Below are 46,492 nucleotides of genomic sequence, written 5' to 3' on the forward strand. Positions count from 1 at the left end.
ATACCCTCACCCCGACCCTCTCCCGGAGGGCGAGGGGATATTCAGACAGATAGTGGATGCTCTCCGGCTCGCGCATGGCCAACGGAAGACACGTTGCCCTGGAGTCGGAGCCGTCTGTCTTCGTGCGCCGCGTACCTTCGCGCGCTCCGGGCCCCCCGCCCGGCCCGACGCGGAGGAGTCTCCTTGTCCCAGTCCCTGCACCGCCGCACCGTCCTGAAGTGCCTCGTCGCCGCCGCGGCGAGCACCGCCTTCGGCTGTCATGACGATGAGCCGCCCGTGGAAGACGGGCGTGCGTTCTTCCCGCAGTCCGTGGCCTCGGGAGATCCACGTGCCCTCAGCGTGGTGCTGTGGACGCGCGCGGTGGACCCCCAGCGCCCCGACACCGACATCGCGCTCACCCTGGTGGTCGCCCGGGACGAGGCGTTCGAACACCGCGTCCTGGAGGAAACCGGGTTGCTCGCCAGGGCCGCGCAGGACCACACCCTCCAGGTGAAGGTGACCCGCCTCGAGCCGCGGACGCGCTACTACTACCGCTTCATCGTCGAGCAGGATGGGCCGCGCCTGGGCTCGCCCGTGGGCCGTACCCGCACCGCTCCCGCCTACGACGCGAAAACCCCCGTCCGCTTCGCCGTGGCCAACTGCCAGGACTTCCGTGGCCGCTACTACAACTCCTGGCAACGCCTGCTACAGCTCGGCGAGGACCTCGACTTCGTCCTCTTCGTCGGCGACTACGTCTACGAGTCCGACTCCGCGGCCGTGTCCTCGCCGGACCCCACGCGCGTCGTGCGTTTCTCCGACCCCGGCTCCGCCCTGCCCAGGGACCTCGGCGGAGGACGCGAGGAGCTCGTCGCCCAATCCCTGTCCAACTACCGCGACCTCTATCGCACCTACCGCTCGGACCCCTTCCTCCAGAAGGTGCACGAGCGCTACCCGTTCATCGTCGTCTGGGATGACCACGAGTTCTCCAACGACTGCTGGGACGCCCACGCCACGTACACCGACGGGCGCACCGAGGAGTTCCAACCCGAGCGGCGGCGCAACGCGGAGCTCGCCTTCTTCGAGTACATGCCGCTCGACACCGACGCGGGAGCGGGGGTCATCGACCCGGAGGAGCTGTCCCGCTACCCGGACACGCGCATCTACCGGGACTTCGTCTTCGGCAAGCACCTGCGGCTGTTCGTCACGGACTACCGCACCTACCGGCCGGACCACCTCATCCCCGAGGATGCGTACCCCGCCACGGTGGCCATGGACGCGGCGGTGCTGGCCTCGCTGGGACTCACCGGGGCCTTCGCGGCCGATGCCTTCGCCTACGTGAACATCGACGAGTTCCCCGCCCAGCGGGCCGTGCTGCGAGGCGCGTACGTGCAGCTCGCGGTGGGAGCGGGGCTGACGGCCGAGGCGGCCTCGGCGCGGGCCGAGTCGCTCGTGCGGGGCAACCTCGCGCTGGCCTACGCCAACCCGGTGTTGCAGGCGGCGGCGCAGCCGGGGGCCGGGCCCATCGACCCCGTGGGCAAGCCCCGGGGACTCGCCTTCGTGCACATGGGCAAGCAGGAGCTGTTCTCCAGCATCGGCGCGCGCAACGTGGTCATCAAGGACACCTTCGACGTGTACGCGGCCTGGCGTTACAGCACCTCGGACGGCGCCGCCCAGCACGCGCTCGGCGAGGACCAGGAGGCGTGGCTGCTGGGGCAGTTGCAGGAGGGCGTCAGCCCCCAGACGTGGAAGGTGATGGCGAGCTCGGTGTCCACGACGTCGATGATCTGGGACCTGAGGGCGAAGCCGGACGTCGAGCCGCCCTCGGTGCGCAACCGCTACTACTTCAGCGTGGACCAGTGGGACGGCTTCCCCGACAAGCGGAGCTCGCTGCTGGCGGCGCTGCGGGAGCGCACCGATGGCCACGCGCTCGTCGTCGCGGGGGACATCCACGCGGCCTTCGCGTCGGTGGAGCAGGGGGTGCCCTGCCTCACCGCGCCCGCCATCTCCTCGTCCGCCGTGCAGGAGGAGGCCGGCGCGGCGGTGGAGGCAGCGGGCTTCCCTCCGGGCTCGGCCGTCTACCGCTACGTCGTCACCGAGCAGGCGGACACCTTCCGCGAGGGCAACCCGGGCATCGCCTTCGTGGACACCAACGCCCACGGCTTCACGGTGGTGGAGGTGGGCCCCGAGGAGGTGAAGGCCGCGTACCACCTCATTCCCAGCGGCGAGGTGGATATGAACTACGGCTCGCGGCCCGGAGAGCTCGCGGCGAGCTTCTCCCGGAGAGACTTCCGCGTCCGGCCCGGAGGCACCATCGACGCGGCGTGATGACCCTTGGGGGGTCAGCCGGCCGAGGCCTTCGCGGGCGCGGGCAGCAGGGGCTGCTCCAGGGCCTCGAGCGCCCGGAGCGGGCCCGGTGCGTCCAGGTGCTCGAAGATGTGGCGGGCCCGCGAGAGGTGGAGCGCGCGGGTGCCGCCGGGCTCGGAGGTCCGGGCCAGCTCGTAGTGGGCGAGCCCCTCGTCGGTGGGCAGGCGCCAGGTGTTCGCCAGCTCGACGGCGCGCCCCCACAGCGCCCGGGCCCGGCCGGTGCGGCCCTCGAGCCACGCGGACGTGCCCTCGAGACGGGCGGTGCGGCTGTGGGCGGTGGGGTGGAGGCGGCTCGCCTTGCGCAGCACCCGGAGGGACGCGGTGGCCAGCGCCCGGGGCTCGGTGTCTCCGGTGCCGCGCGCGGCCTCCCAGAGCTCCAGACACGCCTGCACCAGCGAGGTGAGGGAGGTGAGGTCCGACCACATCACCAGCGGACGCTTGTGCAGCAGACGCAGGGCCTCGCGCGCGTGGAGGAGCACCCGGCCGGGCTCGCCCTGACGCCAGGCCACGAGCGCCGCGTTGCAGCGGAAGCGCAGCGCGTTGCTGGGGTCCGCCAGGCCGAGCAGCACCTCCGCCTCGCGCAACCGCTCGGCCGCCTCGTCCTGCCGGGCGAGCAGCAGCAGCGTGGGCGTCATCTCCGTGAGGGCCCACAGCACGTTGACGACGTTGGAGACCTCGGTGGCCTCGCGCAGCATGGACTCGCGCACGTACTGGGCGGCGCCCGGCTCGCGCGCCAGCTCCAGCCCCATGCCCAGCACCTCCAGGCCGGTGCACAGGGTGAAATGCTCATGGAGGCGGCGGGCCCCGGCGATGCCCAGCTCCACCAGCCGCAGGCCCTCCTCCCAGCGCCCGAAGGTGAGGTGCCAGGAACCCTCGACGATGTCGGTATGCGGGCTGCGCGAGCCTCCCGGGGGGCTGGCACGGTGGAAGTAGCGGCGCGCCAGCCCGTGCATCCGCCCCAGGCCGGCCATGTAGCCCAGCGAGTTGTAGGCCGGGGTGGAGGTGGAGAACTCGCGCGCCGCCTCGGCGAGGTTCACGGCGGTGAAGTTGGCGGTGAAGTGCTCCAGCATCCGGTCCGCGTAGAAGCTCTGCTGGGCGAGGGTGCTGAAGATGCCCGCGGCCAGGGTGAGCCGCTCCCGCTCCGCCTCCAGGCGCGGTGCGGGCAGCCAGCGTCCCAGCAGCATGTGCCCCACGTGTCGCGTCACCTCCCATGCCAGCCGGCCACCCCAACCCGCGCGTGAGCCGGGCCGCGTCTGCCCCAGCAGGCGCAGGGCCGCGTCACAGTGGCGCAGGCTGTGCTCCGTCTCGCCCAGCGCGTGGTACGCGGCGCCCAGCCGAGCGCTCCACCGGGCCTCGCGCAGCGCGTCCACCGGCTCGCCGCCGCTCGCGGCCAGCTCCAGGGCCCGCTTGAGCAGGGCCACCGTCTCCGCGTGCGCTCCTCGGGACACGGCGGCCTCCGCGGCCCGCTCCAGGTGCTCCAGCGCGCGCTCGGGCTGCTCGGCCATCCGCCAGTGGTGCGCCAGCAGCGGCTGGAGCTGCTCGCCCCGCTCCTCCTGCTCGCGCTCGTGCAGCAGCGCCACGGCACGGTGCAGCTCCCGCCGCTGGGAGAAGGCCATCAGGTGGTAGGCCGCTTCCTGGATGAGCACGTGCTTGAAGGCATACGCCGGGCCCGTGCCGGACTCCTCGCGCTGCACCAGGTCCAACCGCTCCAGCTCGGCGAGCTGTTGCGGCAGCGTGGGCCGGTCCGCCTCCACCGGGTGCACGGCGCGCAGCAGCTCGAAGGGGAAGGCGCGGCCGAGCACGCTGGCCACCTTGAGGGTGAGCTGTTGCTGCTGGGTGAGCCGGTCGATGCGGCTGGTGATGAGGCCCTGGATGGTGCCGGGCAGCTCCAGGGCCATCTTCTCCACGGAGCGGGCGCCCAGCCGGCACTCGCCGCGCTCGATGACGAGGTAGCCGGCGTCGCGCAGGGCACAGGCGAGCTCCTCGCTGAAGAGGGGGTGGCCCTCGGCACGGTCCCGGATGAAGGTGGCGGCCTGGGCGGGCAGGTGGCGCGCGCCGAGCCGCTGGCGCACCAGGGCCAGCACGTCCTCATAGGACATGCGCCCCAGGGGCAGGTGCACGGTGCCGGGCGAGTCGCGCAGCTGGCGGTACCCGGCGGGCGTGGACTCATTGGGGGGACGGGTGGAGAGCACCAGCAGCAACCGCTTCACCCGCCGCTGCACGGCGAGCGCGAGCTCCCACGAGGCGGAGTCCATCCAGTGCGCGTCGTCGAGCACCACCATCCGGGGCCGCTCGCGGGCGCGGTCGTCGAGCAGTTGCACCAGCAGCTCGCGGGTGGTGGCGGCGCGCAGGGGGGCCGGCATGTTGTGCACGGCGTCGTTCTCCGGCACCTCCACGGGCAGCACGTCGTTGAGCAGCGGGGCCCACGCCTCCTGCTCGGGCCAGGCGCTCAGCCGCTCCAGGAGGCGCGCGGTGCGGGCGGCCTCGTCCGGCAGTCCCTCCAGCTCCAGCAGGCGCGAGAAGACGGAGCGCCACGCGTGCCAGCCGGGAGAGCCCTCCACGGAGGTGCCCAGGCCGAGCGCGGTGGACAGTCCCGCGGCGCGGGCGCGCTCGAGCAGCTCGCCCACCAGCACGGACTTGCCGATGCCGGCCTCGCCCTCGAGGAGCACGGTGCCGCCCACGCCCCGCTCCGCCAGCGCTCGCACCGCCGAGGCCAGCCGGGTGCGCTCCTCCTGCCGGCCCACCAGCCGGGTGCCCGGCCCGGAGGCCGTGGGGGTGTCGCCGCCGGGCTCGGGGCGGAACACGGGCACCGGGTGTGTAATCCCCTTCATCTTCAGGGGCGCGAGCGTCTCGAAGCGCAGCCGCGAGGAGGCCAGCCGCAACGTGGTGGCATCGCACAGCACGTCGTCCACCGCGGCCTGCATGAGCCGCGCGGCGAGGTTCACCGTGTGGCCCACCATCACGTACTCGCGCCGCGTGGCCCCGCCGGTGGTGCCGCAGAAGACGCGCCCGGTGGCCAGCCCCAGCCGGTACTGCAGATTCAGCACCTGGAGCGCGCCCCGCAGGTCCAACGCCGTCTGCACCGCGCGCGCCGCGTCGTCCTCGTGGGACAGGGGAGGCAGCCCGAAGGCGGCCACCATGACGAGGCCCTTGTCGTCCACCACCACCTGGTTGGCGCTGCCCCCGTAGCGGAAGAGGACGGACTGGAGGGTGCTCACCGCGCGCTGCAACTCCTCGGGACGCTGGCCGGAGGCGAAGCCGGGCGCGGCGAGGTTGATGAACAGCACCGTGACGGTGCGGAACTCGGAGAGCCACTGGCCGTGGCCGGCCTCCAGGCGGTGCGTCACCACGCGCGGCAGGTAGGAGCACAGCGCGGGCTCCAATTCCGGAGGCACCGGCTCCTGGAGGCGCACGTCCGGCAGCGGCCCGGGCTCCATGGACAACAACTTCCAGCCCGCGGCGCCCCGGGGCTCGCCCTGGGCACGTGGCAGCAGGGGCCAGGCACGAGGGCCGAGGATGATCTCCCCCGGCAGCGCCGCGCCCTGGGCCTGGGCCATCTCCAGCAGGGGCTCGCCCGAGGCGAGGAAGTCCCAGCGGCCCCGCTCGCCGCCCACGTCGGACAGGCGCACGGTGCCGGCGCCGATGCCCACCTTGAGGCGCAGCCGCACGCCGTCCACGGGCTGGCTGCCGTCGATGAGGCCCTGGGCGGCCTGGGCGCACTGGGCCGCGAGCCGCACCGCTTGTGCCAGGTCTCCGTCCGCCTCCACGGGCCAGAGGGCCACGAGCGCGTCACCGGCGAAGCGCAGCACGTCTCCGCCATGGGCGAGAAGGGTGTCGATGAGGCTGGAGAAGAAGGCGTCGAGAATGCCGCGGAGCCGCTCGGCGCCGGCGGGGCCGCTGTTCTCGAGGGCCTCGGCCACGGCGGTGAAACCCGTCAGGTCGGCGAAGAGGACGGCGCCCTGCTGCTCACGGAGGGCACCGGCGCGCGGCCGGGAGGTGTCCTCCTGGAGGGCGCGCACCAGGGAGCCGGGCAGAAATGCCGCCAGTGCGTGCAGCCGCGAAGGGAAATTCATGCCGGGCCACCACCCTCGGGCGGGGGGGAAGTCCCCGGGGTGGAAGTGGGCTCATTCGTAGCAGATGGTGGCCGCTCCAGCCACACTGGAGGCCTGTCCTCGGAGCGAGCGGGCAGGCGAGCGCGGTGGGACGAGACACCGCGCGTGGGCGGGTTTCGCGCGCTGTGAGAGGGTGGGGTGTTGCCTGGCGAGCCACGGGGCACTTCGAGGTGTTCAACCGCGTGGCGGAGTCCGGAGGGAGGCTTCCTCTCGGGGCCCGGCCTCCAGATTGTGAGGAGATGGCACAGACTCCCTCCTCGGCCTGGCTGGATGTCTCCATTCCGCTGTCCTCCGCGATGCCTCATTACCCGGGAGACCCGGTCCCGGAGATCAAACGGGTGCGGGCGCTGGAGGAGGGCGCGGACGCCAACGTCACGCACCTGTCCTTGAGCGCGCACGCGGGGACGCACGTGGACGCGCCGGTGCACTTCTTCTCGGGGAGGGCGGGCATCGACGAGCTGCCGCTGGACGCCACGATGGGCCGGGCGCGCGTGGTGCACGTGCCGGGGGACGGGCAGGTGCGCGCGGAGGCGCTGCGGGTGCACGACCCGAAGCCTGGGGAGAAGTTGTTGCTGCGCACGCGCAACTCGGACCGGCGCTGGTGGGAGCTGCCGTTCCAGGAGTCCTTCATCGGGCTGACGCGGGAGGCGGCGGACTTCCTCGCCGAGCGCCGGGTGGGGTGCGTGGGGGTGGATTACCTGTCGGTGGCGGGCTTCCACGAGGACAGCCCGGCGGTGCACCGCACGCTGCTCGACGCGGGCATCTGGATCATCGAGGGGCTGTACCTGGGCGAGGCGGTGCCAGGAGACTACGAGCTGGTGTGTCTGCCTTTGCGCGTCGCGGGCTCGGACGGAGCCCCGGCGCGCGCGCTGCTGCGTCCGTGGACGCCGGGGTGAGGCCGTTTGAGCGCCGCCGCCCCGGCACGGTGGGCACCGGGGACCACCGCCGAGGAGGCCGGCGTGCATGCAGGATGCAGGGGCTCCTCGGGGGCGTGAGAGCTTCCCGTCTGGCTTCTACTGCGCGGCGCCCGCCACCACGATACCCGGCGGGACATAGCCCTTATTCTCCGGGCCGTAGATGCGGAGCACGACGTAGAACGAGCCCTCCTTGGGCGAGGGGAGCCAGTTGGCCAGCAGGGCCGTATCCTTGGGGGCGTCCCCCTGGATGTAGAGCGTCACGGAGCCATCGGCGGCGGTGGTCAGCTTCGAGTCACTCCCGAGCGAGTAGCGTCCGATGGGGTTGGGGACCAGGAGTTGATTGGCTCCATACATGGTCAGCGACCAGAAGGCCTGTGCCTGGGGAATCTCGCTTGCCTGGAAGGTCAGCGTGTACGCGAGTCCCCCATCCAGGTCTTTCGACGCGGCGTCCGTGTAGCCTCTGTAGTAGATGGCCTCGCTCGGTGAGTTCGCGTAGATGCCCGACCGCGCCACCATGGAGCGGAACTCGTAGTCAGGCCACCAGTTGGTGCCGAAATATTCACGGTCCACCACCGGGAGGACCCATCCATTCTTGGTGGCTCCTTGCGTCGTCATGGCGTTGATGGCGGTGTTGGCCCTGAGGAGCCCCTGCTGGAGCGCTCCGGCGATCTCCGGCTCCAGCTGGGTGGGGTCGAAGGTCATGCCATCGCCCACGCCAATCCGCTTGAAGCGCTCCAGGAGCGGCTCATCTCCCGCTGGAGGCGTCTGGAAGCTCAGGGTCAGGTTGAGGTACTCGAAGAACGCCAGCGTCTCGATAAAGGAGGACTGGATGGGGAGGAACGTGGGCGGCGGCACGGCCGCGGGCGGCGTCTGCTGGAGGAACGTGGAGAGCGGGACGAGCTTGTACTGATCCATGAGCGCCTGGACCGCCGGAAGGTCCGCCTTGTCGAAGACCTGCGTGCGCCCGATCAGGAAGATGTACCTGCCTGGCATGTGGAAGACGGTTGCACCCGGGACCTCGCCGGGCGTCGAGTCGGGGCCTGCGAGGACGTAGTTGCCCGCCTGCGTTCCCGTCGTTAGCGAGCCGATGTAACGGACATTGTTGGTGAAGGCGTCGATGATCTGGAAGCTGTAGTAGCGCGGCGGATCCTGGGGGACGTTCGGCACCTGCAACACGATGGGCTCGGTTCCCAGGTCGAGCCACCCCTGGGAATAAGCAGTGTCGTTGTTGGGAGTGACGATGGTCGTGTCCTCGGGACCGTAGAGGCGGGCGTTGCCATACAGCGTGTTGAATTGCTGCCCCGTGGAGATGATGCTCTCCCAGAGTACCCGATAGTTGTCGACCATCGGATAGCCATACATGAATGCCTGATAGGCGAGGTCACTCGCCTCGTCGGGGGTGAGCGCTGTCATGGGGACTTCATCCTTTGATTGATGGGGGAGGGGACCGCGGCGCCCGCGATCCCCATGGCTTCGCGATGGAAGCGCCTTGTCGATAACAAGCGGCCCCGCCCCCGTCCAGTCATCCAGATGACACACCCCTCCAGCGTGGAGCGCCGGGCCGGTGTCTGGCAGGGCTCACGCCTCGCGCTTCTCCAGCGCGCTGAGGCGTTCCAGGAAGGCGCGGCCCTTCGCGGGGTCCGTCATGTGGATGAAGGCGGCCATGCCCTTGAGCTGGTCGAGCGTCTCGCCCTCCTTGCCCGGCTTGCCCTTCTCCCGGTTGTGCAGTGCCGCCCGCAGCTGGCGCACCACCTCGCGCGGTACTCGCGCTCCGGGCTGGCCCTTCGCGGCCTCGTTCACCACCAGCCCCGTCACCACCTGCCGGTTCCCCGGACGCATCACCCGCGTCTTGTCCGGATGCACCCGGAAGCCCTCCGCCTCCAACACCTTCTCCACCCGGGCGATCAGCACCGCCACCGGGGCCTCCGTCTTCCCCCGGCTCTTCTTCCAGGAGAACGTCATGTCATCCGCGTAGCGCGTGTACGCGAAGCCCAGCCGCCTCGACAGCGCCGACAGCCGCTTGTCCAGCCGCAGGCACAGCGCGTTCGTAATCCCCGGAGACGTCGGCGCTCCCTGCGGCAGCGCGCGCGGGCCCTTCGCCACGTACAGCGTCTTGCCGCGGAACTGCACCACCTCGCGCGGCGCCTCCGTGGCCATCAGCGCGAGCAGCGTCGCCGTGCCCTCCGCCAGCCCCCCCTTGCGCAACAGCCCCTTCACCCGCTGCCACGTCACCGAGGGGAAGAAGTCCTTGATGTCCATCTTCACCACCACGTCCGCGCCCTTGTGCGCCATCGCGTTGGTGACGATGGAGCGCCCCGCCACGAAGCCGTGCGCCGCCCCGTGCACCGGCAGCCGCTCGACGACGTTGGCGAGCACCCAGCGCTGCGCCTCCTTCAACTCCTTCTTCGGCGAGGTGATGGTCCGCTTCCCACCGTCCCGCTTGGGAATCTCCCAACTGCGGTAGTGCGTCCCCGTGTCCACCTCGCGGTGGTAGGCGAACCAGCGCAGCCGCGACACGCTCAGCCCCAGCGCCTTCGCCAGCGTCTGCGCCGACTCCAGCTCCGGCAGCCCGTTGGCCCTGGCCCGCTCCTCGCGGTCCTTCAGGTCGAACGTGTCCGGGCCTCCCGCCTCCTCCCAGTGCACCCCCGCGCCCAGGTGGTTGATGTGCGCGGTGCGCCACGCCTCCCACGCCAGACGCTTCAACGCGCGGCGCTCGGCGGCCTCGGCCTTCTTCTTCTCCTTCCAGGCCGTCTTCTCTTTTTCCGAGAGTCCGCTCGGATCCTCGTGCTCGGGCGCGAGCCCCCTGGCCTTGAGCTCGGCCTCGACCCACGCCTCCTGGCCGCCGGCCTCTTCAATCGCCTTCCAACGGGCGAGCCGGGCCTGCTCCTCGCGCTGGGAGACTTCACGCCGCGCCACGACATTGGCCGAGGGGGCGGCGGGAGCGGGGGCGGGCACGACCACCGGGGCCGCGGCGGGGACGAACGTCTCGAGCTTCGCGGTCATCACAGCACCTCGTTGATGCGAGGAGTCGTCACGAGGAGGGGGGGACGGGGCGGCGCGAGCGGTCGAGAGAGGCCTGGAATCACCACATGCTCACCTGGGGCACGGTAGCCTCACCGGCGCTCCCCGGTAGAGGGGTCTAGGCCTCTTGGGGAAACGGCGGTTGCGTCGTTGGCTCAGCTCCCCGAGAGGCCTAGACCCCTCTACCGGGAGAGCGCCAAGAACAGGCTACCTTGCGGAGAGTGTCCTGCATTGCTTCCAGAGCGGCGCAGCGCCGCTCCCGCGCTCGAGGCGCGAAGGCTGATGCTTTCCGGACCTCTCTCGACCACTCGCGCTACCTGGCGCGTCTGCCGTGCGTCGTCTCGTCCACCCCTCCCGGCCGCGAAGGTCGCGGCCAGATGACAGCCGGGGTTTCTACACCATCCCTTTGGCCGAGTCGATGAACGGCGTCATTCATTCCAGGGGCGCAGGGGGGTGAGGAGGCCGGCGTGGGCGAGGCGCTCGGAGACATCGCGGGCCAGGGCCACGTGGGTGGGGTTGGCGGCGGTGAGGCGCTCGGGGGTGAGGATGACGAGCGTGCCCTTGTCCTCCACGGGCTCGGTGTGGACGGGGGATGGCAGGGGCGGCAGGGGGCCACGGCGGTGGGAGAAGTACGTGAGCCAGCCGATGAAGGTGCCGCCCGGCGTCGATTCTGGCCATACCTCGTCTCGAAGCTCATGGGAGGTGGCGAGGCCCCACTCGGGCTCGAAGGCCACGGCCATGGCCCGGAGTATCCGCGCGAGGACGGGGGCTTGGAGCACACGCTCCTCGGCGGGACCTTCCGCGGGCGGGTCGAAGAGGCACAGGTTGGAGACCCAGATGGATGCGTCACCGCAGAGCAGGGAAAGGCTGCTTGCCGCCTCATGCGTTACCCCGTTCCATCCTCTCAGGGAGAAGCCGTCCGTTGCGAAGCGCCCTTCCTTCTGTGCTTGCTGGTGGAAGAGCTTCGCGAGACTCGCCGCATCGGTTTCGAAGCGGTGTTGCAGCGCTTTCTCGAGGGTTCGGCCCTTCTTGAACCAATGGGCGAGGCTTGGGTCGCATGATGCGAGCAGGCTGAAGAGGGCTTCCGTCCGACGCGCACACTCCTCGACCGTCTCTCTCCGTGCCAGCCAGTACGCTCCAACGTAATACGTTTCCCTCATGGGAGGACCTCGATCCTGTCGAGGCGATTGGCCTTGAACAGCTTCCGCATGAGGTCCGCGACCTCCTGCTCGGCGAAATGCCATTGGATGGGCGTTCTTCCTGCTGCTCATGCTGACACGTGCCGCGTGTCACAACCACACCACAGCCGCTGGTGGTGCTGCTCGCCCATGCGCGGACTCCACCGACGCATCAACGTTTCACGCGCCGGGCGCCTCGGTCCACCCGGGTGATGCGCCGCGAGTCCCCGGGCACGGCCGAACGCCCCTCCAGGGCCCGGGCCAGGTCCCCCAGCCGGGGGTGCTCGAAGAGGACGCGCAGCGGCACCTCGAGGCCCAGCTCCTCTCTCGCTCGCGCCACCACCCGCATGGCCAGCAGCGAGTGGCCGCCCAGCTCGAAGAAGTCGTCCTCCAGGCCCACCCGCGGCACGCCCAGCAGCGCCCTCCACACGGTGGCGAGCCCGAGCTCCAGCGGCGTGGAGGGCGGCGTGCGGGCAGCGTCCGCCTCCGTGTCCGGCGCGGGCAGCGCGGCCCGGTCCACCTTGCCACCCGGCGTGAGCGGCAGGTGCGGCAGCGCCACCAGGGCCGTGGGCACCATGTGCTCGGGAAGCTGGCCCCGGGCGAAGGCGCGCAGCTCCGTTACCTCCAGGGGCGCCCCTCCCGAGGGCACCACGTAGCCCACCAGCCGCTTCACCCCCGGCGCGTCCTCGCGCAGCACCACCACCGCTTCCCTCACCCCCGGGTGCCGGCCGAGCACCGCTTCAATCTCCCCTGGCTCCACCCGGAAGCCACGGTACTTGAGCTGCTGATCCGTGCGGCCGAGGTACTCCAGCGAGCCGTCCGGCAGCAGGCGCGCCAGGTCCCCCGTGCGGTAGCAGCGCGCCCCCGGCTCGGGGGAGAAGGGGTCCGGAAGGAAGCGCTCCGCCGTCAGCTCCGGCCGTCCGAGGTAGCCCAACGACACGTGGGCGCCTCCCAGGTAGAGCTCGCCGGGCACTCCCGGCGGCACGGGCCCGAGCGACTCGTCCAGCACATACGCCCTCATGCCCGGCACTGGCCGGCCGATGGGGACGAGGCCTCGCCGCAGCTCCTCGTCCGCCACGGCGTCCAGCTCCGCGGCCACCGCCACCACCGTCGTCTCCGTGGGGCCGTACTCGTTGCCCAGCCGCACGCCGCCCGCCACCCTCCGCCACTGGAGCACCTGCGCGGCGGGCACCTTCTCGCCTCCCGCGGCCACGGTCCTCACGCACCCGGGCAGCCGCGCCGCGCCCGAGGCCAGCGCTCCCGTCAGCTCCACCCAGAAGGCCGTGGGCAGCCACAGCAGCGTGACGCCCCACTCCTCGCACCGCGCGCACAGCTCGCGCGCATCCAACAGGGCCTCGGTGCGCAACACCACCGTGCCCCCGCTCAGCAGCGCCGGGTAGATTTCCTCCACGCTCGCATCGAAGCTGAGGGTGGAGAACTGCAACACCCGGTCCGCGGACGTGTAGCCGTGGAGCTGGATGCACGAGCGCGCGTAGCCCTCCACGGCCCGGTGGGGCACCACCACCGCCTTGGGCCGGCCCGTGGAGCCCGACGTGTACATGAGGTAGGCCGGGGCCGAGGGCGGCACGTCCACCCGGGGCGCCTCGCGGGGCGCGGCCTCCAGCTCGGCGCGGCAGGCGTCCACGTCCAGCACCTCCAGCGCTTCCCCGCCGCGCGCGCCCACCCGCTCGAGCAGCGTGGAGCGGGTGAGCAACAGCCGGGCGCCACAGTCCTCCAGCATGGCCTCCAGGCGCTCGCGGGGGTACTCGGGGTCCAACGGCACGTAGGCCGCTCCCGCCTTGAGTACCCCGAGGAAGCCCACCAGCGCCTCCACCGAGCGCTCCAGCAGGATGCCCACGTGCGCGCCCAGTCCCACGCCCCGGCGCCGCAGCGCGTGGGCGAGCTGATTGGCCCGCGCATCGAGCTCCGCGTAGGTGAGCGAGCGCGACTCGTGGCGCAGCGCCTCGGCTCCGGGCGTGCGCGCCACCTGGGCCTCGAAGGCGCCGTGCAGCGTGAGGGCGGCGCCGGGCGGGGCGGCGGTGGCGCGGTGGCGCGCCAGCAGCACCGTGTCCTCGGGCGTGAGCAGGGGCAGGTGCCGCACCGCCCGCCCGGGCTCCCGCACCACGGCGGACAGCAGCTGCTCGTAGTGCCGCGCCAGTCGGGAGACGGTGGCCTCGCGGAACAGGTCCGTCGCGTACTCCAGCGAGCAGCGCAACCCGCCGGGTTGCTCCAGCACGCTCAGCGTCAGGTCGAACTTGGCCGTGCCCGTGTCCGCCTCGTACGGCGTGAGGCGCAGGCCGCCGAGCTGGAGCGTGGCCTCGGGCGCCACGTCGTAGCTGAACATCACCTGGAAGAGCGGCGAGCGGCTCGTGTCCCGCGGCGGCTGCACGTGCTCCACCAGCTTCTCGAAGGGCAGCTCCTGGTGCGCCAGCGCCTCCCCGGTGCGCTCGCGCACCTGCTCCAGCAGCTCCGTGAAGGGGCGCCCGCCGCGCACGTCCACGCGCAGGGCCAGCGTGTTGACGAAGCAGCCCACCACGCCCTCCACCTCGCGCTGGCCGCGGTTGGCCACGGGGATGCCGAGCGTCAGCGACTCCTGCCGCGTGTAGCGGTGCAGCAGCGCCTGGAAGGTGGCCAGCATCACCATGAAGGGCGTGACACCCCGGGCCCGGGCGAGCGCGCGCACGCCCTCCGACAGGGACTCGGACAGTCCCCACGCGAGCGTGGCGCCCCGGTGCGACTGGACCGGGGGCCGGGCGAAGTCCGTGGACAGGTTCAGCTCGGTGTGGCCCTCCAGGTGCTTCTTCCAGAAGGCCAGCAGCGGCGCCTGCGCCTCCTCCGTCAGGTGCTCGCGCTGCCACGCGGCCACGTCCACGTACTGCACCGGAAGCGGGGGCAGGGCGGCCTCTCCGCCTCGCGTCCGCGCCTCGTAGAGGGCGGCGAACTCCCGGCTCAGCACCGCCAGGGACCAGCCATCCGCGATGAGGTGGTGGAGCGCCAGCACGAGCAGGTGCTCTCCGGCGCCCACCTCCACCAGCACGGCCCGGAAGAGCGGCGCCCGCTCCAGCGCGAAGGGGCGCCGGGCCACCTCGGCCACCACCGCGTCCATCCGCTCGCGCGCACTGGCCCCGGTGTCCGGGAGGGTGAGCCGCTCCAGCGAGAAGGGCGGCGCGGGCTCCACCACCGCCACGGGTCCGTCCGCCCCGGACTCGAAGCGGGTGCGCAGCGCCTCGTGCCGCGCCACCAGCGCGCGCAGCGCCTCCTCGGTGGCACCCACGTCCAGCTCGCCCTCCAGCCGCAGGGCTCCGGCGATGGTGTAGAGGGGGCTGCCCGGCTCCAACTGGTCCAACAGCCACAGCCGCTGCTGGGCGGAGGACAGCGGCAGCGCGCCCGTTCGGGCCACGGGTACCACGGAGGGCGGCCCGGCCGTCCGCCGCGTCAGCCCCTCCACGCCGCGCGCCAGGGCCGCCAGGTCCTCCGCCTCGAAGAGCAGCCGCAGCGGCACGTCCACGTCCAGGGCCTCGCGCAGGCGCGACACCACCTGGACGACCTGCAGCGACTGGCCTCCCAGGTCGAAGAAGTTGTCGCCCGGACGCACGCCTCGCACGCCCAGCAGCTCCCTCCAGACGGAGGCCACACGCTCCTCGGTGGGGGACAGGGGCTCGCCCTGCTCCGGCTGCGCGGCCTCGTGCTCCTCCGCCAGGGCGAGCAGCGCCTTGCGATCCACCTTGCCACTCACCGTGAGGGGCAGGCGCTCCACGGGGACGAAGGCCGAGGGCACCATGTACGCGGGCAGCCAGCGCTTGAGGGCGGCGCGCAGCGGGGCCACGTCCGGCGCGGCCCCTCCCGGCCCGGGCACGAGGAAGGCCACCAGCCGGCGCGGGGCCGCGTCCGTCACCTCCACGAGGCACTCGGAGAGCTCCGTCCCCGAGTGCAGGGCCGCGCGGCGCAGGGTGGCCTCGACCTCGCCCTTCTCCACCCGGTAGCCGCGAATCTTCACCTGCTGGTCCGCCCGGCCCACGAAGTCGAGCTGTCCATCCGGCAGCCACCGGCCCAGGTCTCCCGTGCGGTACAGCCGCCCGCCGGGGTGGAACGGGTCCGGCACGAAGCGCTCCGCCGTCAGCTCGGGCCGCCCCAGGTAGCCGCGCGCCACGCCCGGGCCTCCCACGTACAGCTCGCCCACGCAGCCCGGCGGCAGCTCCGCGAGCGACGCATCCAGCACATGGAGGGTGTAGTTGTCACAGGGCCGGCCGATGGGTACCCGCTCCAACCGCTCCCACTCGGGCGTCATCAACGCGGTGGCGTTGAGGCACGTCTCCGTGGGCCCGTAATAATTGATGAGGTGGCGGATGTGGAGGCTGCGGCCCACCAGCCGCACCACGTCCGTGCTCAGCACATCGCCACCGAAGCACAGGTACTCCACTTCCAGCCGGCCCGCCGCCGCGTCGCGCTCCAGCAGCCCCTTGAGCAGCGCCGGCACCGAGTCCACCACGTCGATGTGGTGCGCCGCCACATAGGCCGCGAGCGCCTCGGGCGAGAGGATGGTCTCCTGGCGCGGCAGGTAGAGCGTGTCGCCCCGCATCAGCGGCAGGAAGATTTGATGCACCGACACGTCCACCGCGGGCGAGACCAGCAGCATGTGGTGCATGCGCCGGGACGTCCCGGAGAAGAAGCGGCGCAGCCAGGCGAGCTGCGCGCACAACTGGCGCTGCTCCAGCATCACCCCCTTGGGGGTGCCCGTCGTCCCGGAGGTATAGATGACGTAGGCGAGGTGCTCGGGCCGGGCCACCTCGGGCAGGGCCCCCTCGCCGGACGCGTAGAGCAACGGCGCCTCCAGCCGCAGCACGCGCCCGGTGAAGGAGGTGGGGCACGGTGTGGCGCCCTGGTGCAGCAGCAGCTCCACGCCGCTGTCGCGCAGCAACAGCTCGAGCCGCTCCTCGGGGTGGGAGGGATCCAACGGCACCCAGGCGCCGCCCGCTCCGAGCACACCGAGGATGGCCACCACCATCTCCAGCGAGGGCTCGGCGAGCAGGCCCACGCGCACCTCGGGACCCACGCCGAGCGCGCGCAGCGTCCGCGCCAGCCGGCGGGAGCGAGCCTCCAGCTCCGCGTAGGTGAGCGAGCGGCCCTCGTGCCACACCGCCACGTCCGAGGCGTGCCGCGCGGCCACCTCCGTGAACAGGCCCTGCACCGTGACGTCCGTGGCGTGGGGCTGGCGCACGGTGTGGAAGGCGTCCAGGCGGGCCCGGTCCTCCGGGGTGAGCACGTCCACGTCCGAGAGGGGCCGCGAGGAGTCCTCGGCCAGCTGCTCCAGCACGCGGCGCATGCGCCGGGCGAGCGCCGCCACCTCCCCACCCTCCAGCACGTCCGTGCGGTACGTCCAGTCCAGCGCGAGCGCCCCGCCCGTGGACGAGGGCACGGCCGTCAGCGTGAGATCCACCTTGGCCGCGGGGATGGGGTACTCCACCCGGTGGACGCGTGGACCGTGCACGGGCGTCCGCTCCAGGGGCCGGGGCTCGCGCACGAGCAGCAGCACGTCATACGTGGCGCCCCCGGCGTCCGAGGAGGAGCCCTCCAGGAGCATGTCCAGCGGCACGGCCTCGCGGGCGAGCGCATCGCGGGTGCGCTGGGACACCTCGGCGAGCAGCTCCGCCACCGTCATGCCCGGCCGCGTGCGGTTGCGCAGCGGGAGCGTGTGCGTGAGCAGGCCCACCATGCGCTCCAGCTCCGGGAGGGGACGTCCCAGCACCGGGGCGCCCACCACCAGCTCCCTCATACCCGAGTGCCGCGTCAGCAGCAGCGTCAGCGCGGACAGCAGCACATTGTAGAGCGTGGTGCCGTGCGCGCGCGCCAGGGTGTGGAGACTCGCCGCCAGCTCCGCGGGGAGCTCCTCCGTGTGCGTGGCACCGGCGTTGGAGACGGTGGCGGGACGTGCCCTGCCGGTGCCGAGCTCCAGCGGTGTCGGAGGCAGGGCCAGCTCACGCCTCCACCACGCCTCGGCCTCCTGGAGCGCGGGAGCACCGGCCAGCCGCCGCTGCCAGGCCGCGTGGTCCCTCGGCTGCACGGCGGGGGCCTCGAGCGTCCGCCCCTCATAGAGGGCCCACAACTCCTCCACCAGCACCTCCACCGAGGCCGCGTCCGCCACGAGGTGGTGCAGATCCACGAGCAGCAACGCCTCGGACTCCGAGACACGCGCCAGCCCCGCGCGCATCAGCGGTGCGGTGTCGAGCCGGAAGGGCCGGACGAAGCGCGCGAGCAGGCTGGAGACGTTCTCCCCCCGAGCCTCCCAGCGCTCCAGCGGCAGCTCCACGGCACTGCCCACGCGCTGCACCGTCTCTCCCTCCACCTGGTGGAAGGAGGTGCGCAGGGCCTCGTGGCGATGCACCAGTCCGGCCAGGGCCCTCGTCAGCCGGGCCTCGTCCAGCGGGCCCTCCAGCCGCAGCGCGCCCGTCATGTGGTAGCTGGTGTCCGTGCCTCCGCTGCGCTCGTGCACCAGGTACATCCGCCGCTGGGCGGCGGTGGTGGGGTGGTGGGCGGCGGGCTCGGTGGGCACCAGGGGGGGCAGGGCGGCCTCGGCCTCGTCGAGCAGCGCGGCCAGCCCGCGCACGGTGGGGGCCGAGAGGAAGCGCGAGAGCGGCACGCGCCGGCCCAGTGTGCCGGCCACGCGGTGCAGCAACTGGATGGCGAGCAGCGACTGGCCGCCCTGCTCGAAGAAGTCGTCCGTGACGCCGCCCGTCTCCCGGCCGAGCACCTCGTGCCACAGCGCGAGCAGCTCCTTCTCCCGCGAGCCCTCGGGTGGCACGGCCTCGCGGGCGCGCACGGCCAGCGGCCACCTTCCCAGCGCCTTGCGATCCGTCTTCCCGCTCGGCAGGGTGGGCATGGCCGGCAGCGGCACCAGGTACGTGGGCACCATGTAGTCCGGCAGGTGCGCGGCCAGATGGCCCCGCAGGCCCGAGTCGTCCCCGCGTGGCACATAGAAGGCCGCGAGCACCGCCTGCCCGGCGCCGTCCTCGCGCACCACCACCGCGGCGCTGGCCACCACGCCCGAGGCCATCATCCGCGACTCCACCTCACCCAGCTCCACCCGGTGCCCGCGCACCTTCACCTGGTGGTCCGCGCGGCCCCGGTGCTCCAGGTTCCCATCCGCCCGCCACCGGCCCAGGTCTCCCGTGCGGTACAGCCGCCCCGCGTCGTAGGGCCCGCGGATGAATCGCTCCGCGTTCAGCTCGGGCCGGTTCAGGTAGCCGCGCGCCACGCCCTCGCCGCCGATGAGCACCTCGCCCACCACGCCCGGGGGCAGCAGCTCGCCCTGAGCGTCCGTCACGTACACCCGCGTGGCACGCACCGGGCGGCCCACGTGGACATTGCCCGGCTGGCTCAGCTCCGCGGTGGTGGACCAGACGGTCGTCTCCGTGGGGCCATACATGTTGAAGAGGCGCGCCGGGGTGAGGCTCCGCACGGTGCGCAGCAGCGCGGGGGGCAGCGGCTCTCCACCCACCAGCAGCAGGCGCACCGAGCGCAGCGCCCGCTCCCCGAGCGGATGGCCCAGGAGGAGCTGGAGGCGGGTGGGCGTGAGCTGCACCAGCCCGCGGCCCTCGCGGAGGATGAGGGTGGCCAGCAGCTCCGGCGAGGCCTGGGCCTCCTCGTCCGCCAGCACCACCTCCAGCCCGAGCGACAGCGGCAGCAGCGTCTCCAGCACGAAGATGTCGAAGGTGGCGTTCGTGCAGCACAGCACCCGGGGGCGCTCCCCCAGCGGCAGGGCCTCGGCCATGGCGGCCAGGAAGTTGCCCACGCAGTGGTGCTCGATGAGCACGCCCTTGGGGTTGCCGGTGGAGCCGGACGTATAGAGGACGTAGGCCAGGTCCCCGGGCTCGGGGCGGGCGGGGAGGGGCGCCGGGGCCACCGGCTCGCGGGGCATGTCCACCCGCACGACCGGCACGGGCAGGACGTCGGCGAGCGAGGCGGTGGCCGCGTCCAGCAGCACCAGCCGGGCGCCGGAGTCCTCCAGCATGAAGCGCAGGCGCTCGGGAGGATGGGACGGCTCCAGGGGCAACCAGCCCGCGCCCGCGCACAGGACGCCGAGCTGTCCCACCAGCAGCGACGCCGAGCGCGACGTGCACAGCGCCACCGTGTCGTTCCTGCCCACGCCCCGGGCGGTGAGCTCCGCGGCGAGGTGCCGGGCCCGGCCGAGCAGCTCGCCATAGGTGAGCCGCTGTCCGCCCGCGCGCAGGGCCACCGCGTCGGGTGTGCGCGCCGCCTGCTCGAGAATGGGCGTCAGCGCGTCCCCGGGAGCGGGCGTGGTGGGCGGGGGAGGATTCAGTCCGAGCAGCTCCGCGCGCGTGGCCTCGCCCACCAGCGGCAGCCGCCCCAGCGGTGTGCCGGGCTCGCGCACCACCGCCTCCAGCAACGCGCGGAAACCCTCCGCGAGCCGGGCGGGCACCTGCTCGGGGAAGGCGCCCGTGCGCACGTCCAGGTCCACCCGCAGCTCGCCCTGACGCGTGCGATCGCTCACCTGCACCGCGAGCGCATGGGCCTCGTGGCCGCTGAACAGCCAGTGGATCTCCACCGGATGGCCGGCCAGGGTGCTCTCGTACTGCTGGTTCTGGTAGGAGACGACGGTGTCGAAGAGGCCCTGGCGGCGCAGCGCCGGCGCCTCGAGCCGCTCCAGCAGCGACTCATACGGGTAGCGGCCGTGCCGGAGGAAGTTCCCCACGCGGGAGCCCGCGCGCGGCAACCACTCGGAGAAGGAGCTCTCGGGCTCCAGCTCCAGGCGCAGCGGCACGGTGGCCACGCACATGCCAAAGGTGAGCATCGCCGGGCGCGAGTTCCGATTGTGCAGGTACGTCCCGAGGCACACGTCCCGCCGCCCCAACAACCTCCCGAGGAAGAGGCCCGTGAGGGCGCAGAAGAATCGGTTGGGCGTACTTCCCCACTCGCGCAGCCGGTCGTGGAGGGCCCGCGTCAACCCGGGCTCCAGCACCAGCGTGTGCCGCTCGGCGCGGGTGCCGGTGAGGGCCAGCCCGGACTCTCCCAGCAGGGTGGGCTCCTCCACGCCTTCCAGCGCCTCGCGCAGCGCGGCCAGGTCTCCGGCGGCCGCCTCCGAGGCCAGGTACTGCCTCTCCTCCTCACGGAAGGCGGCATAGCGCCCCGGCGTGGGGAGCTCCGGCTCGCGCCCCGCGGCGAGCGACTCATACAACCTGCCCACGCCCCGGCCGAGCAGGGCCAGCGACGCCGCGTCCGCGAGCAGGTGGTGGAAGCGCGCGAAGAGCGCCGAGCCCTCTCCCCACGTGAGCACCGCCAGCTCGCGCAGCAATCCCTTCCCGGGGCTCAGCGGCTCGCGTGCGCGCTCCCCGGCCCAGGCCAGCGCGGCGGCCCGGGGCTCGGGCCCACCCCGGAAGTCCCGCACGGGCACCTCCTCCACCGGCCCCCGGGCGGGCACCTGGAAGGGCTCGCCCTGGTGCACCACCACCTCCGCGCGCGCGTCCTCCGTCCGCTCCATGAACAGCCGCGCCGCCCGGGCCAGCAACCCGGCGTCCACCTCGCCCTTCACCTCCAGCAACCCGGCGAGCGTGCCCACCGCGCCGCCGGGAGCCACCTGCTCCGTCAACCAGATGCGGCGTTGGGGATGGCTGAGGGGCGCGGCTTCCTCGGGAATGGCGGACGGAGAGGGGCTCATGTGTCGGGCGGGCGGGAGAGGGGAGAACATGCGTCTTCGGTGCTTCTCTTCAGCGCTTCAGAGGTAGGACACGGCATCGCCGCGGCGACGCACGTCCACCGTGGCGCAGTGGAACGAGCCGCCGAAGGTGTTGAAGTTGCGGAAGTTGCAGGGAATGGGCGTGAAGCCCCACCGCCGCAGCGCGGAGATCATCGGCTCGTCGCTGCGCTCCACGACGACCCGCTTCTCGTCCAGGCTGAGCAGGTTCATGTTGATCCACTTGCTCGTCATGTAGAGCGGGTGGCCGTCGGGGATGCTGGGCGTGGGCGCCTCGAGGATGTCCCAGCCGCGGAACAGTGAGGGCACCTTGGGGAAGCGGTGCGGGTTGACCAGCAGCTTGCCCGGCGCCAGCGGCATGATGGTGGCGTCGATGTGCATGGGGTGGGTGTCGCGCGGCTCCACCACGTGCACCCGGAAGCGGCCCTCCAGGTGGCGCTGCAGCCACCGGATGCCGAACTCGTTGGTGACGTTGCTCTTCTGGACGACCAGATCCCTCCCGAACTTGATGAAGTCCGCGGCGTCGAAGGTGGGCTCGGTGTCGGTGATGACGTAGCGGGGCGGCTCGTCCTCGGTGGGGTCCACGAAGTCGTGCACGTACAGCTCGTCCTTGAGCTCCGGCTTGGGCGCGGCCGTCCAGCGCGCGCCCGCGCGGAAGTACTCCTTGATGAGCGCGCGGTAGGCCAGCGGCTCGAAGTAGCGCGAGCGCCACGCCATGGGCGACTCGATGACCTCATCCCCCACCACGAGCAGCACGTCGCGGGGCATGGCCGCGTACAGCCCGCCCGAGCTGGCGAAGTGGGGCGTGACGATGGGCCGGCGGAAGTCCAGCGCCTCCGGCCTCCGCACGGTGACGCCCTCGGCCTCCAGGATGTGGACCAGCTCCTCCAGGTCCTTCTTCGCCGCGGCGATGCGCTCGGGCGGGAAGGGGCGGCCCGCGTTGCGCTGGAAGAGGTCCCACATGTTGTCCGGCACGGTGGCCTTCAGCGAGATGTGCCACTCGGGGAAGGTGGCGTTGTCCACCACGCCGACAATCACCTCCTCCAGGAGATCCCACTCGGTGAAGGCGTTGACGACGGGCAGCGACCTGGACGTTTGGAGTTGGGCTGGGGCGATCATTCGGGTGTCTCGCGAGGAGGGGGTGGAACGGAGGACGTCAGGCCACGCGCTCCGGCGGGACCGGAGCGCTGGCATCGGGAGGCCGGGCGGCGTTGAACGCCGGAGTGGTCCAGCTCTTCACCACCGCGGTGGGACCCAGGAAGTAGCCGTGGCAGTGATTGGCCGCGGAGTACTCGGGGAGCGGCTCCAGCATCCGGTGGATGTGGGCCAGGTTGGCCAGGGGGATGCGGGGGAAGATGTGGTGCGTGAGGTGGTAGTTGTCGTGGTGCGGGTGCAGGAAGAACGCCAGCCCGTTGGACGGCAGGTTGCGCGTGTAGCCGACGATGCCTCCCGGCTCGAGCCCGACATGGTCGGAGATCTCCGCGAACACCTTGATGGCGTGATAGACGGTGGCGCGCGCCAGCATCCACACGGCCGCGAATGACAGCGCGGCGCGAGCGCCTCCGAGGACGCCGAGCACGGTGAGCAGGACGGCCCACCAGAGGACCACTCGCAGGCGCTGGGCCCCGCTCAAACGTGGCAGCTCTCCCAGCACGGACTTGCGCCACAGCGCGCCGTTGAACAGGAAGTGCCGGTAGAAGCGCCACGGCGAGCGCACCACGCGGGCGTCCGCGTCACGAGGCGGCGGGAGGAAGTCCGGGTCCCCCTCGGGGTCTCCGAGGTAGGCGTGGTGGCGCAGGTGCGAGAGCCGGTACGCCTCGAAGTCCTCGAAGATGCAGGGGCCGAAGAGGAGCGTGGCCACCCCGCGGTTCGTCCGGCGCCCCGTGAACATGTTGCCGTGGGCCGCGTCGTGCAGCGTGTTGCCGAGCGCGCGCTGCCGCGAGCCCACCAGCACGAGCGCCAGGGGGAGCCACAGCGGGGACACGTACACCACCGCCGCCCACCCGGCGAAGACGAGCGCCCACGACTGCACCACCTGCCAGAGCGCCACCAGGGGCCTCGGCTCGTGGTAGCGCCGGAAGAGCTCCGCGCGCTCGCCCTCGGACAGATAGGTCCGGAAGCGGCGCAGCTCATCCACCTTCAGTCTGGGTGACGCCGCCGTCTCCCGGACGGTGGAGAGTGGGGGGGCCGTGTCCTCCATGATGATGTCCGTGCTCCATGTGTCGGGTTTGCCCGTCACCGGGGTCGTGTCTGGCTTTGTGAGATGAACCCGATGCCAGGGATGGAGGAACCGGGCCGCTCGAAGCTTTCACGGGGACGATAGCGGCGCGTCTGACATGCCCCGCCGCCGCGCGAGGGAACGCGGGCGTTGGGCGGGCATGACAGACCTATGTCTTATACAGCGCCCTCACCTGACACGTTCCCGGGAATCAGAGACATGTACACGCTGCGTACCTTGTTCCAGACACACCTCGTGAAACCCCAGGGCATCATCTACGCGGGGGCCCACGTGGGTGAGAATGTCGGGGCCTTTCTCGACGCGGGCTTCGAGTCGGTGTTGTGCATCGAGCCCAACCCCGAGGACTTCTCCCAGCTCGAGCGCCATGCCTCGGCGCGCGTGCGCTGCGTGCACGCGGCGGTGTCGGACCGGGAAGGAACGTCCGCGTATTACATGGTGCCGGGAGTGCCCACCCTCAACTCCCTCCTGAAGCCGGACGATGAGTATTGGGTGAAGCTGGTGGGGAAGGAGATGGCGGACGCACACGCGCCGACCCGCGTGGAGGTGCGTACGCTCCGGCTGGACACGGCGGTGGAGCGACACGGGGGCGGGGTTCCCTACAACGCGCTCTACCTCAACATCCAGGGCGGCGAGCTGCTCGCGCTGAAGGGAGCGCCGCGCACCCTGGAGGGGCTGGACACCGTCTTCACCGAGGTGAACTTCGAGCGGCGCTACGAGGGCTGCGCGCTCTTCGAGGAGGTGGACGCCTTCCTGCGCGAGCAGGGCTTCCGCCTCATGTACCTGGAGAAGTTCCCGCACTCGGGGGGCCAGCACGGCGAGGCGCTCTACCGGCGTGTTTCCGATCTGCCCACGCCGGGGCTCGTGCCGCTGTCCGAGCTGGAGAACCGGTAGCCCCGTGAGCATCCGCGAGGCACACAGCGGCCAGGAGGGGCCGGACTTCAGGACCTTCATCGCCATCTGGCTGGGGCAGGCGGTGTCGATGGTGGGCTCGCGCGTGTCGCGGCTCGCCCTGGGCATCTGGCTCTTCCAGCGCACGGGGGCGGTGACGGACTTCGCCATGGTGGCGCTGTGTGACGCGCTGCCGGTGCTGCTGCTGCTGCCCTTCACGGGCGTGGTGGCGGACCGGTACGACCGGCGCCGGGTGATGCTGTGGGCGGACTCGGCCGCGGCGCTGTGCACGCTGGGGATGGCCGGGCTGCTGTGGTCTGGCCAATTCCAGTCCTGGCACCTCTACCTGGCGGTGGTGGCGGGCGCGAGCGCGAGCGCCCTGCAGTCACCCGCCTGGAACGCCGCCATCTCGCAGTTGGTGCCTCCCGCGCGGCTCTCCCGGGCGGTGGGGCTGGTGCAGGTGTCGGAGGGAATGACGGACATCCTCGCGCCCACGCTGGCGGGAGGGTTGCTGGCGGTGGGCGGGATGATGGCCGCGCTGGTGTTCGACTTCAGCACCTTCCTCATCGGCATGGGGCTGCTGCTCCTGCGGCGCTTCCCGGCGGTGCCGCGAGCTCAGACGGCGGAAGAGCGGCCGGGCCCGGTCTGGCGCGAGGCGATGCGGGGCTGGGAGTACGTGGCCGCGCGGCGGGGGCTGGTGGGGCTGCTGGCGCTGGCCTCGCTGGTGACGATGACCCTGTGCGCCATGGAGGTGCTGGTGCCTCCGATGCTGCTGGCCCATGCGTCGCCGACGGTGATGGGCATGGTGATGTCGGTGGCGGGCGTGGGCGCGCTGTGCGGCAGCGTGGTCATGAGCACCTGGGGTGGGCCGCGCCGGAAGATGGACGGAGTGCTCGGCGCGGGCGCGCTGATGGGGCTGGCGCTGATGGGCGCGGGGCTCGGGGGCTCGGTGGGGGTCATGGCCGTGGCGGGGTGGGTGGCCATGTTCTGCATGCCCGTGGTGTGGAGCTGTTCCCACGCCGTGTGGCAGCTCCAGATTCCAGCGGAGCTCCAGGGCCGTGCGTTCGGCTTGCGGCGCATGGTGGGCGAAGGCACGGCGGTCACCGTGTTCTTCGGCGCGGGGCCGCTCGTGGACCGGGTGCTCGAGCCCCTGCTCGCTCCGGGTGGAGCGCTCGCGGACAGCGCGGGCGGAGTCTTCGGCGTGGCGCGGAGCCAGGGTGTGGGCCTGCTGCTCTTCCTGCTGGGGCTGTTGTTGTTGACGGTGATGGTGGTGGTGCGGGCCCAGCCGGGCCTGTACCGCATCGAGGATGGGGTTCTTCGAGACAACCCGATACACGCCACCGGAGTGGGTGGCTGAGGGAGTGTGGGAGGGGGGGTGCATACTGGAATCCCTCCCACCCAACGAGCGCATGCGAGAGATGTCCGCCCAGATCATGAGCGAGCCGAACGAGGTCCTCCACGCGGGAGAGGTGTATGTGTTTCCGGCCTCGTACGCGCAGAAGCGGATGTGGTTCCTGGAGAGGTTGGAGCCGGGGAGCGCCGCCTATCACATGCCCTTCGCCCTGCGGCTGTCGGGGACGTTGGATGTGAAGGCCTTGAGGCAGGGCCTCGACGCGGTGTTCCACCGCCACGAGGCGCTGCGCACGCGCTTCGAGGAGGCGGCGGATGGCGAGGTGAACCAGGTCATCCATCCGCCCGCGCCGCTCGGCCTGGGGCTGGCGGAGCTGGAGGCGGTGGAGCCGGAGGCGCGCACGGCGCGCGTGCTGGACTGGTGCGCCCGCGAGGCGGCGCGGCCGTTCGACCTGGAGCGGGACGTGCTGCTGCGTGCCTCGCTGCTGCGGCTCGGGGACGAGGAGCACGTGTTGCTGTTGGTGCTGCACCACATCATCTCGGATGGGTGGTCCATGGCCATCTTCGCCCGGGAGCTGCTGGAGGTGTACGCCGCGGCCCGGGAGGGGCGGGGCTCGCCGCTGCCGGAGCCCGAGCTTCAGTACGTGGACCACAGCGAGTGGCAGCGCGCGTGGATGGAGGAGGGCGGCGAGTCCCGGAGCCAGGTGGAGTATTGGAAGCGGAAGCTGGCCGGTCCGCTGCCGGTGCTGGAGCTGCCGGTGGATCGCCCCCGCCCGCCCGTGCAGACGCTGAAGGGCGCGACGCTGGATTTCTCCCTGCCGCGTGAGGTGCTGGCGCCGCTGCGGGAGCTTGGACAGCGCGAGGGAGCCACGCTCTTCATGACGCTGCTGGCGGGCTTCTCCGCGCTGCTGCACCGGTATTCCGGGGCGCAGGAGGTCGTCATCGGCACGCCGGTGGCCAACCGCCGCCGCGCCGAGCAGGAGGGGTTGATCGGCCTCTTCGTGAACACGCTGGCGCTGCGCGTGTCCACGGCGGGCAACCCGGGCCTGCGCGAGCTGGTGCGCCGGGCGCGCACGGAGACGCTCGAGGCCTACGTCCACCAGGACATCCCCTTCGAGAAGGTGGTGGAGGAGCTGCGGCTGCCGAGGAGCCTGGGCGTTCCCCCCGTCTTCCAGGTGATGCTGGTGCTGGAGAACCAGCCGGCGGTGCCGCTCGCGCTCGCGGGCCTGCGCGTCACCCCGCTGGCCATTCCCACGCGCACGGCGCGGTTCGATCTCATGCTGTCGCTGGAGGAGACGGCCGAGGGGCTGCGCGGCCACGTGGAGTACAGCACGGACCTCTTCGACGAGGCGACGGTGCGCCGGATGCTCGCGCACTACGAGCGGGTGCTGCGGGGCGCGGTGACGCCGGAGGTGGGCATCGCGGACCTGCCGCTGCTGGACGCGGAGGAGCGCGCGCGTGTGCTCGGCGAGTGGAGCCGGGGGGCCGAGCCAGGCCAGGAGGAGACGACGTTGCCCGCGCTCGTGGAGGCGCAGGCGCGGCGCACGCCGGACGCGGTGGCCGTCAGCGCGGGCGACGCGAGCCTCACCTACCGGGAGCTGGAGGTGCGCGCCAATCAGCTCGCGCACCACCTGCGCCGGCTGGGCGTGGGGCCCGAGGTGGTGGTGGGAGTGTGCGCCGAGCGCTCGCTGGAGCTGGCGGTGGGGATGCTCGGCATCTCCAAGGCGGGAGGGGCGTACCTGCCGCTCGACCCCGACTATCCCGAGGATCGGCTCGCCTTCATGCTGAAGGACAGCCGCGTGTCCGTGCTGGTGGCGCAGGAGCGCGTGGCCGGGCGCATTCCCTCGATGGGGGAGCGGCGGGTGCTGTTGGACGCGCACGCGGAGGCGCTCGCGCGGGAGTCCAGCGAGGCGCCCGGGAGCGGGCTGGCGCCGGACAACCTCGTCTACGTCATCTACACCTCCGGCTCTACTGGCAGGCCCAAGGGCGTGGGGGTGACACACCGGGGGCTCGCGCGGCTGGTGACGGGCTCGACGTACGCGCGGCTGGGGGCGGGGGAGCGCGTGCTCCAGTTCGTCTCCATCTCGTTCGACGTCTCCGCCTACGAGCTGTGGGGACCGCTGTGCAACGGCGGCCAGGTGGTGATGGCGCCGCCGGGCGCGTTGTCCCTGGAGGAACTGGGGACGCTGTTTCAGCAGCGGAAGGTGAGCACGCTGTGGCTCACGGCGGGCCTGTTCCATCAGATGGTGGAGGGCAACCTGGAGGGGCTCGCGGGGGTGCGGCAACTGCTGGCGGGCGGGGATGCCGTGTCCGCGCACCACATGCGGCGTGTGCGCGAGCGCTTCCCGGAATGTGCCCTCATCAATGGTTACGGGCCCACGGAAGTCACCGTGTTCGCGTGCACCCACGCGGTGGAGCCGGGCACGCCCGTGGATGGCTTTCCCATCGGCCGGCCCATTCCGGGGACGGAGGCCCATATCGTCGACGCGCGGCTGCGGCCCGTACCGGTGGGCGTCCCGGGGGAACTGCTCCTGGGAGGGCCGGGAGTGGCCCGGGGCTACCTCGGCCGGCCGGAGCTGACGGCCGAGCGGTTCATCCCCCATCCCTTCAGTGACAGGCCCGGTGCGCGGCTGTACCGCACGGGAGACCTCGCGCGCTTCCGCGCGGACGGCCGCATCGAGTACCTCGGGCGGTTGGACCGGCAGGTGAAGGTGCGTGGCTACCGCATCGAGCTGGGTGAGGTGGAGGAGGTGTTGCGCGCCCGGCCCGAGGTGGGGGACGCCGTGGTGCTGGCGCTGCCGGATCCCTCGGGAGACAAGCGGTTGTCCGCGTTCGTCGTGCCGCGGAATGAGGCCGAGCCCCCCTCGCCCTCCGCGTTGCGGGTGGCCCTGCGCCAGCGGCTGCCGGAGCACATGGTGCCCACCTCGTGGACGGTGGTGGACGCCCTGCCGCTCGGGCCCAACGGCAAGGTGGACCGGCAGCGGCTCGTCGAGGCCGAGGCCCCGCGCTCCCCGGGCGTGCCCTCGCGCTTCGTTCCCGCCACCGAGGAGGAGCGCCTGCTCGCGGAGCTGTGGCGCCAGGTGCTGGAGGTGGAGGTGCCGGGCCCGGAGGCGGACTTCTTCGCGCTGGGCGGGCACTCGCTTCTCGCCACGAAGCTGGTCTCCCGCCTGCGTGAGACCTTCCGGTTGCAGGTGCCGCTGAAGACCGTTTTCGAGCATCCGCGGCTGGAGCAGCTCGCGGCCTGGTTGCGCGCGCGCGCCGGGGAGGCTCCCGCGCGGCTGCCTCCGCCGCTGCGCCGGGTGGAGCGGAGCACCCCGCCGCCGATGTCCTTCGCCCAGCAGCGGCTGTGGTTCCTCGACCAGTTGGAGACGGGCAGCGCCTTCTACAACATGGCCTTCGCGCTCCGGCTGGAGGGACGGCTGGAGGCGCCGGCGCTCGCCGCCGCGCTGCGCGGGTTGGTGGAGCGGCACGAGGTGCTGCGCACCCGGCTCGTGGAGGTGGAGGGAGAGCCGCGCCAGCTCATCGACTCCGAGGCCGGGGTGTCGTTGGAGCAGGTGTCCCTCGCGGAGGTGCCGGAGGCGGAGCGGGAGGCGCGGGCGCTCGCGCTGGCCCGGGCGTGGCTGGAGCGCCCGTTCGACCTGGCGCGCGGTCCCCTGCTGCGGGCCCACGTGTGCGCGCTCGGGGCTGGGCGGCATGTGCTCGTGCTCGCCATGCACCACGCCGTCTCCGATGGTTGGTCGCTGCGCGTGCTCGTGCACGAGCTGGGAGAGCTGTACGCGGCGCACCTCGAGGGCCGTCCGGCCGCCCTGCCGCCGCTGCCCGTGCAATACGCCGACTTCGCCGCGTGGCAGCGCGGGTGGGTGGAGTCCGGCGCGCTCGCGGGCCAGCTCGACTACTGGCGCAAGCAGCTCGGTGGTGAGCTGCCGGTGCTGGAGCTGCCGAGGGACAGGCCCCGGCCTCAGCGTCAGCGCTACCGGGGCCGCACGCTCGCACGGCACGCCTCCGGAGCGCTGCGGGAGGCGTTGCTCGCCGCGAGCCAGGGGCAGGGCGTCACCCCCTTCATGTGCTCCCTCGCGGCCTTCCAGGTGCTGCTGCACCGCCTCACGGGACAGGAGGAGCTGCTCGTGGGCACGCCCATCTCCGGACGCACGCACGCGGACGTGGAGGGGTTGCTCGGCTGTTTCGTGAACACGTTGGTGTTGCGCTCGGCCGTGTCCGGGGCGTTGCCCTTCCGCGAGTTGCTCGCCCGGGCGAAGCAGGTGTGCCTGGAGGCCTACGCGCACCAGGACATCCCCTTCGAGCACGTGGTGGAAGCGGTGCAGCCGGTGCGCTCCACCCAGCACACGCCGCTCTTCCAGACGATGTTCATCTACAACGAGCCGGGGGGCTCGCCGGAGCGCTTCTCCTCGCTGCGGGTGGAGCCGCTGAAGGTGGAGACGGGCACGTCCACGTTCGATCTCACGCTCGCGGTGACGGACACCGGCCACGGTCTGGAGCTGGAGGCCGAGTACGACACGGAGCTCTTCAACGAGGAGGTCGTGGCGCACTGGCTGTCCGTCTACGAGACGCTCCTGGAGGCGGCGGTGCGTGCTCCGGAGCTGCGCGTGCGCGAACTGCCGGTGCTGGACGCCGAGTCCCGTCAGCGTATCTGCGTGGAGTGGAACCACACGCCGGACGTGTTCCCCACGCACACGAATCTCGCCGCGCTGCTCGCGGCCCAGGCGGCCCGCTCGCCCGAGGCCCCGGCGGTGTCCTTCGGCACGTCGCTCCTCACCTACCGGCAGCTGGAGGCCCGGGTCCGGAGCGTGGCCCGCGCGCTGAGGGCTCGCGGCGTGGGTCCGGAGGTGCGCGTGGGCGTGTGCGCCGAGCGATCGCTGGAGATGGTCATCGCCGTGCTGGGGGTCATCCACGCGGGCGGCGCCTACGTGCCGCTGGACGCCACCCACCCCACCGAGCGGCTCCAGTACATGATGGAGGACGCGGGCGCGCGGGTACTGCTCGCCCAGAGGAAGCTGGAGGAGCGCCTGCCCGTCATGGCGCTCGAGCGCCTGTGGCTCGAGGACGTGGCGGGGGTGGAGGAGCTGAGGCCGCTCGCGCTCCCGGCGCTCCAGCCGGAGCACCTGGCGTACGTCATCTATACGTCGGGCTCCACGGGGCGGCCCAAGGGCGTGATGCTCGCGCACCGCGAGGTGTGCCAGCGGCTCGCGTTCGGGCAGGCCGCCTATCCGCTCGGCGAGGGCAGCCGGGTGTTGCAGGTGGCCTCGCTGGGGTTCGACCCGTCCGTGCTGGAGATCTTCCACGCGCTCTCCACGGGCGCGCAGCTCGTGCTGCTGCCGCCGGGGGGGAACAGGGACCCCTCGGTCATCGCCCGGCACGTGGACGAGCACCGCGTCACCAGCATGGAGCTCGTCCCGTCCATGTTGGAGCTGATGTTGGAGCAGCCGCTCTTCATGCGCAGCCCGTCCCTGCGGCGCGTCTTCGTGGGCGGCGAGGCCATTCCGCTCGTGTTGCAGGAGCGCTTCCTGGCCACCCTGACCGTCGAGCTCGTCAACACCTATGGGCCCACGGAGGCCACGGTGGACGTGGTGCACTGGCCCTGCCGCATGGTGCCGGGGATGCAGAGCGTGCCCATCGGCCGGCCCATCTCGCGCTCGCGCATGTACATCGTCGACGCGCACCTGCGGCCGGTGCCCGTGGGAGTGCCGGGTGAGCTGCTCATCGGCGGCCACTACCTGGCGCGGGGCTACCAGGGGCGGCCAGAGGTGACGGCGGAGAAGTTCGTGCCGGACCCCTTCAGCGGCGAGCCCGGCGCGAGGCTCTACCGGACGGGGGACCTGGTGCGCTACCTGCCCAACGGGGACATCGAGTTCCTCGGCCGCACGGACCACCAGGTGAAGCTGCGCGGGGTGCGCATCGAGCTGGGGGAGGTGGAGTCCTGCCTGCGCGCCCACCCAAGCATCCGCGACTGCGTGGTGATGACGCACACCTTCGGACCGGGGGACGTGCGGCTGGTGGCGTACTGCGCCGTGCGCGACGCGCTGGAGGGGCCCGCCCAGGCGGCGTGGTCCGACTCCCTGCGCACCCACCTGGCGGCCTCGCTGCCGGCCGTCATGGTGCCGGCGGCGCTCGTGCCCATGTCCACGCTGCCCCTCAACGCCAGTGGCAAGGTGGACCGCAAGCAACTGCGTCCCCCGGAGGCCGCGCACCTGGGGCCGCGCACGGCGGCGGTGGCGCCGCGAGGCCCGGTGGAGGAGGCGCTCGCGTCCCTGTGGAAGCAACTGCTCTCCGTGGAGCAGGTGGGGGTGACGGACGACTTCTTCGCGCTCGGCGGCCACTCGCTGCTGGCGCTGCGGATGATGACGCGGGTGCAGCAGGAGCTGGGGGTGAAGCTGCCGCTGGACACCCTGTTCGAGACGCCCACCATCGCCGGGCTCGCCCGCCGCATCGAGGCGGGGAGGAGCGCCGCGGAGCACTCGCCGCTGGTGCTGCTGCGCGAGGGCGGGGAGCGGCCTCCGCTCTTCTGGGTGCACCCGGTGGGCGGTGGGGTGCTGTGCTACGAGCCGCTGATACGGCGCCTGGGACGTGAGCGGGCCCACTATGGCCTGCGCTCGGTGGGGCTGCTGGGCGTGGAGCGTCCCGAGGAGCTGGCCGAGCTGGCGCGCGAGTACGTCCGGTGCGTGTGCGAGGCGCGCCCCGAGGGGCCCGTGCTGCTGGCGGGCTGGTCCCTGGGTGGGGTGCTGGCCTTCGAGATGGCGCGTCAGCTCGAGGCGCGCGGGCGCGAGGTGGCGCTGTTGCTGGCGCTCGACGCGGTGCCCGACTCCGTCAGCGAGGTGTCCGAGGAGTGGGCGGCGGCGGAGCTGGCCGGGCTGGTGTCCGCCGAGCTGGGGGTATCCGAGGACGAGGCCCGGGCGCTGCTCGCAGGGAAGGGCGGGGCCGAGGAGCCGCTCCAGCACGTGTTGGAGGAGCTGCGGCGCAACCTGGGCGCGCTGCGGCGCTACCGTCCCGGGCCGTACCTGGGCCGCATGCTGCTCCTCGAGGCCACCGAGCGCGAGGCCCCGCTGGAGCCCGCCCTGCCCGACACCTGGAAGGCCGTCGTCCTGGGGGGCGTGGAGCACCACCCGGTGGCGGGAGACCACTACCAACTCGTGCGCGAGCCGCACGTCGACGCCGTCGCGGAGCACGTCCGGCGCGCGTTGGAGGAAGCACCATGAGAGCCATGTCCAATCGACCCATTGATGTCCGGGAGAAGCTGTCTCCTCGCGAGTTCGTCCAGGAATACATCATCCCCAACAAGCCGGTCATCGTCTCGGACGCGCTGGACACCTGGAGGGCGCGGGAGCTGTGGACGCCCGAGTACTTCCTGACGCTGCTGGGGACGCTGCCGGTGGAGGTGACCCGGGACGGGCCGGACCCCGAGGGCCGCATGCCGTACTCGGAGTTCTACGAGCACCTGCGGCTCGCGCAGACGGGCCCGGTGCCCGAGGATGGGAGCATCCAGCACCTGCGCTATATGAGGATGCGGGAGCTGGAGCCGCTGGAGCAGGTGCGCGGCCAGTGGGCGCGGCCCTACTTCATGCCCGCGCGCGGCTACTGCATTCCCTTCGCGCCCCTGGGGATGGACCCCACGCGCGAGCGCTACCCGGGATTCGGCCTCTTCATCTCGCCCCGGGGCGGCGCGAGCAAGCTGCACGTGGATGGCATCCGGTCCAACGCCATCGTCTGCCAGGTGTACGGCTCCAAGCGCTGCTACGTGCTGGCGCCGGACCAGGAGTCGCAGTTGCCGGACCGGGACTCGCGGCGCGCGCGCCAGGTGAAGCACCTGGAGTTCGAGCCCCCCTCGTTCGGCCGCGCGAAGATGGTGGAGTTCGACCTGCATCCCGGGGAGACGCTCTTCGTTCCCCACCTGTGGTTCCACGAGGTCCACACGACGCAGACGAGCATCTCGCTCACGTACAACTTCGTGCACGGCAGCGAGGCACTCGGGTTCGCCTGGTGGTTCCTCAAGACGTCCCTCACCAACCCCAACTCCCACAGCGTCGGCTAGGAGCTCGTCTTGTCCGAAATGGTCTCAGCGCAGCCTCGGCTGCTCAATCCCTACCTGTATCTGCTGTCCTTCACCGGCGGCTTCAACGTGATGCTGCTGGAGATGTGCGGCTTCCGGGTGCTGGGGACGGCGTTCGGCTCGTCCATCTACGTCACCGGCGTGCTGCTGGCGCTGGTGATGATTGCCCTGTCGGTGGGGTACTACCTGGGGGGCCGCTTCTCGCAGCGCTTCGGCACGCTGGAGTTCCTGCTGGGCCTGCTGGCCGGGGCGGCCGTCTACGTGGCGGTGGTGCACCTGCTCCTGGTCGAGCCCCTGCTGGACGCGTGCTACCACCTGCGCGCCTCGTTCGATGACGTGACGCTCCAGCACGTGGTGCCGGTGTCGCTGGCGACGCTGGTGCTCTTCGGGCCGCCCATGGTGGCGCTCAGCCACGTGTCGCCCTACCTCATCAAGCTGCTGTCGGCCTCGGACGCCGGGCAGGGCGCGGGGCGCACCGCGGGCAACCTGATGGCGGTGTCCAACGTGGGCAGCATCGCGGGCACCACGCTGCCCTCCTTCCTGCTGCTGCCGGTGCTGGGCGTGAGGACGACGCTCGGCATCTTCCTGGCGTCGCTGGGGCTGGTGGTGGCGCTGGGGCTGGTGCTCGGGCGCAGGCGGGTGCTCGCGGCGGCGGCGGCCACCGCCGCGGTGGCCATGGCGGTGGGCGGGCCGGCGGCGGCGCACCTCCTGGAGAAGCAGGACGCGGCGCTCGTGTTCGCGGGCGAGTCGCTCTACGGCACCGTGCGCGTGCTGCGCGCCCAGGAGGACGGCGGGGACGAGCGCCTGGAGTACATGCCCTCGCGCGACTACGTGCACTCCACGGTGTACCCGAAGGCGCCGCTGAAGGATCAATTCACCACCGCCTACGTCAACGTGGGGCTCGCGCGCGAGTCCCGGCGCTACCTGGTGCTCGGCACGGCGCTGGGCGGGGCGGTGGCGGCCATCCTCGCGGCGGATCCCCAGGCGGAGGTGACGGGGGTGGAGATCGATCCCCTGGTGGTGGACCTGTCGCTCCGGCTGGTGCCCGCGCTCCAGTCCCCGCGCGTGAAGATGGTGGTGCGCGACGCCCGGCTCTTCCTGCGCGAGGACACCAGCACCTACGACTACATCGTCGTGGACATCTTCGCCGGCGAGCAGATTCCCACCCACTGCATCACCCAGGAGTTCTTCGCCCTGGCGCGCGCCCGGCTGGCCGAGGACGGGGTGATGCAGATGAACACCAACCTGTGGGACTACCAGGTGCTCAGCGGGCTGGAGCAGCCCGAGCCCTTCGTGGGCGTGCGTCACCTGCACTCGGCGCTGCTGCACGCGGGCTTCGCCTCGCTCTTCCAGAGTGACTTCTTCGGCAATGGCCACCTGTATGCCTTCAAGCGGCCCACGGAGCTGGCCGCGCTGCGGGAGCAGCTCGCGCGCCGGGCGCTCGACACGTCGGCGGATCCCCATCTGCGCGCCTCCTGGGCGGTGGCGTCGCTCTCGCTCGTGACGGTGCCGGACGCGCGCCGCGAGGTGCGGCCCTTCACCGATGCGTGGGTGCCGGACCATCAGCTCCACCTCAAGGGCTACATCGACCGCTACCTCGCCTCGCTGCTGCGCGCGAAAGAGAGCGCCGGGTGGAAGTCCCAGGTGGAGGGCGCGAGCCCGGACGACTTGAGGATGATCTCCGTGCGGCACTACGCCGCGGCGGCCGCGTCCTTCTCTCCGAGCGAGCCGGGCTTCAAGAGCTACCTGGAGACGAAGGGAGGAGACTTCTGCCACGAGCTGCTGGACTGGGCGGCGCGGCAGCAGGAGGACATCCACGTCCCGGTGGCCCGCTACGTCCACACGCCGGTGCTGGAGCGGTGCGCGCGGCTCCCCGCCGCCGAGGTCCCCGCCGGGGGCGCCGCGCCGCGGCTCCGTCGTTACGCGGAGGCCGCCACGCTGGTGGACTCCAACCAGGGCCCCCAGGCGCTGCCGTTGCTGGTGGCGTTGCTCGGCGACGGCCACGTCGCGGGGCAGTGAGGGGCGCCCGCTTCCCACCCACCTCTTCCCTTCTCCCTTCCCCCCACGAGAACCAGACCATGTTGGACACCGCCGCTCTCCTCGAGTCCCCCGCGTTGCACCCCCTGTGGCAGCACCTCCAGGCCTCCGGGCCCTACCAGCCCGGACGGGGCTGGACGCTGGACAATCCCTATCACCGGCCCACGGACCTCTCGGGCCTGTCGCCCGGCTCACTCGGCGAGCCCCTGCGGCTGGAGACGTTGTGCACGCGGCGCTCGCTGGTGCTCAACCGGCTGCTCTTCAACATCTACGAGCAGAACAACCTCTACCTGCCGCCCGCGCGCTTCAGCGAGCAGGAGATGCAGGCGTTCCACGGCTACTACGCGCCGGACTTCGTGGCAGCCAACGCGCTGCTGCGTCCGGTGCTGGAGCGCTCCTGCTTCGACTTCCTCACCGGGACCATCTCCGTGCAGGGCCCCTGGAGCATGGCCCACCTGGAGGAGTACACGCGCGACGCGCTGAGCCGTTTCGAGGCGGCCCCGAGTGGCCTGTGCGAGCGCATCCGCCGGACGGCCCACCCGGACAAGGCCGCGCGCCTCTTCCTGCTCCAGGTGGCGCCGGACTTCCTCTCGGAGGCCTCGCAGATGGCGCGGGCCCTGCCCGGCAACTACGGGCCGGTGCACTCGGAGTTGATGAAGATCTTCATCGACGAGTTCGGCTACGGCGTGCACCCGCAGAAGCACTCCACGCTCTTCGAGGAGACGCTCACCTCGGTGGGGCTCAGCCCGCGGGTGCACACGCACTACTACTGGTACCTGCCCACCTCGCTGTTGATGACGAGCTACTTCCACTGGATTACCGCCGTGAAGACGCGGTGGTTCGAGTACGTGGGCGCGCTGTATTGGATTGAAGCGGTGGTGCCGCACTTCAACCGGCAGTTCAGCCGGCTGCTGCACGACACCTTCGGAGCGGGGGTGAACACGGGCTACTTCGACGAGCACGTGGGAATCGACCTGCACCACCGGCGCATGGCGTTCGACAAGCTCATCCGCCCCATGGTGGAGCGCTATGGGGACGGCGTCATTCCCGCCATGGTGCGCGGCATCGAGGCGAGCCGGCTGCTGGGGGACGTGTCCGAGCGCGACTTCCTGGAGCAGATGGACTTTTGCGAGGCGCTCGCGGCGGGAGGAGCGGCCCCCGCCGGGCCGTGGCAGGGGATGCCGGCGCGGGAGCTCGCGGCGGGCACCTTCCTGGAGCCGAACGTGTACGACTCGCCCCACGTGGTGGGGGTGGTGAAGGGCCGGGTGGAGGTGGATGGCGGCTACCTGTCGCCGCGCGTGCTGGCGCCGGGCGAGGCGGTGGTGGTGCCCGCCGGGCGGATGCTGGGCGTGCGCGTGCTGGAGGAGGGCGCCTCGCTCGTGCTGGAGCCCCAGGCCCGGGAGGAGCGCGGATGATTCTCCAGATGGAGGCCCGGCACTGGGCCCGCCAGCGCGTGGCGGGGGAGCGCTACCTGTGCCTGTTGCAGGAAGGGGAGCTCGTCGTCGTCCTGGACAGGTGCAAGCACCGGGGTGGCCCGCTGAGCCTGGGGACGTATGATGAGCGGACGCAGTGCGTGAAGTGCCCGTGGCACGACATGGTGAACACCCCGCGCAACCTGGAGGCCAGGCGCATGCCGTCCGTGAGGGTGGGATCGGTGATGACGGTGGTGGTCCCGGAGCCGGACTGAGCCCTATTTCCCCTCTCCCCCCGGGAGAGGGACGGGGTGAGGGTATCGGGTGAACCCGGGTTGAACCCCGTGCCCACACGGAGTGCCACGGGTTGAAGAACGGGTCCGGGCACCCTCACCCCCACCCTCTCCCGGAGGGCGAGGGAGTATTGGGTCACTTCCCTGAAGGGATTTGGATGTATGGACAGGACAGGTCGCATGAGGGGGCTGGCCCTGGTGCTGGCGGTGGCGTGGGCGGCGCCGGTGCAGGCCCGGGAGGAGCTGGGCCCGGAGGTGGAGGGGTTCGAGGCGCTGCGCACCCGCGAGCCCCCGCGCGTGGACGGGCGCCTGGACGAGGAGGCGTGGCGTCAGGCCCCCGTCTTCGACCGCTTCCACCAGAGCTTCCCCGAGCCTGACGCCGCCCCGAGTGAGCGCACGGAGGTGCGAGTCCTCTACGACGACGGCAACCTGTACGTGGGGGTGCGGTGCTTCGACGGCGAGCCCGCCGCCATCCGCGCGCCGCTCGGGCGGAGGGACGAGCTGCCCATGTCGGACGTGGTGCGGGTGATGGTGGACAGCCTGCGGGACAGGCGCTCGGGGCTCGTGTTCGCGGTGAACGCGGGCGGGACGCTGGCGGACGCGCGCATCACCCAGGACACGCGGACGGATACGGCGTGGGACGGCATCTGGGAGGGGGCCTCGTCGGTGGACGGGCTCGGGTGGAGCGCGGAGCTGCGCATTCCGTTGCGGCTGCTGCGCTTCCCCGAGGCGGGGGAGCAGCGCTGGGGCTTTCACGTGCGGCGCGAGCTGGCCCGCACCCACGAGATACTGGAGTCGGTGCCGCTGCCGCGGGACGTGAATGCGCTCGTCTCGCGTTTCGCCGAGCTGCGGGCGCTGAAGGAGCTGCGGCCACCGAGGCAGATGCTGGTGCTGCCATACGTGGCGCTGCGCTCGGTGCGAGAGGGCGTGGGGCCGCTGGGGCCCTCGGCGGACGTGGGCGTGGACGTGCAGGCGGGGCTCACCTCCAACCTGTCGCTGACGCTCACCGTCAACCCGGACTTCGGGCAGGTGGAGGCGGACCAGCTCCTCTACAACCCCACCCGGGTGGAGCTGTACTTTCCGGAGAAGCGCCCCTTCTTCCTGGACGGGTTGGAGCTCTTCGAGCCGCTGGTGGACGACGAGCTGCCGGAGCAGTCGTTGCTGTACTCGCGGCGGATGGGCCTGGAGCTGCCGCTGCTGGGCGCGGTGAAGCTCAGTGGCAGCGTGACGGAGAACGTGCAGGTGGCGGTGCTGGACGCGGTGGTGGCGGGCGAGGCGGGGACGGGAGAGGAGGAGCCGCTGGATACGTCCGTGCGCTTCCTGCCGTGGAGGCCGCTGCACCTGGCACCCGGCCATACCCTGCCCGGGCGCGTGGGCCCGCCCACCAACTTCCTGGCCGGCGTGGTGCGGGCGCGCGTGTCCGAGGCCGCCACGGTGGGTGGCTCGGTGGCGCTGGCCACGCCGCTGCGGCCGGACTGCGAGCCGGAGGACGCGGAGCTGGAGGGGTGTACGGCCCGGGGCGGCCAGGCGGCCACGTTGGACATGGCGCTGCGCAGCGGCTCGGGAGACTACGTGCTGGCGGCGCAGCTCTCCGGCTCGCGGGTGACGGGCGGACCCGCAGGGGGCCGGTTGCTCGCGGATGGGACGCTGCTGCGCTCGGGAGACATGGGCTATGGCCTGCGGGTGAGCGGCGGCAAGGAGGGCGGGGAGCCCTGGCGGCTGCGCCTCGGGTATGGCCTCACCTCGCCCCGGTTGAACCTCAACCCCACCGGCTTCCAGCCCATGCACAACGAGCAGTTGCTGCTCGTCAACCCGGAGCTCGTCGGTATCGACTGGCACGGGTTGCCCGAGGTGGCGGTGGGGGTGAACGCCCAGCAGCGCTGGTCCGCGGATGGGCGCCACCTGGCGCTGGGGACGCGGGCGCAGGTGGAGGCGCGGGTGGTGCTGCCCGACTCGAGCGCGGGCGACTGCTACGTGGGCCTGGAGACCGCGCGTCAGGACTTGTTCGAGGTGGTGGGGGCGGGCGTGGCCCTGCAGCGCCCCTCCTTCGTCTTTGGCAGCTGCGCGTACACCACGGACCTCTCGCGGCCGCTGTCGCTGGAGGCGGTGGTGTACGCGGATCGACTCGTGGGCGTGCCCGCTCGCAACTGGAGCACCGGCCAGAATGTCTCGCTGGGCGGCACGTGGATGCCCCTGCCGCAGCTCAGCACCACGCTGAGCCTCTCCTTCGAGAACGCGTCGGATGGGCCGCGCTGGCTGGACAGCTCGCCCGAGGGGCTGCACCGCTTCGGGGACCTGGTGCCCCGCTTCGTCGGCGTCACGCTGCGCCAGTTGGTGGTGCTCTCGCCCACGCTGACGCTTCAGGCGCATGCCCAGCTCTACAGCGGCTACGGCCGGTACGACCGTTTCTTCGAGGTGGTGGGCGAGCCGGGCGCGCGGCTGCGGTTGGCGGACCTGCGCGAGGTGCCCCTGACGGGAGAGAACCCGGCCTTCCACACGGCGGCCCTCAACATCAACCTGGTGCTGCGCTGGGAGTACGCGCTCGGCTCCACGCTCTTCGTGGTGTACGCGCGCTCGCAGGAGTCGCTGGCCCGTCCCGGGGTGCCCGTGTCCTTCACCCTGCTGCCCGAGGGCTTACTGGAGGGCAGCCACTCAGACGCGTTGATGGTGAAGCTCTCCTACGCGCTCTGAGCCCCTTCGGGTATGTCCGTGAAGGGGTGCCCCTGGAACAAGCGCTGACAACGCGGCCATATCCCCTCGCCCTCCGGGAGAGGGACGGGGTGAGGGTGCCACGCATCCCTTCGACCTTACCCATTTTTGAGCCGCCCCCGGCCCCGGCCGGGCACGACTGCGTGTTCGTGGACTTGTAGTCGGCCTGCTCGGGGAGTTGCCTCGTGGTCCCACCGAGGCAGCCCCGAGGAGCCATGTCTCACGGCCAGCGCCAGACGGCGCTTACCGGCAACTCGCGGTTCAACACGGCGGCCCCTTCCTTGGAGCCCTCCCGCTTGGGCACGCGCCCGTCCGGGTTGCCCAGCACGATGCACACGGGGAGCGTCCGCCCATCAGGCAGCACGGCGAGGGTGTAGTGCCCCATGACGGCCGCGCGCTCCACGTTCGTCTCAAGATCGTAAATCCCGGGCCCCGTCCAGAGGAGACCGTGCAGCAGCGTCCCCTCGGGCATGTCGCCGTCTCCCACCGTGAGGCGCCCAATGACAGGGCCATCCGTGTAGACGCCCTCCTCGCTCATGTCGCCGGGCTGGTTGATGTCCACGACGGCTCGAAGCTCGCTGCCCGTCCGAACCTTCAACTCCTGGAACATCGCCTCGGTCGCTTCCTTGGGACAGTCCGCAGGAGCCGGAGGTTTCACCTGGACGGCGGGGCAGCCGATGCCGGCGACGGCGCACAACCAAGCGGCGAGGAACCTTGAGGGGGTGGAGGGAGGGGTGGTGGACACGGGTGGGCTTCCTTTCTCGGGGCCAAACCCAGGCAGCAGCGCCTCGGGTGGGGGCGCGAGTGTGGAGTGCACCAGCCACAAGGCAAGGCCGAGCACAGTCACGCCCACAAGCCCGACCAGGGGCCACCTTGGGCGCCGCGCGCTGACAGGCGCAGCAGGGGCCGCCTGAGTTGCTTCTGAGTGGCGCTCTTCCTCCTTGGGGGGCGGTGCCTCCTCCGGGGCTTCGCGCGCTGGCTTTGGCGGCTGGGCTGGCTGGGCCGCCACCTCCTGGGGGAGGGGCTCAGCTGGACTGCCCTCAACGGCGAAAAGGGGCACCTTCCAGGCCGGGGACTGCCTCACCTTCTCGACGGCCTTCTCCAGCGCATGGAGCACTGCCTCGGTATCCGGGTACCGGTCCTCGGGCCGCTTCTCCAGCAGCTTCAGGGTGATGTCGCTGAGGGCGCGCGGTGCCAGGGGGTTGAGGATGTGGGGGGCGGTTGGAGGGATGCTGGCGATGGCTGCCAGCAGCTCCTTGTCTGGCAGCTCTGGGTTGAACGGGTGGAGGTCCGTCAGGCCCTGGTAGAGCAGCACCCCCAGTGCGTACAGATCCGCGGGCACGCCCCCCTCGAATGGCTCGCCCCGCTTCCATGCATCGGTGCGCGTGTAGGCCAGGAGCTCGGGCGGCACCAGGTGCAGGACACCTTCGGGCAAGCCCAGCGTCTGAGTGAGGGCCCCCGGTAGGCGCGCGGTGCCGAAGTCGATGAGGAATGGCCTGCCGTCCTTCCGGCGGATGAGGATGTTCTCCGCCTTCAAGTCCCGGTGGTACACGCCGCGCGCGTGCAGCACCCCCACGGTGCGCACCACACTGGAGAAGGTGTCCGTCAGCCCCACGGCGTGAAGGGGCTTCCGCCACCGCCACCGGTGCCAGTCGTCCCCATCCACGAAGTCGGTGACGAGGAAGGGGTAGCCCTGGGAGGGGTTGGGCCAGAAGTCCACCGCGTACACGCGCAGCAGGTTGGGGTGGGAGGAATAGGTGAAGAGCGCGGAGGCCTCTCGCGCCAGGCGCCGCCAGGCGCTCGTCTCCTCCACGTACTGCGCTTCGGTGAGCTCCTCCGTGGATTGGTTGATGGGGAGCAGACCTATTTTCATGGAGTACGGCTGGCCGTCGCGCTCCACCTTGAAGACGCGGGAGGAGCCTCCACGGCCCAGCAGCGCGACGATGAGCCAGGGCCCCACCCAGTGGCCGGGCTGGAGGTGGTCCGGGTGCAGGGCTTCTGTCATGGGCTGGCCCTCTCAGAGCACCACATCAAGGATGGGGACGCGCCGGACGCCGCTCTTGTCCAGCACTTCGACGCGGAAGACCTGGCCTGCCTTCCAGTAGGGCGCCTCTGGCTCAACCGCCACGAGCCCCTCCTCACCGGGTGCGAGTTGCGCCTTGTCCATCTCCACGGAGAGCACCTTAACGGGGGTGCCATCCGCCCGGATAAGCCTCGCGGAACCAGGCGCCCAGGGTTGCTGCCCCGGGAGGTTCCTCACACGGACGACGGCGAGAGCCCAGGAGCCAGCACGGTACCCCATGCCTCCAACCACCTTCAGCCCTCCTTGAATGCCGGTGGGCACGTCCTCTGTGCGCCGAGCTACCACTCCATTCCAGTCAATTCGGCCCGAGAACACGAGCCCGGCAGGGCCGCCCACTCCGCACTGGGCTTTCAGCGCCGCGAGCTCCGCTTCATTCTCCGCCAGCGCGGTTTCCAGCGCCTCGACGGTGCGCGGGCGGCGCACCACCTCCACCTCCTTGTCCACCAACGAGAGGTGGGAGACGAGCACCAGCGTGGCAACTGCCGGAGAGGCCCCGTCCTTGTAGCGCACCCGCAGCACCAGCCTCTCCTCGGCGACCAAATCGACAGAGGGCTCCACCGCCACGAGGCGCTCGCCCACGTCCACCCACCGGAAGCGCGCCGGCCGGCCCTCAAGCTCCAAGGAGGCCTTGTCGAGTGGCGCGTCAAAGCGGAGGTAGGAGGCGACGCCGGCTGCCACCCGCACCTCCGGTACCGACTCACTGGCGTTGCCGGGGAGGACCACCTGCCGCTCCTGCCGCTCGCGGGGCCGGGGGGGGGACGTGGGCTGCCGCGGGCGTCCCGAAGGACAGGGCGAGAAGAACGAGGAACGGACGGGGCGGTGGTAGTGCCAGAGCGGATGACCTCTCCGGTCTAGCGTAGCAGAGACAAAGAGTCCTAGCCCCTCGATAATGTGCTGTCAGAACAGCGCTTTTTGCTGATCCGAGCCCCCCTCAGCTTGACAGTGGTCGGCAACTGCCTTACTGGTAAGCAAGCGACTACCAGGAGTACCCATGACAGAATCCATTTTCGGCAGCTACATCCGGGCCCGGCGGGTAGCCGCGGGGTTGAGTTTGCGCTCGGTGGCTGACGAGATCGACACGAGCCACGTCTACCTCGGAGAGGTCGAGAGAGGTGCACGACGCCTCCTCCCCAAGAAGTACTGGCCAGCCCTCATCAAGGCCGTACCCGGCATCACCGAGGAGGAACTGGAGCGCAAGGCGGCGCAGACGAAGCCGGTGCAGCTCTCCCTCGAGGATGCCCCCCCGCAGTACCAGAAGCTGGGGCTTGCGCTCGCCCGTCGTATCGAGCGGCGAGACCTGAATACCACGGAGATGGACGCACTGCTCCGTCTGCTGAAGGGGGACGACGAGTGAGTTCGATGAAGGGTGATGATGACACCATCTCCATGCCGCCGCTGAATATGGCGACCATCGAGAGCTTCGGTGAGGCCGTATTGGCGGAATTTTTCCCTGAGGCACTCAAGCAGCCAATGCCGGTGGATCTCCTCCACTTGGTGGATGAGGTGCTACCTCGGTACGGCATCCACGTGACGCCGGCGAGTGCCGTGGAGATGGGTGACAACCTCGGTCTCACCGACCCATCGGGCACGTTGTCTATCGACGTCCTGCTCCTAGATGACTTGTGGGACCAGTTGCTGGTGGGGGGACCCATCGCCAACCGAGCCCGGGCGACGGTGGCCCACGAACTTGGGCACTGCATCCTGCACGTGCCCGTCATTCGCAAACGCCGCGCATCTCCGTACGGTCAGCACCTGCTGGCGCGCGTGGCGCGGGAGGAGGTCCCCGCGTTCAAGTGTGCCGAGTGGCAGGCGTGGGCTCTGGGAGGCTGCATCCTGGCGCCACGCCGCACCATCAACATGGTGAGTAACCCCACTGTGGCGAAGTTGGCCAACATCTACCAAATCAGCATCAGCATGATGCAGCAGCACTTGCGTCGGCTTCGTATCTCCGTGCCCGGGATGTGAACCCGAAGATGAGTCACAGGAGGAGAAACCCTATGGACACGTCGTAACCAGCAACGAAGAGGAAGTTCGAGGACTAAAAAGCTTCGAGGCCCGACATCGGTGCGTCAACACCGAAGGGGCCCCGAATGTGCAGTACGGCGATTACCCGCTCTTCACGAACGAAGAGACGAGCACTGACAACCTCAGAGATAATCTCTCTAGAGGGCTTCGTCAATGTCGTGTCGGGTTGTGGTGTCGCCGCGAGATCGGGGAAGTAGTCCGCAAGACGGGCTGCTTCCTCTGTAACCGAGGTGGCCTACCACAGGTGGGCTGCCTCGTATTCGAGGCGTGCAATGGCAGCAACCGACAGCAGTGACGGCAGCAACAACAGCAACACGAACAACAACAACGTCCACAAGATGACCCAGATGGATGCAGTGGCGGAGGGGAAGCTGATTCTTCCTCCCGACACGAGCGCCCGGGTGGCGAAGCCGAAGAAGACGTACCCCCCGGGTCCGCCGGGGAAGGTACTGATCTTCCGCTGGACGCGCACCGACGAGCGGACGGGCCAGATCATCCGTGCTCACGGCCGGCCCTTCCCCATGTGGGTCGATCCCTGACGGTGGCTCGGCATCAGCGATGCTGATTCATCCGCCCTGCTGATGCCGGCCTGTTGCTCCACGTAGTTCCCCACCCCGCCCTCACCACGAGGGCTGGGGTGGGGTTTCCAGATTCTTTCAACAACATCTTCGCCCCGCCTATGCGGGGACAGGAGTTCTTCATCATGTCGAACCGTAAGGCTCACTCCACCGTTGGTGCTGTCGTCGGCAGCATCAATGCTGCGCGCTGCCTGCCCGCTGGTCAGGCCTCCATCCACAACATTGCCGAGGTGCTGGGCGGCGCTCTTGGTGGTGTCGTCGGCTCCCGTCTGCCGGATATCATCGAGCCGGCCATTCACAGCCACCACCGCTCCTTCGCCCATAGCGTCACCGTCGCGAGTGGCGTCGCCACCAAGGGCATGTCCATCAGCGCGGACATGGCCAGCTGGTGCCGCGACCAGGCGGAAATGTTCCGCCAGCGCGCGGTGGAGCACTCGGCGCGACCAGACGGCAGCGCCCTGGCCCAGCTCTTCTACTCGCTCATGGAGTTCCTGCTGCACTTCGCTGCGGGCTTCGTGAGCGGCATCCCCGCTGGTTACGTCTCCCACTTGGCCATGGACATGACCACCCCACGGAGCATCCCGCTCGTCGTGCGCGGCTTCTAATCAAACTCGCGCCCCCGCAGTCCAAGTGCGAAGCGCGTCCTTCCAAATTCGGAGATGATTTCCATGTACTACCCCTCGTCCAACCCCGAAGTCATTCGCCTCGCCGGCGACTACAAGTCGCAGTTCTACGCCGTACAGTTGTTGGTTCGTCCCTGGGAGGTTCAACATCTCATCACCCATCGCCGCCCCTCCGTGGTGGAGCTGCTTCGCAAAACCACGTTCGCCGAGAAGGTGGCGGAGTGGCTCGAGGGGAAGCTCACCAGAGGGGAGTACTCGTACATCGCGGACCCGAAGGGCTTCCTCGATTACTGGTGCGCGCCCGCCCTCACGCTCAGGCGCAACGGCGGTGACTGCGAGGACTTCACCCTGCTCACGGTCTCGCTGCTCGCGGCCGGGGGCGTCTCCGCGCACGTGGCCGTCGGCACGGCCTGGAATGGGTCCTCCTTCGGCGGCCACGCGTGGGTCGAGGGGGTGGACTCGCGGGGCTTCTTCCTCATCGAGGGCACGTCGGGACAGATGTTCCGACACCGTCCCAACGAGTACAGGCTGAGTTGGCACATCGGACACAGCCGCGTTCAGAGTGCCGCCTGAACTGGCGACGTGGCGGAGGGCGCCATCCAGAGGAATGGGGGCGCCCTTTTAGTCATAGAAATACCAGCGTTCCCAATCGACCGAGATGCCGCATGGCACTCAAGGCATCAATGTTGTCGTCTAACCCCGTACCACAAGAGGTGTTCCAACATGAAGTAAGACATGTGCCCCATCTGCACCGCACCGTTCAAGGAAGGCGAAGCAGTCATTCAGTTCGGTGCGTGGTCCGAGAAGACCATGGCCAAGGAAAGCACACGCTTGGGCCACGTAGACTGCGTTCTCTACATCTCAAGGAAGGAGAGTCGGAAGCACCCGCCTCCGGACGCCCGCGGTAGCTCCG

The 46,492-nt window shown here is 71.0% G+C and carries 24 protein-coding genes; 15 read left to right on the forward strand and 9 right to left on the reverse strand.

Annotated features, from left to right (window positions below; all coding sequences use genetic code 11):
- The first annotated feature begins 183 nt into the window (after positions 1-183).
- Positions 184-2,304, forward strand: coding sequence for an alkaline phosphatase D family protein (locus tag Q664_RS19515; protein WP_084610123.1), 2,121 nt, complete (start codon positions 184-186; stop codon positions 2,302-2,304).
- A gap of 14 nt (positions 2,305-2,318) precedes the next feature.
- Here Q664_RS19515 and Q664_RS19520 read toward each other — a convergent pair whose 3' ends face one another.
- Positions 2,319-6,416, reverse strand: coding sequence for an AAA family ATPase (locus tag Q664_RS19520; RefSeq protein ID WP_043397594.1), 4,098 nt, complete (start codon positions 6,414-6,416; stop codon positions 2,319-2,321).
- A gap of 278 nt (positions 6,417-6,694) precedes the next feature.
- On the opposite strand from Q664_RS19520, the gene Q664_RS19525 reads away from it, so the two are divergent.
- Positions 6,695-7,351 carry a cyclase family protein gene (locus Q664_RS19525; RefSeq protein ID WP_043397597.1) on the forward strand — a complete coding sequence of 219 codons (657 nt, stop codon included), beginning with the start codon at positions 6,695-6,697 and terminating at the stop codon, positions 7,349-7,351.
- A 117-nt stretch (positions 7,352-7,468) separates the two neighbouring features.
- Here the strand turns inward: Q664_RS19525 and Q664_RS19530 are convergent, their stop codons facing one another.
- From Q664_RS19530 to Q664_RS19555, 6 genes are all read right to left on the reverse strand, one after another.
- Positions 7,469-8,785: a DUF1254 domain-containing protein gene (locus tag Q664_RS19530; RefSeq protein WP_052518386.1), complete on the reverse strand. Its 1,317-nt coding sequence runs from the start codon at positions 8,783-8,785 to the stop codon at positions 7,469-7,471.
- A 165-nt stretch (positions 8,786-8,950) separates the two neighbouring features.
- A complete protein-coding gene (locus Q664_RS19535; protein WP_043397601.1) occupies positions 8,951-10,375 on the reverse strand; it encodes a reverse transcriptase family protein in 1,425 nt (474 codons plus the stop codon).
- Positions 10,376-10,821: 446 nt separating this feature from the next.
- Positions 10,822-11,553: an immunity 52 family protein gene (locus Q664_RS19540; RefSeq protein WP_043397604.1), complete on the reverse strand. Its 732-nt coding sequence runs from the start codon at positions 11,551-11,553 to the stop codon at positions 10,822-10,824.
- A 190-nt stretch (positions 11,554-11,743) separates the two neighbouring features.
- A complete protein-coding gene (locus Q664_RS19545) occupies positions 11,744-21,244 on the reverse strand; it encodes a non-ribosomal peptide synthetase (protein ID WP_052518387.1) in 9,501 nt (3,166 codons plus the stop codon).
- A gap of 57 nt (positions 21,245-21,301) precedes the next feature.
- Positions 21,302-22,399: an amidinotransferase gene (locus Q664_RS19550; protein ID WP_043397607.1), complete on the reverse strand. Its 1,098-nt coding sequence runs from the start codon at positions 22,397-22,399 to the stop codon at positions 21,302-21,304.
- A gap of 37 nt (positions 22,400-22,436) precedes the next feature.
- Positions 22,437-23,480, reverse strand: coding sequence for a fatty acid desaturase family protein (locus tag Q664_RS19555; protein ID WP_052518388.1), 1,044 nt, complete (start codon positions 23,478-23,480; stop codon positions 22,437-22,439).
- Between the two features lie 237 nt (positions 23,481-23,717).
- On the opposite strand from Q664_RS19555, the gene Q664_RS19560 reads away from it, so the two are divergent.
- From Q664_RS19560 to Q664_RS19595, 8 genes are all read left to right on the forward strand, one after another.
- The gene (locus Q664_RS19560; RefSeq protein WP_043397609.1) at positions 23,718-24,410 is read left to right on the forward strand and encodes an FkbM family methyltransferase; all 693 of its coding nucleotides are present in this window, start codon (positions 23,718-23,720) and stop codon (positions 24,408-24,410) included.
- Between the two features lie 4 nt (positions 24,411-24,414).
- The gene (locus tag Q664_RS19565; protein ID WP_052518389.1) at positions 24,415-25,764 is read left to right on the forward strand and encodes an MFS transporter; all 1,350 of its coding nucleotides are present in this window, start codon (positions 24,415-24,417) and stop codon (positions 25,762-25,764) included.
- A gap of 61 nt (positions 25,765-25,825) precedes the next feature.
- The gene (locus Q664_RS19570) at positions 25,826-32,968 is read left to right on the forward strand and encodes an amino acid adenylation domain-containing protein (protein WP_052518390.1); all 7,143 of its coding nucleotides are present in this window, start codon (positions 25,826-25,828) and stop codon (positions 32,966-32,968) included.
- A 5-nt stretch (positions 32,969-32,973) separates the two neighbouring features.
- On the forward strand, positions 32,974-33,801 hold the full coding sequence (locus tag Q664_RS19575; RefSeq protein WP_043397611.1) for a cupin-like domain-containing protein: 828 nt from the start codon (positions 32,974-32,976) through the stop codon (positions 33,799-33,801).
- A gap of 18 nt (positions 33,802-33,819) precedes the next feature.
- Positions 33,820-35,838, forward strand: coding sequence for a fused MFS/spermidine synthase (locus tag Q664_RS19580; RefSeq protein ID WP_043397613.1), 2,019 nt, complete (start codon positions 33,820-33,822; stop codon positions 35,836-35,838).
- Positions 35,839-35,897: 59 nt separating this feature from the next.
- On the forward strand, positions 35,898-37,271 hold the full coding sequence (locus Q664_RS19585) for an iron-containing redox enzyme family protein (RefSeq protein WP_052518391.1): 1,374 nt from the start codon (positions 35,898-35,900) through the stop codon (positions 37,269-37,271).
- On the forward strand, positions 37,268-37,543 hold the full coding sequence (locus tag Q664_RS19590) for a Rieske 2Fe-2S domain-containing protein (RefSeq protein ID WP_043397614.1): 276 nt from the start codon (positions 37,268-37,270) through the stop codon (positions 37,541-37,543). The genes Q664_RS19585 and Q664_RS19590 overlap by 4 nt, the downstream gene beginning before the upstream one ends.
- 198 nt (positions 37,544-37,741) lie before the next feature.
- Positions 37,742-40,252, forward strand: a complete 2,511-nt coding sequence (locus tag Q664_RS19595) for a carbohydrate binding family 9 domain-containing protein (protein WP_043397616.1) — start codon at positions 37,742-37,744, stop codon at positions 40,250-40,252.
- 238 nt (positions 40,253-40,490) lie between these two features.
- Here the strand turns inward: Q664_RS19595 and Q664_RS19600 are convergent, their stop codons facing one another.
- Entirely contained in the window at positions 40,491-42,275 is a 1,785-nt protein-coding gene (locus Q664_RS19600) for a serine/threonine protein kinase (RefSeq protein WP_043397618.1), read from the reverse strand.
- A 12-nt stretch (positions 42,276-42,287) separates the two neighbouring features.
- Entirely contained in the window at positions 42,288-43,076 is a 789-nt protein-coding gene (locus Q664_RS19605; protein WP_043397620.1) for a DUF2381 family protein, read from the reverse strand.
- 268 nt (positions 43,077-43,344) lie between these two features.
- On the opposite strand from Q664_RS19605, the gene Q664_RS19610 reads away from it, so the two are divergent.
- The 5 genes from Q664_RS19610 to Q664_RS19630 all read left to right on the forward strand — a co-directional run bounded on the left by Q664_RS19610 (position 43,345) and on the right by Q664_RS19630 (position 46,152).
- Positions 43,345-43,707 carry a helix-turn-helix domain-containing protein gene (locus tag Q664_RS19610; RefSeq protein ID WP_043397622.1) on the forward strand — a complete coding sequence of 121 codons (363 nt, stop codon included), beginning with the start codon at positions 43,345-43,347 and terminating at the stop codon, positions 43,705-43,707.
- Positions 43,704-44,318 (forward strand): ImmA/IrrE family metallo-endopeptidase, encoded by a 615-nt coding sequence (locus tag Q664_RS19615; protein WP_160174451.1) that lies wholly within the window; start codon positions 43,704-43,706, stop codon positions 44,316-44,318. Before Q664_RS19610 ends, Q664_RS19615 begins: the two co-directional genes overlap by 4 nt.
- Before the next feature lie 332 nt (positions 44,319-44,650).
- On the forward strand, positions 44,651-44,917 hold the full coding sequence (locus tag Q664_RS19620; RefSeq protein ID WP_043397626.1) for a hypothetical protein: 267 nt from the start codon (positions 44,651-44,653) through the stop codon (positions 44,915-44,917).
- A gap of 164 nt (positions 44,918-45,081) precedes the next feature.
- Entirely contained in the window at positions 45,082-45,561 is a 480-nt protein-coding gene (locus Q664_RS19625) for a metal-dependent hydrolase (protein ID WP_160174452.1), read from the forward strand.
- A gap of 63 nt (positions 45,562-45,624) precedes the next feature.
- A complete protein-coding gene (locus tag Q664_RS19630; RefSeq protein WP_043397630.1) occupies positions 45,625-46,152 on the forward strand; it encodes a transglutaminase domain-containing protein in 528 nt (175 codons plus the stop codon).
- Positions 46,153-46,492: the final 340 nt, after the last annotated feature.

The sequence above is a fragment of the Archangium violaceum Cb vi76 genome (assembly GCF_000733295.1).
Lineage (GTDB): Bacteria > Myxococcota > Myxococcia > Myxococcales > Myxococcaceae > Archangium > Archangium violaceum.

What these genes read in the sequence shown, in the direction of transcription:
- Q664_RS19595 (WP_043397616.1), top strand. Translation starts at nt 37,742, where the DNA reads ATGAGGGGGCTGGCCCTGGTGCTGGCGGTGGCGTGGGCGGCGCCGGTG.
- Q664_RS19520 (WP_043397594.1), bottom strand. Translation starts at nt 6,416, where the DNA reads ATGAATTTCCCTTCGCGGCTGCACGCACTGGCGGCATTTCTGCCCGGC.
- Q664_RS19535 (WP_043397601.1), bottom strand. Translation starts at nt 10,375, where the DNA reads ATGACCGCGAAGCTCGAGACGTTCGTCCCCGCCGCGGCCCCGGTGGTC.
- Q664_RS19585 (WP_052518391.1), top strand. Translation starts at nt 35,898, where the DNA reads ATGTTGGACACCGCCGCTCTCCTCGAGTCCCCCGCGTTGCACCCCCTG.
- Q664_RS19540 (WP_043397604.1), bottom strand. Translation starts at nt 11,553, where the DNA reads ATGAGGGAAACGTATTACGTTGGAGCGTACTGGCTGGCACGGAGAGAG.
- Q664_RS19550 (WP_043397607.1), bottom strand. Translation starts at nt 22,399, where the DNA reads ATGATCGCCCCAGCCCAACTCCAAACGTCCAGGTCGCTGCCCGTCGTC.
- Q664_RS19575 (WP_043397611.1), top strand. Translation starts at nt 32,974, where the DNA reads ATGTCCAATCGACCCATTGATGTCCGGGAGAAGCTGTCTCCTCGCGAG.
- Q664_RS19600 (WP_043397618.1), bottom strand. Translation starts at nt 42,275, where the DNA reads ATGACAGAAGCCCTGCACCCGGACCACCTCCAGCCCGGCCACTGGGTG.
- Q664_RS19530 (WP_052518386.1), bottom strand. Translation starts at nt 8,785, where the DNA reads ATGACAGCGCTCACCCCCGACGAGGCGAGTGACCTCGCCTATCAGGCA.
- Q664_RS19620 (WP_043397626.1), top strand. Translation starts at nt 44,651, where the DNA reads ATGGCAGCAACCGACAGCAGTGACGGCAGCAACAACAGCAACACGAAC.
- Q664_RS19570 (WP_052518390.1), top strand. Translation starts at nt 25,826, where the DNA reads ATGTCCGCCCAGATCATGAGCGAGCCGAACGAGGTCCTCCACGCGGGA.
- Q664_RS19625 (WP_160174452.1), top strand. Translation starts at nt 45,082, where the DNA reads ATGTCGAACCGTAAGGCTCACTCCACCGTTGGTGCTGTCGTCGGCAGC.
- Q664_RS19610 (WP_043397622.1), top strand. Translation starts at nt 43,345, where the DNA reads ATGACAGAATCCATTTTCGGCAGCTACATCCGGGCCCGGCGGGTAGCC.
- Q664_RS19555 (WP_052518388.1), bottom strand. Translation starts at nt 23,480, where the DNA reads ATGGAGGACACGGCCCCCCCACTCTCCACCGTCCGGGAGACGGCGGCG.
- Q664_RS19525 (WP_043397597.1), top strand. Translation starts at nt 6,695, where the DNA reads ATGGCACAGACTCCCTCCTCGGCCTGGCTGGATGTCTCCATTCCGCTG.
- Q664_RS19545 (WP_052518387.1), bottom strand. Translation starts at nt 21,244, where the DNA reads ATGAGCCCCTCTCCGTCCGCCATTCCCGAGGAAGCCGCGCCCCTCAGC.
- Q664_RS19590 (WP_043397614.1), top strand. Translation starts at nt 37,268, where the DNA reads ATGATTCTCCAGATGGAGGCCCGGCACTGGGCCCGCCAGCGCGTGGCG.
- Q664_RS19560 (WP_043397609.1), top strand. Translation starts at nt 23,718, where the DNA reads ATGTACACGCTGCGTACCTTGTTCCAGACACACCTCGTGAAACCCCAG.
- Q664_RS19580 (WP_043397613.1), top strand. Translation starts at nt 33,820, where the DNA reads ATGGTCTCAGCGCAGCCTCGGCTGCTCAATCCCTACCTGTATCTGCTG.
- Q664_RS19630 (WP_043397630.1), top strand. Translation starts at nt 45,625, where the DNA reads ATGTACTACCCCTCGTCCAACCCCGAAGTCATTCGCCTCGCCGGCGAC.